Origin of the sequence: Metapseudomonas otitidis, from assembly GCF_011397855.1 — a bacterium.
Classification (GTDB): domain Bacteria; phylum Pseudomonadota; class Gammaproteobacteria; order Pseudomonadales; family Pseudomonadaceae; genus Metapseudomonas; species Metapseudomonas otitidis.
Window position 1 is genome coordinate 1,225,617 of sequence record NZ_AP022642.1, and the last position, 56,877, is coordinate 1,282,493.

Consider the following 56,877-nt stretch of genomic DNA (forward strand, 5'->3'; position numbering starts at 1 on the left):
TGCTGTACCTCCTGGCCGCGCTGACCGGCCTGTTCTGGTCCTACGAGTGGTACCGCGAAGGCCTCAACCGCCTGCTGGCCGATGCCCCCGCCGGGGAGCAGGGCAAGCCGGGCGAGCGCCGGGGTGAAGGCCGTGGCCGCCCAGGTGGCATGCAGGCCCCCGCCGGCCCGCCGCTGGTGGTGGACTACGACGCCGTGTGGGCGAGCATCCGCGACGCCGCCGGCCCGGAGCTGAGCGCCTACAACCTGCGCCTGCCCCCGGTGGGCGGCCAGCCGGCCACCGTCTTCTTCCTGCTCAAGGACGCCGCCCACCCGCGCGCCCTCAACCAGATCACCCTCGACCCGGCCACCGGCACCGTCAGCCGGGTGGAGCGCTACACCGAGAAGAGCTTCAAGGCCCAGTTGCTCACCAGCGTCTATGCCCTGCACGTGGGCGAGTACTTCGGTCTGCCGGGGCGCATCCTGATGATGCTGGCGAGCCTGGCCATGCCGCTGTTCTTCATCACCGGCTGGCTGCTCTACCTCGACCGCCGCCGCAAGAAGCGCGCGGTACGGGCCGCCCGTGGCGACCTGGGCGGGCAGGGCGGGGCTGACGCCTGGCTGGTGGGGTTCGCCAGCCAGAGCGGCTTCGCCGAACAACTGGCCTGGCAGACCGCCGGCCAACTGCAGGCCGCCGGCGTGCCGGTGCGCGTGCAATCCCTGGGCGAGCTGGATGCCGGGCAACTGGCCCAGGCCCGCAATGCCCTGTTCGTGGTCAGCACCTTCGGTGACGGCGAGGCCCCCGACAGCGCCCGTGGCTTCGAGCGCCGCGTGCTCGGCCAGGCCTCGGCCCTGGGCGAGCTGCGCTATGCCGTGCTGGCCCTGGGTGATCGCCAGTACCAGCATTTCTGTGGCTTCGCCCACCGCCTGCAGGACTGGCTCGCCAACCAGGGCGCGCTGACCCTGTTCGACACCGTCGAGGTGGACAACGGCGACGGCCAGGCCATCCAGGCCTGGCAGCGGCACCTGGCGACGCTCTCCGGCAGCGACGTGGTGCCCACCTGGGAAGAGGCGCCCTTCGAGACCTGGACCCTGAGCGCCCGCGAGCACCTCAACCCCGGCAGCCAGGGCGCTTCCACCTGGCGCCTGAGCCTGAGCGCGCCGGCAGGGGTTGCGGCCCAGTGGGACGCGGGCGACCTGGTGGACATCCTGCCCTGCCAGGGCGAGCCGGTGGTGGCCGCCTGGCTGGCCCGCCACGGCCTGGACGGCGAAGCGGCGGTGCAGCTCGACGGCCGCACCCTGCCGCTGCGCCAGGCACTGGAAGGGCGCGTGCTGCCGGACAGCTTCGAACATCTGGTCGGGCTGCACGCCCAGGCCCTGGTGGATGCCCTGGTACCGCTCGCCCAGCGCCAGTACTCCATCGCCTCGTTGCCGGCCAACGGCACCCTGGAGCTGATCGTGCGCCAGGAAAGCCGCGCCGACGGCGCCCTCGGCATCGCCTCCGGCTGGCTCACCCACTACCTGCCGGTGGGCGCCAGCGTGCCGCTGCGCCTGCGCCGCAACGCCCGCTTCCACCTGGCCGAGGCCGACACGCCGGCCATATTCATCGGCAACGGCACCGGCCTGGCCGGCCTGCGCAGCCTGCTGCAGGCCTCCATCCGCGCGGGCCGTCGCCGTAACTGGCTGCTGTTCGGCGAGCGCAACCAGGCCCACGACTTCTATTGCCGCGAAGAGATCGAAGGCTGGCTCGCGCGGGGTGAACTGGAGCGCCTGGACCTGGCCTTCTCCCGTGACCAGGCGCAGAAGGTCTACGTGCAGGACCGCCTGCGCGAGGCCGCCGATGAGGTGCGCGCCTGGGTCGAAGCGGGTGCCGTGTTCTACATCTGCGGCAGCCTGGAGGGCATGGCCGGCGGCGTGGATGCCGTGCTGCGCGAGATACTCGGCGACGAGGGCCTGGAGCGCCTGGCCAGCGAAGGGCGCTACCGCCGCGACGTGTACTGATCGCCAGGCCGGTTCCGCTGCCCGTACCCGGGCAGCGGAACCCCGGACTGACGTCCGGGCCACGGCGCTCCGCTGTGGATAACTGCACAAACGCCACCTCGCGTGGGGCGCACTCTGTCGCCATAATCACGCGATGAAAAATCGAATCCTGCTGAACTGCGACATGGGCGAAAGCTTCGGCGCCTGGACCCTGGGCGACGACGAACACGCCATGCCCCTGGTGGACCAGGCCAACCTGGCCTGCGGTTTCCACGCCTCCGATCCCCTCACCATGCTCAACACCGTCGAACTGGCGGTGGACCATGGCGTCACCATCGGCGCCCACCCGGCCTATCCGGACCTGGTGGGCTTCGGTCGGCGGCGCATGGAGCTGTCCCCCGAGGAGGTGCGCGCCGTGGTGCTGTACCAGATCGGCGCGCTGGACGCCTTCTGCCGCGCCGCCGGCACCCAGGTCGCCTACGTCAAGCCCCACGGTGCCCTGTACAACGACCTGGTGCGCAACGACGCCCTGCTCGAAGCGGTGCTCGACGCCTGCGCCAGCTACCGCAAGGGCCTGCCGCTGATGGTGCTGGCCCTGGCCGACAACCGCCGCGAGCTGCAACTGGCCGATGCCGCCGACGTGCCGCTGATGTTCGAAGCCTTTGCCGACCGCGCCTACCTCTCCGACGGCCAGCTCGCCCCCCGGCGCCTGCCCGACGCGGTGCACCGCGACCCCGAGCAGATCATCGACCAGGCGGTGGCCATCGCCCGGGGCGAGTCCTTCCCCGACATCGACGGCAAGCCGCTGCAACTGGTGGCCGACAGCCTCTGCGTACACGGCGACAACCCCGAGTCCCTGGCGGTGCTGCGGCGCCTGCGAGCCCACCTGGACGCCTCATGATCCGCCTTGAGCCGGTCGGCGCCGAAGCCGTGCTGCTGGTGCTGGCCGACACCCCGGACGACCACCTGCCGCTGCGCATCGCCCGGCTTGCCGAGGCCATCCGCCAGCGGCTCGGCCCGCAGCTCCGCGAGCTGGTGCCGGGCTGGACCACCCTGCTGCTGCACTACGACCTGCTGCAGACCGACCCCGCCCGGCTGGCCGCCGACCTGGCGCCGTTGCTGGAGCAGTGGCAGTCGGCCCCGTCGCCTGACGAGCAGGGGCGTTTGCACCGCCTGCCGGTCTGGTACGGCGGCGAGGACCTGGGCGCGGTGGCGGAGGCCTGCGCGCTGCGCCCCGGCCAGGTGATCGACCTGCACTGCGCGGTGGAATACCGCGTCGGCGCCATCGGGTTCGCCCCCGGCTTCGCCTACCTGGGCGGACTCGACGCCCGGCTCGCCCTGCCGCGTAGGGCCACCCCACGCACCCAGGTTCCCGCTGGCAGCCTGGCCATCGCCGAGCGGCAGACGGCCATTTATCCACAGGCCTCCCCGGGCGGCTGGCACCTGCTGGGCCTGTGTCCGCAGCGCCTGTTCGACCCCGCCCAGGCGCCGCCTTGCCCGCTGGCGCTGGGGGATCGGGTGCGCTTCGAGCCCATCGACGAAGCCACCTACCGCCGCGAGTGCGTGGCGCCATGAGCGGCCTGCGCGTCATCAAGGCCGGGCCGCTGAGCCTGCTGCAGGACGGCGGCCGACACGGCTGGCAGCACCTGGGCGTGTCCCCCTCGGGCCCCATGGACCGCCACGCCGCCGCCTGGGCCAACCGCCTGCTGGAAAACGCCCCGACGGCGCCGCTGCTGGAGATCGCCCTGGGCGGCGTCGAGCTGGAAAGCCTCGGCGACACCTGGCTGGCCCTCTGCGGGGCGGAGCTGCCCATCCAGCTGGACGGCATGGCGCGGCCGAACTGGTCGCGCTTCCGCATGCGCGCTGGGCAGCGCCTCCGGCTCGGCTTCGCCCGCAGCGGCCAGCGCGCCTACCTGGCCATTGCCGGTGGCTTTCGCGTCGAGCCGGTGCTGGGCAGCGTCGCCTGCCAGGCCCGCGAAGGCCTGGGCGGGTCGGATGGCCGGGGTGCGCGCCTGGCCGACGGCGACCTGTTGCCGGGCGGGGGCGGGCAGTTCGCCCGTGGTGCCAGCGTCCCCTGGCCCTGGCAGCCGGACTACCGCGCCGAACGCCCGTTGCGGGTGATGCTGGGCGGTGACGCCGCGCTGTTCGCGCCCTCCGACGTGCAGGCCTTCTTCGCCCAGCCCTGGCAGCTCAGCCCGCAATCCGACCGCATGGGTGCCCGCCTCAAGGGCGAGCCGCTGAGCCCGCCCAAGCGCCAGTGGTCCCTCGGCGTGGTGCGCGGCACCGTGCAGGTGCCGCCGGACGGGCAACCGATCATCCTCCAGGCCGACCACCAGACCATGGGCGGCTACCCCATCCTCGGCTGGCTCCACCCCCGCGACTGCGACCGCCTCGCGCAATGCAGCGCCCACCAGACGCTGCGCTTCGAGCCTGTGGATATCCCCACCGCCCAGGCCGACCTGCGCCAGTTCCGCCGCTTCTTCGAACCCGCAAAACAGTAGGGTGGGCCGGGCGGCGTTCCACTTCAGCCCACCGTCCCCCGCGCCGGGCACGGCTCGTAGCCCGGCGAACCGCATCAATCCCGACCGCCCAGGCAACGATGGGCTTCGCACAGCTCAGCCCATCCTACGGTTGCCGCCGTCGTACCTGTTGAGCACCGATTCGTAGCCGTAGCCCGGACTTCAGTCCGGGGAGGGGAATCCCGGGCTACAAGGCTGTGCTTCAGCCCACCGTCCAAACCCCCGCGCCGGGCACGGCCCGTAGGATGCGGTGAGCTCGGCGAACCGCATCAATCCCGGCCACCCACGCAACGATGGGCTTCGCACAGCTCAGCCCATCCTACGGTTGCCTCCGTCGAACCCGTTGAGTGCCGATTCGTAGCCGTAGGGTGGGCTTCAGCCCACCGCCCCTGCGCCGGGCTAGGCCCGTAGGATGCGGTGAGCTTGGCGAACCGCATCAATCCCGGCCACCCAGGCAACGATGGGCTTCGCACCGCTCAACCCATCCTACGGTTGCCGCTTTCGTACCTATTGAGCACCGATTCGTAGCCGTAGCCCGGACTTCAGTCCGGGGAGGGGAATCCCGGGCTGAAGCCGGGCTACAAGGCTCGTGCTAGAGGGCGATGCTCTCGGCGTGGTGGCAGGCCACCTGGCGGGCGTCGAGCAGGCGCAGTTCGGGGACTTCGTTGCGGCAGCGCTCGGTGGCGTGGGGGCAGCGCTTGTGGAAGGCGCAGCCGGGGGGCGGGTCCAGGGGGTTTGGCAGCTCGCCGACGATCTTGATCTTCGGTTTGGCCGGGTCCGGGTGGATCGCCGGGGTCGCCGAGAGCAGGGCGCGGGTGTAGGGGTGCAGCGGGCGCTCGTAGATCAGCTCCTTCGGCCCCATCTCCGCCGGGCGGCCGAGGTACATCACCAGCACGTCGTCGGCCACGTGGCGCACCACGGCGAGGTTGTGGGAGATGAACACGTAGCCGGTGTTGAAGCGCTCTTGCAGGTCCATGAACAGGTTGAGCACCTGGGCCTGGATGGACACGTCCAGCGCCGAGGTGGGTTCGTCCGCCACCAGTACCTTGGGGTTGAGCATCATGGCGCGGGCCAGGGCGATGCGCTGGCGCTGGCCGCCGGAGAACATGTGCGGGTAGCGCTGGTAGTGCTCAGGACGCAGGCCCACCTGCTGCATCATCGCCTGCACCTGCTCGCGGCGTTCGGCGCTGGTGAGGCCGGTGTTGATCACCAGCGGCTCGGCCAGCTGGTCGCCGATCTTCTGCCGGGGGTTGAGGGAGGCGTAGGGGTTCTGGAACACCATCTGCACGTCACGGCGCAGCTGCTTGCGGTCTTCGCTGCTGGCGCCGGCCACTTCGCGCCCGGCGATCTGCAGGGAGCCGGAGCTGGGCTCCTCGATCAAGGTCAGGGCGCGGGCCAGGGTGGATTTGCCGCAACCGGATTCGCCGACCACGGCCAGGGTCTTGCCGGCGTCGAGCTGGAACGACACGCCGTTGAGGGCGCGCACGGTGGCGTGGCCCTTGAACAGGCCACGGGACACGGAGTAGTGACGGGTCAGGTCACGGGCGGTCAGGACGGCACTCATCAGGCCACCTCGTCGAAATTGAGCGGGAAGTAGCAGCGCACGGCGCCGTGTTCGTAGGCGTCGAGGCTGGGGCGGCGTTCCTTGCAGCTGGCCTGGGCGTAGGGGCAGCGCGGCGACAGCAGGCAGCCCTGGGGCCGGTCGTAGCGGCCGGGGACGATGCCGCGCAGGGTCTCCAGGCGCGGCTTGCCGACGCTGTGTTCGGGAATGGCCTTGAGCAGCGCCTCGGTGTAGGGGTGCGCCGGGGCGTCGAACAGGCGCGGCACGCTGCCCACCTCCACGGCCTGGCCGGCGTACATCACGCAGACGCGGTTGGCGGTCTCGGCGACCACGGCCAGGTCGTGGGTGATCAGCACCAGGCCCATGCCCTGCTCGCGCTGCAGGTTCAGCAGCAGGTCCATGATCTGCGCCTGGATGGTCACGTCCAGGGCGGTGGTGGGTTCGTCGGCGATCAGCAGCTTGGGTTCGGCGGCGATGGCCATGGCGATGGCCACGCGCTGGCTCATGCCCCCGGAGAGCTGGTGCGGGTAGGCGTCGAGGCGGCTTTCGGCGCCGGGGATCTCCACCCGCTCCAGCAGTTCGCGGGCCCGCTGGCGGGCGGCGCGGCCCTTGAGGCCGAGGTGCTGGCGCAGCACTTCCTCGATCTGGAAGCCCACGGTGTAGCTGGGGTTGAGGGCGGTCATCGGGTCCTGGAAGACCATCGACAGGTCCTTGCCGACGATGTGCCGGCGCTGCCGGCCCTTGAGGCGCAGCATGTCGGTGCCGTCGAACTGCATCTGGTCGGCGGTGATCCAGCCGGGGGCGTCGATCAGGCCCATCAGGGCCATCATGGTCACCGACTTGCCGGAGCCGGACTCGCCGACGATGGCCAGCACTTCACCGGCGTTCACCTGCAGGTCGAGGCCGTCCACCACGGGCACGGCGCTGAGGTCGCCGAAGCGGACGCAGAGGTTCTTGATATCCAGAAGGCTCATGGGGGCTCCTCAGGCGGCGTTCTTCAGTTTGGGGTCGAGTGCGTCGCGCAGGCCGTCACCCATCAGGTTGATGGCCAGCACGCTGAGCAGGATGGTCAGGCCGGGGAGGGAGACGACCCACCAGGCGCGCTCGATGTAGTCGCGGGCCGAGGCCAGCATGGTGCCCCACTCGGGGGTGGGCGGCTGGACGCCGAGGCCGAGGAAGCCCAGGGCGGCGGCGTCGAGGATCGCCGAGGAGAAGCTCAGGGTGGCCTGCACGATCAGCGGGGCCATGCAGTTGGGCAGCACGGTGACGAACATCAGCCGCAGCAGCCCGGCGCCGGCCAGGCGCGAGGCGGTGACGTAGTCGCGGTTCAGCTCCACCATCACGGCGGCGCGGGTCAGGCGCACGTAGGAGGGCAGCGAGACCACGGCGATGGCGATCACGGTGTTGATCAGCCCTGGGCCGAGGATGGCGACGATGGCCACCGCCAGCAGCAGCGAGGGCAGGGCCAGCATGATGTCCATCAAGCGCATGATCGAGGGGCCCATCAGGCGCGGGAAGAAGCCCGCCAGAAGGCCCAGGAAGATCCCCGGGATCAGCGACATCAGCACCGAGGCCACACCGATCAGCAGCGACAGCCGGGCGCCGTGGATCAGTCGCGAGAGCAGGTCGCGGCCCAGTTCGTCGGTGCCGAGCACGAAGCGCCACTGGCCGCCGTCCAGCCAGGCCGGCGGGGTCAGCATGGCGTCGCGGAACTGCTCGCTGGGGTCGTAGGGGGCGATCCAGGGGGCGAACAGCGCGCAGACGATGATCAGGATCATGAAGGCCAGGCCGCCGACGGCGCCCTTGTTGTGGCAGAAGCTCTGCCAGAACTCCTTCAGCGGCGAGGGGTAGAGCAGGGCCGGCTCGACCGGGGGCTGGGCGATGGTCATGGTCGGCTCCTCAACGTTGATGACGGATGCGGGGATTGGCGAGGCCATAGAGGATGTCCACCACGAAGTTGACCAGGATGACCAGGCAGGCGATCAGCAGGATGCCGTTCTGCACCACGGGGTAGTCCCGCGCGCCGATGGACTCGATGAGCCATTTGCCGATGCCCGGCCAGGAGAAGATGGTTTCGGTGAGCACGGCGCCCGCCAGCAGGGTGCCCACCTGCAGGCCGAACACGGTGAGCACCGGGATCAGCGCGTTGCGCAGGCCGTGCACGAACACCACGCGGGTCGGCGACAGGCCCTTGGCGCGGGCGGTGCGGATGTAGTCCTCGCGCAGCACTTCGAGCATCGCCGAGCGGGTCATGCGGGCGATCACCGCCAGGGGGATGGTGCCCAGCACGATGGCCGGCAGGATGAGGTGCTTGAGGGCGTCGACGAAGGCGCCTTCCTCGTCGGAAAGCAGGGTGTCGATGAGCATGAAGCCGGTCTTCGGCTCGATGTCGTAGAGCAGGTCGATGCGCCCGGAGACCGGTGTCCAGCCCAGCCAGACCGAGAAGAACATGATCAGCAGCAGGCCCCACCAGAAGATCGGCATGGAGTAGCCGGTGAGGGAGATGCCCATCACCCCGTGATCGAACAGCGAGCCGCGTTTGAGCGCTGCCAGTACGCCGGCCAGCAGGCCGAGGGTGCCGGCGAACAGCAGGGCGGCCAGGGCCAGTTCCAGGGTGGCGGGGAACAGCGTGAGGAACTCGTGCCAGACGCTCTCGCGGGTGCGCAGCGACTCGCCCAGGTCACCTTGGGCCAGCTTGCCGATGTAGGTGAGGTACTGCTCGTACAGGGGCTTGTCGAGCCCCAGGCGGACCATGGCCTGGGCGTGCATTTCGGGATCGACGCGACGTTCGCCCATCATCACTTCCACTGGGTCGCCTGGAATCAGGCGGATCAGCGCGAAGGTCAGCAGGGTGACGCCGAAGAAGGTGGGGATCAGCAGCCCCAGTCGGCGAGCAATGAAACTGAGCATCTCGGTGATTGACTCCTCAGGTATCACGCCCGCTTCCGTGGGTAACGGTGGGCGGGCGTCGTTCTTGTTGTCGGGTGTCGCGGCAGCGGGTGCCGCGACAGTGCCGTTACTTCACCCGGGTGGTGGCGAAGTGGTTGTTGGTCAGCGGGCTGATCACGTAGCCCTCGACGTTGCTGCGGCGCACGTTGAACAGCTTAGGGTGCGCCAGCGTAATCCACGGGGCTTCGCGGTGGAAAACCACCTGGGCCTGTTCATAGAGCTTCGCCCGCTCGGCAGGTTCGCTGACGCTGCGGGCCTTCTGTATCAGGGCTTCGAACTCGGGGTTGCACCAGCGCGCCTGGTTCTCCCCCGACTCGGCTGCCGCGCAGGACAGGTTGGGGCCGAGGAAGTTGTCCGGGTCGCCGTTGTCGCCGGCCCAGCCCAGCAGCACCATGTCGTGCTCGCCGCCCTTGGAACGCTTGAGCAGTTCGCCCCACTCCAGGGAGCGGATGGTCATCTGGATGCCGGCCTTGGCCAGGTCCGCCTGCATCATCTGTGCCGCCAGCGCCGGGTTGGGGATGGTGGATGAGGTGCCATTGCGGATGAACAGGGTGATCTTCAGGTCCTTCACCCCGGCTTCGGCCAGCAGGGCGCGGGCCTTCTCCGGGTCGTGCGCCCAGTCCTGCACCTGGTGGTTGTAGCCCAGCAGGGTCGGCGGGTAGGGGTTGACCGCGACGCTGGCGTTGCCGGCGCCGAACACGGCCTGGATCATCGCCTGCTTGTCCACGGCGAGGTTGATGGCTTGGCGCACGCGGGCGTCGTCCAGCGGCTTGTGCTGGGTGTTGATGGCGACGTAGGTGGTCAGCAGCGCGTCGATCTCGTCCACCGCCAGGTTGGGGTTGCTGCGCACGCCGGGCACGTCTTCCGGCTTGGGGTAGAGGGCGATCTGGCACTCGCCGGCGCGCACCTTCTGCAGGCGCACGTTGGGGTCGAGGGTGATGGCGAACACCAGGTTGTCGATCGGCGGCTTGCCGCGGAAGTAGTCCGGGTTGGCCTTGTAGCGCACCTGGGCGTCCTTGGCGTAGCGGCTGAACACGAAGGGACCGGTGCCGATGGGCTGCTGGTTGAGCTGGTTGGTCTTGCCGGCCTTGAGCAGCTGGTCGCCGTACTCGGCGGAATAGATGGAGGCGAAGCCCATGGCCATGTCGGCGAGGAAGGGTGCCTCGGGGCGGCTGAGGGTGAAGCGCACGGTGAGGTCGTCGACCTTCTCCACGGACTTGATCAGCTCGCGCATGCCCATGGCGTCGAAGTAGGCGTAGCCGCGCTGGGCCGACTCATGCCAGGGGTGCTTGGGATCGAGGGCGCGCTGGAAGCTCCAGAGCACGTCGTCCGCATTCAGGGTGCGGGTGGGGGTGAAGTAGTCGGTGGTATGGAACTTCACCCCCGGGTGCAGGTGGAAGGTGTAGACGGTGCCGTCGGGGCTGATGTCCCAGCGTTCCGCCAGGGCCGGTTCCAGCTCGGTGGTGCCGGGCTTGAAGGCCACCAGGCGGCTGAACACCGTTTCGGCGGAGGCGTCGGCGGTCACCGCGCCGGTGTACTGGACGATGTCGAAGCCTTCCGGCGCGGCTTCGGTGCAGACCACCAGGTTGGCCGCCTGGGCCAGCGGGGCGCCGGCGGCCAGGGCCACCAGCAGGGGCAGGGTACGGAGCGTCATGCGCATGTGAGTCTCCTTGTGGGGCGCCGCTGGGCGGCGCCCGTCTCAATCTAGAGCAGGTCGAAGGGGAAAGTGCTGACCACGCGCAGTTCGTTCACGCTGCCGTCGATCTGCTGCTTGCTGGCCTTGTGGGACATGTAGGTGACCTTGAAGGTGCTGTCCTTGATGGTCCCGCTCTGCACCTTGTAGGCCGCCATCAGCCCGTACTCGTGGTGGCGTTCGCCGTCCATGCCGCGCACTTCGACGTAGTTGCCGTAGGCGCCGTTGCGATCACCGTCGTAGTGGGTGCCGTCGATGTCCCAGCCCTTGGCGTACCAGGCGGTGGTGGACAGGCCGGGGACGCCGAAGTAGCTCCAGTCGGTCTCGTAGCGGATCTGCGCGGACTTCTCGTTGGGGCCGTTGTAGTCCGAGAGCAGGGAGTTGGCCAGGTAGATGGCCGCCGTTTCGTGGACGTAGTCGAAGTACTCGTCGCCGTCGATCTGCTGCCAGGCCAGGGTCAGCGCGTGGGCCTGGTGGGCGAGGGTGAATGCCAGGCTCCAGGCGTTGTTGTCGATGTAGCCGGCCTTGCGCGAGCCGGTGTCGCGGGTGCGATAGCCGTTCAGCGCGGTGCGCAGGGAAAGGTTTTCGCGGTCCCCCAGGGTGTGGGTGATGCCCAGGTAGTACTGGTCCCAGATGTCTTCGAAGCGGCCACCGTAGGCGGCGATCTCCAGGCTCTCCAGCGGCTTGTAGTTGCCGCCCAGGTAATGCATGTGCTCGCCCTTCACTTCGCGGGTGCCGTACTCGGTGGTGAAGGCTTCGTCGCCTGAGCCGGTACGCGGGCTGACGCGGCGGAAGCTGCCGGCCTGCAGGGCCAGGTTGTCCAGCTCTTCGCTGGTGATGGCGTAGCCGGTGAAGCTGGAGGGCAGGGCACGGTTGTCGAAGTAGCTGAATACCGGGGTGTCCACCTGGAAGCGGCCGGCCTTCAGCTCGGTGTTGGAGACGCGCAGGCGCACGTTGGCGATGCCCAGCTTGGACCACTCCTCCACGCCGTGGCCGTTGCTGTCGGCCAGGGTGCGGTTGCCGCCACCGCCGATGCGGCCCTTGCCGCGTTCCAGGTTGATGGCGTTGAACGCGGCGACATCGAGGCCGAAGCCGATGGTGCCCTGGGTATAGCCGGAGCTGTACTTGAGCTGGGTGCCTTGCACCCATGCGCGGCGGCTGTGAGTGCGCTGTGGGCCGTCATCCTTGGGGATGGTGAAGCCGAAGCTGTCCTTCATCTGCTCGCGGGCGGCGAAGTTGCGGGTGCTGAGGGTCAGGCTCTGCCCCTCGATGAACCCGGTGGCGCCGGCCTGGCCCTTCACCGGCTTGTCCACTGCCGGGATGTTCTGCACCTGGGCGGCGTAGCTGGGGTTCTCCGGCACCGGTGGCATGGGCTGTTCCTCGGCCCCTGCCGCGCCGGTGGCGGCCAGCAGGGCCAGGGCCAGGGTCGCTCGGGAATGGTCTTTCTTCATGTCGTTCGCTCCTTTGTTGTTATTGCTTCGCTTTGAAGCAAGGAGCGCTGGCGCGGACTGCCGTCGTCACCGGGCAAGCCGGTGACGTCGCACGCAAGCGCAGCTTCCTTGCGGACTCGTTGGGGCAGGTATGAAAAAAGGTCTCCTCCGCTCTGCGGCGGATGGAGGGGTGGGTCACGGAAGACCGGGGCCTGGCGGGGGCAGCCGCCAGGCCCCTGTTCTCACGGGGCGTTGGCCACGCCGTAGAAGGAGTTGGTGGAGAACGGGCTGATGCGGAAGCCCTCCACGCTCCGGCTCATGGGCTGGTAGACGGTGGTGTGGGCGATGGGGCTGATCGGCACCTGGTTGTGCAGGCGCTGCTGGGCCTGTTTGTACAGCTCGGTGCGCTGGGCCTGGTCGGTGCTGGCCTTGGCCTGCTTGACCAGCTTGTCGTAGTCGGCGTCGCACCACTTGGAGACGTTGTTGCCGTTGACCGAATCGCAACCGTAGAGGGTGCCGAGCCAGTTGTCCGGGTCCCCGTTGTCGCCGGTCCAGCCGAACAGCATGGCGTCGTGCTCGCCGGCGTGGGCACGCTTGATGTACTCGCCCCACTCGTAGGTGACGATGCGCGCCTTGACGCCGACCTTGGCCCAGTCGGCCTGGATCATCTCGGCCATCAGCCGCGCGTTGGGGTTGTAGGGGCGCTGCACGGGCATGGCCCAGAGGGTGATTTCGGTGCCTTCGGCGATGCCGGCGGCCTTGAGCAGTTCCTTGGCCTTCTCGGGGTTGTACTCGCTGCCCTTGATGGTCTCGTCGTAGGACCACTGGGTCGGCGGCATGGCGTTGACTGCTAGCTGGCCGGCGCCCTGGTAGACGGCCTCGATGATGGCCGGCTTGTTCACCGCCATGTCCAGCGCCTGGCGCACCTCCACCTTGTCGAACGGCGGGTGGGTGACGTTGTAGGCGATGTAGCCGAGGTTGAAGCCGGGCTGCGAGGGCACCTGCAGGCGCGGGTCCTGCTTGAGGCCTGCGATGTCGGCCGGGCGCGGGTTGAGGGTGACCTGGCACTCGCCGGCCTTGAGCTTCTGGGCGCGCACAGAGGCGTCGGTGTTGATGGCGAAGATCAGGTTGTCGATCTTCACGTCCTCGGGCTTCCAGTAGTCCTTGTTGCCGGTGAAGCGGATCTGCGCGTCCTTCTGGTAGCGCTTGAACACGAACGGGCCGGTGCCGATGGGCTTCTGGTTGAGCAACTGCGGCGTGCCGGCCTTGAGCAGCTGGTCGGCGTACTCGGCCGAGTGCACGGCGGCGAAGGGCATGGCCAGGTTCTGGATGAAGGCCGCGTCCACCTGGTTGAGGGTGAACTTGACGGTGTGGTCGTCCAGCTTCTCGACCTTGGCGATGTTCTTGTCCAGGCCCATGTCGGTGAAGTAGGGGAACTCGCTGGGGTAGGCCTTACGGAACGGGTGGTTCCTGTCGAGCATGCGCTGGAAGGTGAACAGCACGTCGTCGGCGCTGAACTCGCGGCTGGGGGTGAAGTACTCGGTGGTGTGGAACTTCACGCCCGGGCGCAGGTGGAAGGTGTAGGTCAGGCCGTCTTCGGAAACGTCCCAGGATTCGGCCAGCGCCGGCCCGGCACGGGTGCTGCCGCGCTCGAACTGCACCAGGCGGTTGAAGAGGGTTTCCGCCGTGGCGTCGAAGTCGGTGCCGGTGGTGTATTGGCCGGGGTCGAAGCCGGCGGGGCTGCCTTCAGAACAGAACACCAGGTTGCTGGCGGCGGAGGCGAAGGAAGTGCCGAGGAGCAGGCCGGCAGCGAGCAGGGCCTGGACGAGGGTGTTCTTGGGCATGCGGGACCTCGATTGTTCTTTTTCTGAGGGCGTCACGGGCTCGCGGCCTTATGGACCGGGCACGTGCTCGGTACAACCCGCTGCGTTCCGGTCCCGGGGTCAGGTGGCCGGCCCTGTGCAGCGGTGAGCGCTCTGGCCGGGGCTCCTTGCCCAACGCCAAAGCGTGGCCGAAATTAAGTCATGCTGAAAAAGTGGTCAACAGAAATTAAGCAAGACTTACATTCAGGCGTCACCGAGCGTCGCATCGAGGCAATTGCGAGGGATCAGGAGGCGTTGCGGTCGTCGAACAGCGGCATGGTGGTGACGGTCAGCACCTCGGCCACGTTCTCGCCGACGTTGGCCAGGCAGTGGGTCTTGCCGGCGTCGAAGTGCACCGAGTCGCCGGCAGCGAGCGGGTACTGGCGACCGTCGATGGTGTAGACGATCTGCCCGGAGAGCACATAGGCGAACTCCGAGCCCTCGTGGGCGATCAGCTCCGACTGGTAGCCCACCGGCATGTTCATCTTCACCGCGTTGAGCAGGTTGCCGGGGAAGGAGGTGGACAGGCGCTCGTAGGCCAGCGGCTGGCCCTCGATGGTGTAGCGCACGCGCTCGTTCTGGTGGGAGTCTGGCTGGGGCTGCGGCGGCTGGTCGAACAGCGCGTTCATCGGTACGCCGAGGGACTTGGCGATGTTGGCCAGGGAGGAGATGGACACGCCCGTCAGGTTGCGTTCGGCCTGGGAGAGAAAGCTGGCGGTGAGCCCCGATTCGGCGGCGACCTGGTTGAGGGTCTTCTTCGCGGCACGCCGGTAGCGGCGCAGGCGTTCTCCGATGCGGTCGACGGACATGGCGGGTGCTCTGGTGACGGGAGGCGGCCAGTATACCGAGCGGTGCGGCGGGCGGCAGTCCCGGCGCAAGCGCCCGGGCCACCGGCTTGTGGCCGGCGGTGGGCACGGTACCGCGCAAGGGAAGGGTGGAGCTGCCGGGCGATCGTGTCGCCGGGCCTGCGCAGCATAGTGGCTGAAGCTGTCGGGAAGCTGTCAGCGAAAGGTCGAATGGCGCGCACGACGCGCATCGGCGGCCATAAAATTAAGTCACACTTAAAAAATCCTTTGACCGCCTCGTTCAGCCTCCCTTAAATTCCGCCGCCGGATTGTCAGACAAGCGAGGACCACGGGATGACCAGGGGTGTAGGCGGTAGCACGCCAGAGGCGGCGCTCGCCCAGTTGCACGACATGACCGCCGGCGCGCGGCCCATCGAGGCGGCGGAGTACCACGCACGCATCGCCCGCGCCCAGCGCTTCATGGTCGAGCAGGGCATCGGCGCGTTGTACCTCCATGCCGGGGCCAACCTGCGCTACTTCACCGGCGTGCAGTGGCACCCCAGCGAACGCCTGGTGGGCGCGCTGCTGCCCGCCGTAGGCGAGCTGGAATACCTCGCCCCGGCCTTCGAGGAAGGCACCGTGCGCGGCTTCCAGGTGGTGCCGGGCGCCATCCGCACCTGGCAGGAACACGAGTCCCCCTACCGCCTGCTGCTGGATCGCCTGGCCGCCCTGGGCCTGGCCGACGACGCCTGCGTGGCGCTGTGCCCGAGCCTGCCGTTCTTCATGTTCGACGGCCTGCGCAATGAGTCGCCGCGCTACCGCTTCATCGACGGCGGTCGCGTCACCCAGCACTGCCGCGCCCGCAAGTCTGCCGCCGAGATCGCCCTGATGCAGCGCGCCAAGGACATGACCCTGGCCGTGCACAAGGCCGCCGCCAGCATCCTCCGCGAGGGCATCACCCCGGCCGAGGTGGAGGCCTTCATCCACCAGGCTCACCGCCGCGTCGGGGCCAGCGGCTCGTACTTCTGCATCGTCCTGTTCGGTGCCGACAGCGCCTTCCCCCACGGCGTGGCCCAGCCCCGGCCATTGCGGGACGGCGACATGGTGCTGATCGACACCGGCTGCCGCCTGCACGGCTACCTCTCGGACATCACCCGCAGCTACGTCTTCGGCACCCCCAGCCCGCGCCAGCGCGCCCTGTGGGACGCCGAGAAGCGCGCGCAGCTGGCCGCCTTCGACGCCGCCCGCCTGGGCGCCCCCTGCGAAGCGGTGGACGCCGCCGCCCGGCGCTCCCTGGAAGCCGACGGCCTCGGCCCGGACTACCAGCTCCCCGGCCTGCCGCACCGCACCGGGCACGGCATCGGCGTGGAGATCCACGAAGGCCCCTACCTGGTACGGGGCGACGCCACGCCCCTGGCGCCAGGCATGTGCTTCAGCAACGAACCGATGATCTGCGTGCCCGGCGAGTTCGGCATCCGCCTGGAAGACCACTTCTACATGGCCGAAGACGGCCCGCGCTGGTTCACCCAGCCGAGCCACTCCATCGACGACCCGTTCGGGTTGGCCTGAGCCCGGCAGTGGTATGGCCTCCACCTGGCGGGGGAGGTCCTCGACGCTGCTGTAGCTGAAGCGGACCACCGCGTCTCATCACCCCCTTCCCGGCCACCACTGAGGAAGGGGCTGGCGCGCTCCAGCAGGCCGACGTTCGCCGGCGCCTATAATCGCCGCCTTCGAACGTGACCCCGCACAGGACTGCACATGATCCGCCTGGCCCGCCCCGATGAGTACGCCGACCTGGTGGACATCTGGCTGGAGGCCTCCCTCCAGGCCCATGACTTCATCCCCGAAGCCTTCTGGCACGGCCAGCGGGACGCCATGCTCGACCACTACCTGCCCGCCGCGGAAAACTGGGTCGTGGAAGAGAACGGCCAGGTGCGTGGCTTCCTGTCTCGGGTCGAGCACCACCTGGCCGCACTCTTCATCCACCCCGCCCACCAGCGCAGCGGACTCGGCCGTCGCCTGCTGGACAGCGCCAAAGCACGGCATCACTCACTGGAGCTGAACGTCTACCGCGCCAACGTCAAGGCGGTGGGCTTCTACCGCTCGGCTGGTTTCGAAGTTGTCGCCGAAGCATTGGATGCCGCGACGGGGCAGCCGGAGTTGACCTTGCGTTGGTTGGGTGAGTTGGGGGCGGGATAAAGATGTACCCATTCGAGCTACAGGTTATTCCCTACCCTCCAACCTCACCCGCGCAAAGTTGTTCGACCCCAGCGGGTTGAGCTGGTAGCCGCTGACGCCCTTGCGCACGACGGCGAATTGCCGGGGGTGGGCGAGGGGGATCCAGGGGGCTTGCTGGTGGAAGATGCCCAGGGCCTGGCGGTAGAGGGCGGCGCGCTGGGTGTCGTCGCGTTCGGCGCGGGCCTGACGGATGAGGGCGTCGAAGGTGGGGTCGCACCAGCCGGCGAGGTTTTCGCCGGAGCTGGCGGCGGCGCAGGAGAGGTTAGGGCCGAGGAAGTTGTCCGGGTCGCCGTTGTCGCCGACCCAGCCCATGAACACCAGGTCGTGCTCGCCGTTCTTGGCGCGTTTGATCAGTTCCCCCCATTCGAAGACGCGGATGTCGGCCTGGATGCCGATGGCGGCGAGGTCCGCCTGGAGCATCTGCGCGCCGATGCCGGGGTTGGGGTTGGTGGGGCCGCCGCCGGGGCGGGTCCAGATGGAGAGGTGGAAGCCGTCGGCATGCCCGGCCTCGGCCAGCAGTTGGCGGGCGCGCGCGGGATCGTGGGCCCAGGGTTTCAGGGCGGGGTCGTAGCCGAGCACGCTGGGCGGATAGGGGGCGGCGGCGAGGGTGGCGTTGCCTTCGCCGAACTGGGCGCGCAGGTAGGCGTCGCGGTCGAAGGCGAGGTTGATGGCCTGGCGCACGCGCACGTCGTCCAGCGGTGGGTGGCGGGTGTTGAGGCCGACGTAGGCGACCAGCAGGGCGTCCATCTCCAGCACGTTCAGCTCCGGCTCCTGGCGCAGCACCGGGATGTCGGTGGGGCGCGGGTAGATGGCCACCTGGCAGTCGTTGGCCTTGAGCTTCTGCACCCGCACGTTGGGATCGGGGGTGATGGCCAGCAGCAGCCGGTCGATGGCCGGGCGGCCGCCCCAGTAGTCGGGGTGGGCGGTGAAGCGCACCTGGGCGTCCTTCTCGTAACGCTGGAAGACGAAGGGGCCGGTGCCGATGGGGCGGCTGTTGAGGGCCTCGGGCGTGCCGGCGGCGAGCAGGCGGTCGGCGTATTCGGCGGAGTAGATGGAGGCGAAGCCCATGGCGAGGTCGGCGAGGAAGGGCGCTTCGGGGTGGCGCAGGACGAAGCGGACACGGTGGTCGTCGAGCTTTTCGATGCGCTCGATCAACTGCCCCAGGGCCATGGATTCGGCATAGGGAAAGCCTCGGGGCGAGCGTTCGTGCCAGGGGTGCCTGGGGTCGAGCTGGCGCTGGAAGCTCCAGAGCACGTCGTCGGCATTGAAGTCGCGGGTGGGGGTGAACCAAGCCGTGGTGTGGAACTTGACGCCCTGGCGCAGGGTGAACTCGTAGCTGAGGCCGTCATCGGAAAGCGTCCAGCGTTCGGCCAGCGCGGGTTCGATGCGGGTGCTGCCGGGGGCGAACTGCACGAGGCGGTCGAAGACGGTTTCGGCGCTGGCGTCGGCGGTGTTGGCGGCGGTGTACTGGACGATGTCGAAGCCTTCCGGGGCGGCTTCGGTGCAGACCACCAGGCTGGGGGCGGCCTGGGTCCAGAGGGGCAGCAGGAGCAGGAAGGGCAGCAGGCGTCGGTGCATCGGGCGTCCTTGGCGTGATGGCCTGCCGCGAATGCGTGCCTGCGGTGGCGGGTGGGGGAGGGCGCCCTGGTGCGGGCGCCTGGTGCCGGGAGGGCGGGGCGTGCTGCCCCGCCTGCCGGGTTACTTGCCGACGCTCACGCCGTAGAACGAGTTGAGGGCGAACGGGCTGATCTTGAAGTCCTGCACGTTCTTGCGCATCGGCTGGTAGACCGTGGAGTGGGCGATCGGGGTGATCGGCACCTGGTCCTTGAGGATGTGCTGGGCCTGCTTGTACAGCTCGGTGCGCTGGGCCTGGTCGGGGGTGGCCTTGGCCTGCTTGATCAGCTTGTCGTAGCCGGTGTTGCACCACTTGGAGAAGTTGTTGCCGTCGATGGCGTCGCAGCCATAGAGGGTGCCGAGCCAGTTGTCCGGGTCGCCGTTGTCGCCGCTCCAGCCGATCAGCATGGCGTCGTGCTCGCCGCCTTTGGCGCGCTTGATGTACTCGCCCCATTCGTAGGTGACGATGCGGGCCTTGATGCCGACCTTGGCCCAGTCGGCCTGGAGCATTTCGGCCATCAGCTTGGCGTTGGGGTTGTAGGGGCGCTGCACGGGCATGGCCCAGAGGGTGATCTCGGTGCCTTCGGCCACCCCGGCGGCCTTGAGCAGTTCCTTGGCCTTGTCGGGGTTGTAGCCGGCGTCCTTGATGGTCTCGTCGTAGGACCACTGGGTCGGCGGCATGCCGTTGACGGCGAGTTGGCCGGCACCCTGGTAGACGGCGTCGATGATGGCCTTCTTGTTCACCGCCATGTCCAGCGCCTGGCGCACTTCGAGTTTGTCGAAGGGCTTGTGGGTGACGTTGTAGGCGATGTAGCCGAGGTTGAAGCCCGGCTGGGACGGCATGTTGAGGTTGGTGTCCTTCTTCAGGGCCTCGAGGTCGGCGGGGCGGGGGAAGAGGGTGATCTGGCACTCGCCGGCCTTGAGCTTCTGCATGCGCACGGAGGCGTCGGTGTTGATGGCGAAGATCAGGTTGTCGATCTTCACGTCCTCGGGCTTCCAGTAGTCCTTGTTGCCGGCGAAGCGGATCTGCGCGTCCTTCTGGTAGCGCTTGAACACGAACGGGCCGGTGCCGATGGGCTTCTGGTTGAGGTCGGCGGCCTTGCCCTGCTTGAGCAACTGGTCGGCGTATTCGGCGGACTGGATGGAGGCGAAGCTCATGGCGAGGTTCTGGATGAAGGCCGCGTCCACCTGGTTGAGGGTGAACTTGACGGTCATGTCGTCCAGCTTCTCGACCTTGGCGATGTTGGCGTCCATGCCCATGTCGGTGAAGTAGGGGAATTCGGTGGGGTAGGCCTTACGGAACGGGTGGTCCTTGTCGAGCATGCGCTGGAAGGTGAACAGCACGTCGTCGGCGTTGAAGGTGCGGGTGGGCTTGAAGTACTCGGTGGTGTGGAACTTCACGCCCGGGCGCAGGTGGAAGGTGTAGGTGAGGGCGTCGGGGGAGACGTCCCACTTCTCCGCCAGGCCGGGGATGACGGCGGTGCCGCCTCGCTCGAACTGGGTCAGGCGGTTGAAGACGGTCTCGGCGGCGGCGTCGAAGTCGGTGCCGGTGGTGTACTGGCCGGGGTCGAAGCCGGCGGGGCTGCCTTCGGAGCAGAACACCAGGTTCCCGGCGGCGCTGGCCAGCGGTGCGCCGGCGATCAGCCCGGCGGCGAGAAGCGCTTGGATGACGGCGTTTTTACGCATTTTGACCTCATGTCTTGTTGTGTTTGTCATCGTGAGGGGCGCCCTCGTAAGGCGCCTCGCCCGAAACTATGCATGGCACATGCCCGAGGCAAGCCATGGTGGGACATGAGTGTAGAAGCTGTGGCGATGCTGTAAGGCGGTGTCGCAATTCTGCAAGTTCGCGACCGTTCGCAGCCTGGGGCCACCCGTTCGTGCGGGTGGCCCTGGCCCCGTGTCAGGGCATCTGCACCTCGATGACGCCATCGGCGGTGACGTTGACGCGGCTGGTGCCGGCTTCGATCTCCGGTGCCGGGGCGTCTTCGGCCATCATCATGCTGGCCTTGGCGGCGCGCATGGCCATCATCGGGCGCGGCTGGAAGCCGTCGCTGTTGAGGTTGAGGCTCACCAGCTTGTAGCCGGAGCCGCCCAGGGCCTGGGTCGCCAGTTGGGCGCGGGCCTTGAAGGCGTCGACGGCATCCTTCAGCAGGGCGTCTTCGTTCTTCTTGCGGGTGGCGTCGGCGATGCTGAAGTCCATGCCGGCCATCTTCAGGCTGCCCATCAGGTCGGCGCTGAGCTGGGACAGGGCGGCGAAGTCGGCGCTTTCCAGGCGCACTTCGGCGCGCTCGCGCCAGCGGGTGATCTTCTGGCCCTTGTCGTCGTAGACCGGGTAGCTGTTGCGGCTGCCGAGGCTGACGGTGATGCCCTTGGTGGCGCGGGCCTTCTCGACGGCGGCGTTGAGGGTGCGGGTGATCTCGGCGGCCAGCTTGGCCGGGTCGCTGTTCTCGGATTCGCTGAACAGGGTGACGTGCATCAGGTCATGGGCCACGTCCTGGCTGACCTCGGCACGCAGGGCCACCTGGTTGTAGCGCGCCTCGTCGGCCATGGCCGGGAGGCTGGCGAAGGCGGCGGTGGCCAGGGCGAGGGCGGCGGAGAGGCGGGTGATGGCTTGCATGTCGGCTCCTTGTGAGAGGCAGTGGGTGCGCGCGCGGTTTGCGGCAGTCAACAGGGTAGACGGGCGTTCCGTGCGGTCCGGGTTAAGACCGCAGGAATTTTTTTCGTTCGATCACGGCCTCGCCTTTCCACCGCTCTGGCACGCAGGCTGTGCAGTCGCGCTGTCCATGAGCCACCGCTGCGCAACGATGCGGCGAGTTGACGCATATCAGCGGTGCGCCAGGCGCCTTGGTTATACTCCGCCGAATTCTTGGAGTGCCCATGCTCGAACCCTTACACCACCTGTCCGCCAGCCGGCAGAACCTCCTGCGTCTGACCCTCATCCGTGTGCTCGTACTGGCCGCCCAGGCCGGTTCGGTGGGCCTTGCCTACCGCGCGCAATTGCTGGAACTGCCCTGGCTGGAGCTGTCGGTGACCCTGGCGGTGTCGCTGGTGCTCTGTGTGAGCACCACCCTGCGCCTGCGCGGCCCGTGGCCGGTCACCGAGCTGGAGTATTCGGTGCAGCTGGCCTGCGACCTGGTCATCCACAGCGTGCTGCTCTATTACTCGGGCGGCTCCACCAACCCCTTCGTTTCCTATTACCTGGTGCCGCTGACCATCGCTGCCGCCACCTTGCCCTGGGTCTACACCCTGGTGCTGGCGGGGCTGGCGCTGGCGGCGTACACCTTGCTGTTGGTGTGGTTCCACCCGCTGGAGATGCCGGTGGAACAGCGCGAGGCGATGCTGATCTACGGCATGTGGCTGAGCTTTGCCCTGGCGGCGGCGCTGATCACCTTCTTCGCCGCCCGCATGACCGAGGAGCTGCGCCGCCAGGACCAGCTGCGCGCCGTGCGCCGCGAGGAAAGCATGCGTGACCAGCAGTTGCTGGCCGTGGCCACCCAGGCCGCCGGTGCCGCTCACGAGCTGGGCACCCCGCTGGCGACCATGAGCGTGCTGCTCAAGGAGCTGCGCCAGGAGTACGGCGACAAGCCGGCCCTGCAGGACGACCTGGCGCTGCTGCAGGAACAGGTGAAGCTGTGCAAGGAAACCCTGCAGCAACTGGTGCGCGCTGCCGAGGCGGACCGCCGCCAGGCCGTGGTGGACCAGACCGCCGTGGAATGGCTGGAGGCGACCCTCAACCGCTGGCACCTGATGCGCCCGGAAGCCACCTACCGCTACCAGTGCCTGGGCGTTGGCCTGGCGCCGCGCCTGCGCCCGCCGGCCGACCTGACCCAGGCCCTGCTGAACCTGCTGAACAACGCTGCCGACGCCTGTCCGGAGAAACTCGACATTCGCCTGGACTGGGACCATCAATGGATGGTGCTGAGCATCCGCGACCAGGGCGCCGGCGTTCCCCTGGCCATCGCCGAGCAACTCGGCCGGCCCTTCTTCACCACCAAGGGCAAGGGATTCGGCCTCGGCCTGTTCCTCAGCCAGGCCAGCGTGACGCGCGCCGGTGGCACGGTGAAGCTGTACAACCACGAAGAGGGCGGTACCCTCACCGAGCTGCGCCTACCCCGCAGCCACGGTGTCGCCTGAGCCCACCACGAGAGGACTCGACATGAGCGAAGAACCCCTGATCGACGGCGAAGAACAGCCCCACCTGCTGCTGGTGGACGACGACGCCACCTTTACCCGCGTCATGGCCCGCGCCATGAGCCGCCGGGGCCTGCGCGTGTCGGTGGCCGGCTCGGCCGACGAGGGCCTGGCCCTGGCCAAGGACGACCTGCCGGACTACGCCGTGCTGGACCTGAAGATGGAAGGCGACTCCGGCCTGGTGCTGCTGCCCAAGCTGCTGGAGCTGGACCCGGACATGCGGGTGGTCATCCTCACCGGCTACTCCAGCATCGCCACCGCCGTGGAGGCCATCAAACGCGGCGCCACCAACTACCTGTGCAAGCCGGCCGACGCCGACGACGTGCTGACCGCGTTGCTGTCCCAGCAGGCCGATGTGGAAAGCCTGGTGCCGGAAAACCCCATGTCGGTGGATCGCCTGCAGTGGGAACACATCCAGCGCGTGCTGGCCGAGCACGATGGCAACATCTCCGCCACCGCCCGCGCCCTGGGCATGCACCGCCGCACCCTGCAGCGCAAGCTGCAGAAGCGCCCGGTCCGTCGCTGAGACGGACGCAACGCGCTCCGTAGCCCGGGCTTCAGCCCGGGAGCGGGGTGGGCGACCAGCCCCGGACTGAAGTCCGGGCTACGCCTACGACACCGCACCTGCAGGGGCGACTTCAGTCGCCAATCGGCGCGCCGCGCTGCTACCCCACAGGCACGGGGTCATCCGCGATCAAGCCTCCTCCCTCAAGCCAAGGGTCGCTAAGAGCCCTCCGGTTTTTCTTCCCCTGAAAGCGTCCTGAAAGCCACTGGTGGCCGGGCCTTGGTATTCTTAGCCGCCTAACCAATCCCGCCCAGGCCCGTCATGTTCTCCGTCGTCCAGCAGATCCTCGGCATCACCGCCCCGGTGTTCTCCATGCTGTTCCTCGGCGTGTTGCTGCGCCGTCTGGGCTGGATCGACGCTCCCTTCATCGACACCGCCTCCAGCCTGGTCTTCCGTGGCACCATGCCGACCCTGCTGTTCCTCGGCATCATCAAGGCGGACCTGAGCACCGCCCTGCAGCCCGCGCTCATCGCCTACTTCATCGTGGCCACCCTGGGCTGCTTCGGCCTGGCCTGGCTCTGGGCCCTCTGGCGCTGCCCGGAGGCGGACCGGGGCATCTACACCCAGGGCGCGTTCCGTGGAAACAACGGCATCATCGGCCTCGCCCTGGCCACCAGCATGTACGGCGACTACGGCCTGTCGGTGGGCGGGTTGCTCGGGGGTGTGGTAATCCTCTGCTACAACACCCTGTCCTCCATCGTGCTGACGGTCTATGCACCGGGCATGCGCGCCGATCCCTGGAGCCTGATCAAGGGCGTGCTGAAGAATCCGCTGATCATCGGCGTGCTCGCCGCCATCCCCGTGGCCTACCTGCAACTGCCGCTGCCGGCCTGGCTGATCACCTCCGGCGAGTACTTCGCCCAGATGACCCTGCCGCTGGCGCTGATCTGCATCGGCGGCACCCTGTCGCTGGCGTCCCTGCGCGAGAGCGGCCGCCTGGCCATCAGCTCCAGCCTGATGAAGATGGTCTGGCTGCCGCTGCTGGCCACCGCCGGTGCCTGGGCCCTGGGGTTCCGCCAGGCCGAGCTGGCGATCCTCTTCCTCTACTTCGGCAGCCCCACGGCTGCCGCCAGCTTCGTCATGGCGCGGGCGGTGAACGGCAACCATGCGCTGGCTGCCTCCATCATCGTCATCACCACCCTGGCCGCCGTGGTGACCACCAACATCGGCCTGCTGAGCCTGCAGCTGCTGGGCCTGATCTAGGCCCGGTGCCCCGGCCTGCGCGGCCTTGGGCAAGCTGTATCAAAATGTGAGGCGCTTCCGACTCCTCGGTCCCGCGCGTTGCGTCTTGGCGTGGGGAGGGCTAGCATCGCGGCCTTTGCGCCATTAACGGATTAAACATGCGCGCCGTTTCGCTGCTCAGCCTGCTGCTCCTGGCCCCCCTTGTCTGGGCGGCCGAGCCGTCCGCGACGCTGGAGGGGCCCAGTGCTGGCTGGCGCTACGCCGGCCTGCTCGATCGCAGCGAAAACCCGGCGGTTGCCTACCCGACGCCGCCCATCGACCGGGGCGCACAGCGCAACCGCACCCTCATCGAAGGCCGCCTGGCCAACATCGGCCACGTCCGCCCGCCGCACCGTCTGGTGGTCAACGGCAACCCACTGCCGCTCTACACCGATGACGCCGGACGTTTCGTCCGCCCGTACGCGTTCGGCGCCGGCTCCAACAGCGTCGAAGTGGTGTCTGGCGACGGCAAGTCGCTCAAACGCGTGCAGTTTTACGAAGCCAACACCGGCCGCACCCCGGCGCGCCTGCGCGTGGTGCTCGGCTGGGACGATCCCAAGGCCGAACTCGACCTGCACATCGTCACCCCCGACGGCCAGCATGCCTTCTGGGCCGACCCGGTGATGAGCAACGGCGGCGGCCTGGACACCGACAGCGTCGACGGCCCCGGCCCGGAAATGTTCACCATGGCCGCGCCCTTGCACGGCACCTACTTGGTGTACGTGAACTACTGGGGCAACTACGGCGCCAATGGCTACAACTTCGAAGCCGGCAGCAACCAGAACGAGGTCATCACGTCGCAGATCAGCCTGGTGTTCAACGAGAACACCGTGAACGAGAAGCGTGAGTCCTTCGTCGTGCCCTTGCGGGCCATCGGTGAGCTGGTGCTCGTCAAATCCTTCAACTTCTGATGTCCCGCCGCGTGGATGAACCGGGGTTTTTCACCATGAACCAGAACACCACTCCTGAAAGCGCCCGCACTGCCCTGGCGCGTCACCCGCGCGCTCTGGCCCTCGGCCTGCTGCTGCCGCTGGCGGCCGCCAGCCTGCTGGGGGGCTGCGACAAGCAGGAGCCGCGCGACCTGGCCGAACAGAGCGCCCTGGGGCTGGACCTCAAGCGCCCTGACGCCCTGATCGAAAGCACCTCCCTCAGCCGCCTGCCCAAGGACATCCTCGCGGTGCCGCTGCTGCGCGACACCCTCACCGAGGACTTCGTCTTCTACTACCAGGACAACGCCGACCGCCTCGGCCTGGCCGGCAGCCTGCGTCGCATCATCTACGAGCACGACCTCAAGCTGCAGGACTCGCTGATCGACGAACTGCTCGACCAGCCTGCCGAAGTCGCGGCCTGGCGGGGTGCCGACGGCAAGCTCAAACACGTGCTGGTGACCCTGCAGCGCGGCGGCCTGGCCCGCGTGCTGGAGCCCCTGGCCCACGCCGCCCTGGACGACACCCAGCTGAGCCAGGTGGGCGAGCTGCGGGTGGACGGCGACAGCGTGCCGCTCTACAGCCTGCGCTACCTGGGCGAGCGCTCGGTGCTGCTGGCCAGTCATGGCGACAAGCTGCTGGTGCTCTCTAGCCCCGGCATGCTGCTGGACGAATCCGGCAAGCTGGCCCGCGCCGAGACCGAGACGGTCGAAGGCCTGATGGCCGGCGACGATCCCTTCCCCGAGCGTTTCGGCCTCAAGGCCCGTGGCCAGGAACAGCAGCGCATCGCCCTGGGCGGCGAATTCCTCGCCTTCGGCTACCAGCGCTTCCTGCCCAGCTTCGCCGGCCTGCGCTTCGAGATGGACGACAAGGGCTGGCGCAGCTACGTCGCCCTCAACGAGGTAGACGACCAGGCCAAGTTCGACTTCAAGCCCGTGTGGCAAGCCATGCCCATGGGCGCCAGCGCCTGCGTCGCGCTGCCCGTGGCACCGGGCGTGAATGCCCGCCTGCTGGACCGCGTCGGTGCCGGCAAGGAGGTCACCGAACAGCTCGGCAAGCGCCTCGGCACCACCGCCGGCCTGTGCTGGTACGCCGACTCCCGCCTGCATTCGCCGCTGCTGGTGGCCCACCTCGACGAGGCGGCCTCCGGCCAGATGGACCCGGCCATCGAAGGCCTGTTCGGCTCGGTGATCGGTGCCTTCGAACCCTATGCCGAAGGCGGCCGCTTCCCGCTGGAGAGCCAGACCCGTGGCGCCGCCCGCATCTGGGCCCGCGACGTCGGTTCCAACTTCGGCCAGTACCCCGCATCCCAGAGCGCCAACCCCGATGCCCTGGCCTCCCGTGGCTACTTCCACGTGAGCCTGGCGCGCCATGGCGACACCCTGCTGTTCTCCCTGGACGACAAGCTGGTGACCAAGGGCCTGGATACCCTCGACAAGCGCTTCCCGCCCCTGGGCGAGACCCTGCCCAAGGACGCCCTGGTGCCGGCCTACCTGGCCCCCGAAGGCCTGGCCAAGCTGCTGGAGCGGGAAACCCTCGACAGCCTGCCGAGCAACGACGAGCCGGTGTTCCGCAACGCCGCCGAAGCCCACCTGCTGCCCAAGCTGCGGGCCCTCGGTGGCCACGGCAAGTACGCCCTGGCACTGCCGGCCGACACCCAGGCCAGCGACCCGTGGGAATGGCTGCCCCTGGAATGGCGCTCCCTGTGATCCGTCGCCTGCCGTTCGGGCTGGCCGCGCTGCTGATGGCGTGGAGCCTGGTGCTGCGCGCCGACGAAACGGTGGGGCTCGACCCCGAGCAGTCCCAGGTGTTCCGCGCCTGGTTCGTGCGCATCGCCCAGGAGCAGTTGCGCCAGGGCCCGAGCCCGCGCTGGCACCAGCAGGATTGCGCCGGCCTGGTGCGCTTCGCCGCCAACGAGGCGCTCAAGGTCCACGACGCCAAGTGGCTACGCGCTAATGGCTTGTCCAACCGCTACCTGCCGCCGGAGCTGGAACTGAGCGACGCCCAGCGCCAGCTCGCGCAGAACTGGCAGCAGGGCGGTGGCAAGGTCGGCCCCTACGTCAACGCCATCAAACTCATTCAGCACAACAGCCGGTTCGCCGGCCGCGACCTCAACCAGGCCCGTCCCGGCGACCTGATCTTCTTCGACCAGGGTGATGACCAGCACCTGATGATCTGGATGGGGCGGGAAATCGCCTACCACACCGGCACCAGCACCCCGACCGATAACGGCATGCGCTCCGTCAGCCTGCAACAACTCATGAAATGGAAGGACACCCGATGGATCCCCGACGAATCCAACCCCAACTTTATCGGCATCTATCGACTGAACTTCCTCGCCCGATGAACGCCAGCCCCCTGCGCCGTGCGGCGCGCCTGTCCGCTGCCGCGCTGATGGCGCTGGTGCTGCCCCTGGCCCTGCCGGCGCTCACCCAGGCCGAGGACGAGGTGCCGGCCAGCGGCTACACGCCCCTGGCGGGCGAGTCCTTCTTCCTGCTCTCCGACAGCAGCTTCGCCACCGATGAAGTGGCCCAGGTGCGCCTGGAGGCTCCCGGCCGCGACTACCGTCGCTACCGGATGGAGGAGTACGGCGGCGTCGACATCCGCGTGTACCGCATCGAGAACCCCCTCGACTTCCTCAAGCGGCAGAAGAACCTGCACCGCGTGAGCACCGAGGGCGACTTCAAGGGCGAGGGCCTGTCCAACACCCTGGCCTACCTCTGGGACAACTGGTACCGCAAGTCGCGTCGGGTGATGCAGCGGGCTTTCTCCTACGAGTCGCGCAAGCAGGTCACCGAAGAAGCCCCCGAACTGAGCATGGGCGAGGCCATCCGCCAGCCCACCGAGTTCACCCCGCAGGTGCAGTACGCACCGCTCAAGGGCATGCCGATGGTGGCGCAGTTCCGCTACCCGCTGTGGCAGGCCAAGCCCATCGAACCGCCGAAGGGTGTCGAGCTGGCCGGCTCTTCCAGCCAGTTCACCAGCACCCAGCCGGGCAACGTCTACATCCCCCTCGGCAAGCTCAAGCCCGGCCTGTACCTGACCGAAGCCATCGTCGGCAAGTACCGCGCCACCACCGTGGTGTTCGTCTCCAACACCGTGGCCGTGAGCAAGATCGCCGGCAACGAGCTGCTGGTGTGGACCGCCCGCAAGCACGAAGGCACGCCCGTGGCCGATGCCAAGGTGCTGTGGAGCGACGGCCTGGGCGTGATGACCAGCGGCACCACCGATGCCCAGGGCCTGCTGCGCCTTGGCCACGGCAGCCCCGAGCGCTCCTACGTGCTGGGCGAGGACGCCGAGGGCGGCGTGTTCGTCTCCGAGAACTTCTATTACGACAGCGAGATCTACGACACCAAGCTCTACGCCTTCACCGACCGCCCGCTGTACCGCCCGGGCGACTGGGTCGAGGTGAAGATCGTCGGCCGCGAATTCAAGAACGCCCGCGACTCGGTCGCCCCCACCGCCGCGCCGCTGAAGCTCAGCGTGCTCGACGCCAACGGCACCGAGCTGCAGACCCTGGACCTGGCGCTGGACGGCCAGTCCGGCACCCAGGGTCGCTTCCAGCTGCCGCGCAACGCCGTGGCCGGTGGCTATGAACTGCGCTTCCGCTACCGCGACCAGATCTACAGCAGCGCCTTCCGCGTGGCCGAGTACATCAAGCCGCACTTCGAAGTGTCGCTGGACCTGGCCAAGCCGGACTTCCGCACCGGCGAACCGGTCAAGGGCGCCCTGGTGCTGCTCTACCCGGACGGCAAGCCGGTGGCCAACGCCCGCCTGCAACTGAGCCTGCGCGCCCAGCAGCTGTCGATGATCGACAACGAGCTGCAGTACCTCGGGCAGTTCCCGGTGGAGCTGGAGAGCACCGAGCTCACCACCGACGCCCAGGGCCGTGCCGAACTCAACCTGCCGGCCGCCGAGAAGCCCAGCCGCTACCTGCTCACCGTGTTCGCCAGCGACGGCGCCGCCTACCGCGTGCGCACCAGCAAGGAGATCCTCATCGAGCGCGGCGCCGCCCGCTACGCCCTGACCGCGCCGCAGCGCTTCAGCAGCGCCGGTGAGTCGGTGCACTTCAGCTTCCGCAGCGAGCGCCCGAGCGACCTCAAGCCGGCCCGCTACGACTGGGTCCGCCTGGAAGACCAGAGCACCCAGGGCGGCACCCTGGCCGGCGGCAGCGACGGCTTCGACCTGAAGTTCGAGCGTCCCGGCACCTACAGCATCACGCTGAAGGACGACAAGGGCCTGATCCTCGGCGCCACCGGCCACTCGGTCAGCGGCGACGGCGTGAAGTCCGTGGCCGGCACCATCGAGATCGTCCTCGACAAGGCCGAGTACAAGGCCGGCGAGGAAGCCCTGGCGCTGATCACCTTCCCCGAGCCGGTGAGCGATGCCCTGCTGACCCTTGAGCGCGACAAGGTGGAAGCCACCGCGCTGCTGTCCAAGGGCGGCGACTGGCTGAAGCTGGAGCGCCTCTCCGACACCCAGTACCGCGCGCGTATCCCGGTGGGCAAGACCTTCTCGCCCAACATCACCTTCTCCGCGCTGTACACCCGTGGCGGCGACTACAGCTTCCAGAACGCCGGCATCAAGGTGGCCACGCCGCAGATCGACATCGAGGTGGTGGCCGACAAGGAAGTGGCCCGCCCGGGTGACACCGTCACCGTCGAGCTGACCACCCGCTACGAAGGCAAGCCCACCGCCTCGCGCCTCACCGTCAGCGTGGTGGACGAGATGATCTACGCACTGCAGCCGGAGATCGCCCCGGGCATCGACCAGTTCTTCTACCACCCGCGCCGCAACAACGTGCGCACCAGCGCCAGCCTCTCGTTCATCGCCTACGACCTGGCCCTGCCCGGCAGCGCCACCGCGCCCGGCCGCGCCAACCGCAGCGACCGTGGCGTGAAGGTGCTTGAGCGTCCGCGCCGCGAGGACGTGGACACCGCTGCCTGGCAGCCGGACTTGGTCACCGACGCCAACGGCAAGGTGCGCTTCAGCTTCCGCGTGCCGGACTCCCTGACCCGCTGGCGCATCACCGCGCGGGCCATGAACGCCGATGGCCAGGTGGGCCAGAAGCGCCAGTTCGTGCGCTCCGAGAAGCCGCTGTACCTCAAGTGGAGCGGCCCCACCAGCTTCCGCAAGGGCGACCGCCCGACCCTCGGCCTGTTCGCCTTCAACCAGGGTGAAGCCGGTTCCAAGGCCGAGCTGGTGACCCGTTACGCCGGCCAGGAACAGCGCACCACGGTGGAACTGGCCAAGGGCATCAACTACCTGCCGCTGACGGTTCCGGCCGTGGCCGAAGGGGACTTCCACGCCGAACTGGTGCGTGACGGCCAGGCCGTCGATGCCCTCGACGTGGCCCTGCACCTGGCCGCCGACGGTTGGCCGAGTGCCCAGAGCAAGAGCCTGGTGGCCTACGCCGGCAAGACCGAGCTGGGCCTGCCGGCCGACGCCAGCGCCATCCGCCTGCGCCAGGACGACAATGGCCAGGCCCTGTTCCGTGGCGCCCTCGACGACCTGCTCGCCTACCCCTATGGCGGCGTCGAGCAGACCGCCAGCCGCCTGCTGCCGCTGGCCGTGGCCTACCCGACCCTGGCTCAGGGCGAGCGCCGCGTGAGCGACCGCCTGCGCCTGGTCATGCAGACCGGTCGCCTGCGCCTGGTGCAGATGGCCGGCCCGGAAGCGGTGTTCACCTGGTGGGGCGACGAGGCCGATGCCGACGCCTTCCTCACCGCCTACGCCTACTACGCCGACTGGTACACCAGCCGTGCCCTGGAGGTTCAGCTGCCGCCGGACCACTGGCAGCGCGTGCTGGACACCTACGCCGCCCAGGCCCCCAACACCCCGCTGCTGCAACGTGCCCTGGTGCTGGCCTTCGCCCGCGACATGGGCCTGCCGGTGAACACCCTGATGGAAGGCCTGATGGCCGACCTGGCCGCCGCCGGTGACGGCGAGGACGTGCCCGAGGTGGACGACGGCCGCGCCAGCCTGGTGATGGCCGCACCGGAGTCGTCCCTCGGCCTGGCGGCTGCCCGCGTGCTCACTGCCGGTCTCGCCCGTCAGCTGCAAGTCCGCGTGCCGGCAGCGCTGGACGCCCAGCTGGGTGCCGCCCGCGAGCGCCTGTCCGCCAGCCAGCAGCCCTTCGCTGAAGCCCTCGGCCTGTACCTCAATGGGGCCGACCCGGTGCGTGCGGCTGCCCTGCTCAAGCGCCTGGCGCCGGGGCAGTCCACCGTCGAGCGTGCCCTGGCCCTGACCTGGCTGCAGCGCAGCCTGGACAAGGCCGGCCCGGACCTGGCCATCGCCCCGCAAGGCGACTGGCAGGCCCGCGAAGGCGACAGCGGCGAACGCTACTGGCAGTGGCATGGCCAGGGCGTGCCCGCCACCCTCGACCTGCCGACCGACCTGGCCCACCCGGTGGACGTGCGCCTGGATTACCAGAGCGCCCAGGCTGCCGGCGCGGGTGCCGCACTGCCGGTGGAGATCAGCCGCCGCCTGCTGCGCCTGGTGCCGGGCAGCGAGCCCTTCACCTTCAAGGCCGAAGAAGCCAAGCCCGGTGACATCTCCAGCGACGCCCTCTACCTGGACGAAGTGGTGCTGAACGCCCAGGCCGGCCGCGCCCTGCGCTACGGCCTGCTGGAAGTGCCGCTGCCGCCCGGTGCCGATGTCGAGCGCACCACCTGGGGCATCCAGGTCTCCGGCCTGGAAGGCGAGGAAGCCTCCGCCCTGGAGAAGGCCCGCAACGAGCCGGGGCAGATGGTCTACGCCGTCCCGGTGGATCGCCTGGAAGGTGCCCTGGTGCTGCGTCACTTGGTGCGCTTCTCGCAGAAAGGCGAGTTCCAGCTGCCGCCGGCGCGCTACGTCCGCCTCTACGCGCCGCAGGAGCAGGCGCTGGAGAGCGAACCGGCGCTGGGACAGATCAAGGTCGATTGAGATTGACCAGGGGCCTGCGCGTGGCCGCTGCGCTGCTGGCGCTGGCGGCCCTCCCGGTGGGGGCCGCCGAGGCGCCCCTCGCCTTGGCCTGGCGTACCCCGGCCGGTAACGAACTGCTCGAACTGGACCGCAGCCGCGTGTTGGCGCGCGGTCCCTTGCCCGCCGAGCGCCAGGCGCCCCTGGGCAGCCTGTGGAAACTCTTCGTCTATGTCTACCTGGTGGACCGGCAACAGCCAGACCCCGGCTACCAGTGCCTCGGCCACGACCGTGACGAGGTGTATTGCTGCAACCCCGGCGAACGCATCGACCGTGACCAGGCGCTGGTGAAATCCTGCGGCCTGTACTTCGATCCGGCACGTCTCGGGGTGACCCCGGATGACTGGTCCCGTTACTGGCAGGCACGCAGTGCCCCGGCCTGGCTGCAACGCCTCGATGCGCTGAAGCCTGAGGCGCGGGTCCCGGTGGCCGACCTGCTGGCCCAGCTGCAGACCCTGCCGGCCCAGGACGAGGCCCGCCGCGTGCTGCTCGATGTACCGCTCCAGGCCCGTGATGCCGGCGTGCTCGCCACCCTGGGCGCGCGCCTGCGGGTGAAGACCTGGAGCTGGCTCGCCGACGCCGATCCCCAGGCCCGCCAGGGCGGCTTCGCCGGCTGGCTGAACGACGGCACGCCGGTCTGGGCCGGCGGCCCCGGCACCAGCCAGCGCGTTCTCGGGCAGTACGCCGAGGTGCTCGAACGCACGTTGCCGGTGAGCTGGCCCCGCGAGCCGGGCAGCTGCGTGGAGGTGCGCCTGTTCAGCCGCTATCCGCTGCGCGAGGTGAGCCTCGCCGGCCAGTCCACGCCTGTGGCGCCCGGTGCCCTGCGCGGGCGCTATCAGGTGCTGTTCGAGAACGGCAACCGCCTGGACATCGAAAGCCAGGGCGAGCTCTTCCTCGAGCGCCGTGACGATGGCCTGGCGCTGACCGCTCACCTGGAGCGCGAGGACTATGTGGCCCGCGTGCTCGACCGCGAGGCGGCAGCCGAACCCGCCGAGGCCGCCAAGGCCCTGGCCGTGGCAGTGCGGACCTACCTGGTGCAGAACGCCGTACGCCGTGGCGAGTGCCTGGTCATCGACGACAGCAGTTCCAGCCAGCGGGTCGCCCCCCGCCCGGCTTCCGCTGCCAGTCGCACCATCGCCGCCTGGACCGCCGACCTGGTGCTGGCCGGCAGCACGGTGACCTACCACAGCGAGCGCGCCGGCCCGGATCGCCTGTCCTGGCAGCAGGCCGTGGCGGAGGCCAAGGAGGGCGTGCGCTACGACAGCATCCTCGCCCGTGCCTTCCCCCGCGCCAGCCTCAGCCGCTGGGACAAGCCCGTGGCAGCCTGCCAGGCCCTGCCCAACGCCGAGGACTGGCTGCGCCGCCAGCGCCGTGAGTGGCGCCCGGTGCTGGACGCCGAGCCGGGCTACGCTGAAATCCCGCAGTTCTCGGTGTGCCGCCTGGCCTCCGGCCGACCCCATGTCGACCGCGAGCGGCGGCGCATCTTCGTGCGCGGCCTGTTTTCCCTGCAGGACCGCCTCGACCTGACCCACGAATACCTGCACCTGGCCTTCGAAGCCCACCCCAACGGCCAGGACGAAGCCTACGTCGAGCGGCTCGCCCGCCAACTGCTACTGGAATGATCCCCATGCGCTGCGCCTCCCTTGCTTCCCTGTTCCTGGCCCTGACGCCGCTGCTCGCCAGCGCCGAGGTGCGACTCGACACGCCGCGCGGTGGCTGGCGCGAAGGCGCCGGCTCGGGCGAGCACTTCATGCAGGAGGTCAACTATCCGGCCTCCTCGGTGAACACCGCGTCGGACCAGGCCGATACCGCGCTGATCAAGGGCGCGATCACCGGCATGCCGAAGGCTGCCAGCGGCCCCGGCACCCTGGTGGTCAACGGCGTGAGCATGCCGCTGAAGGTGGACGAGGACGGCAGCTTCCAGCGGCCCTTCGTGTTCCCCTCCGGCAGCAACAGCGTCGAAGTGCGCAGCCCGGACGGCAAGCAATCCCACCGCGTGCAGTTCTACAGCCGGGCCAAGGGCGGCGTACCGGCACGCATGCGCGTGGTGCTCTCCTGGGATGCCGACAACACCGACCTGGACCTGCATCTGGTGACGCCGGACGGCGCCCACATCTGGTACGGCGACCGCAGCGCGCCCAACGGCACGGCGCTGGACGTGGACGTGACCACCGGCTACGGCCCGGAAATGATCGCCAGCCCGACCCCGCTCAAGGGGCAGTACCTGGTGTATGTGAACTACTACGGCGGCGGTTACTACGGCAGCGACGACGGCACCGAAGGCCCTGCCCAGCCGCTGATCACCGCCCAGGTGACGGTCATCACCGAGGAAGGCACACCGAGCGAGAAGCAGGAAAACTTCATCGTGCCCATGCGCCAGCCGGGCGAACTCACCCTGGTGAAGAGCTTCAGCTACCCCTGATCGGTTCTTTGGGCTGAGCCTCGGCGCATGCGGGGGCGCCTGGGGCGGTGGATCGATGGTGCGCGAACCGCCCTACGCGTCGTATGAGCGCCGAGTGGTGGGCACGACGTTGGTCTGGTGAGCGGGTTTGATGCGGTTCGCGGGCTCACCACATCCTACGGGTGAAGGCGTGCCGGCGGCTGGGGCTTATCGGTCGCTCTCCCTCAAGATCTGCCAGCCCTCGCGGAACCGAAGGGGGGCCGGGCGGCGTTCCGCTTCAGCCCACCATCGAAGCCGCTGGCAGCTCCGTTGGTGGATGGAAAAGCGCCATCCCCCTACGCTTTCCCCACCCATCGTTCCGGCGTCAGCCCTGCGGGTTGGCCTGCCAGGCGTCGACCACTTCCTGGGCGGCGCGGAAGGCGTCGATGGCGGCCGGTACGCCGGCGTACACCGCGCAGTGCAGCAGCGCTTCGCGGATTTCCTCCACGCTGCAGCCATTGTTCAAGGCCCCGCGCACGTGGCCTTTCAGCTCCTGGGGGCACTTCAGGGCGGTGAGGGCGGCGAGGGTGATGAGGCTGCGGGTCTTGCGGTCGAGCCCTTCGCGGTTCCATACGCCGCCCCAGGCGTGTTCGTTGACGAAGTCCTGCAGGGGCTGGGTGAATTCGGTGGCATTGCCCAGGGCTCGGTCGACGAAGGCGTCGCCCATCACTTCGCGGCGGACCTGGACGCCGGGTTTGCGTGCGTCGCTCATGGTGATTCTCCAGTCAGTCGAGGGATTCCAGCCGCACCGGGGCCACGCCGCTGCGCAGCATGTCCAGCGCTTCGGCGGCGCGGCGCGAGAGGTCGATGAGGCGGCCGCGCGTGTGGGGGCCGCGGTCATTGATGCGCACCACGACGCTGCGGTCGTTGTTCAGGTTGGTGACTTTCACCCGGGTGCCGAAGGGCAGGGTGCGGTGGGCGGCGGTGAGGGCGTTCTGGTCGAAGCGCTCGCCGCTGGCGGTGCGCTTGCCGTGGTGGCGTGCGCCGTAGTACGAGGCTTCGCCGTCCTCACGGTAGGTGCCGCCGGTTTCACCGGAAAAGAAGCCGGGGGTGCTGCAGCCGGCCAGCAGGGCCAGGCCGGCCAATAGCGGAAGTGAGCTGAGGGATCGCCACATCAGGACGTCTCCAGGAAGCGGTTGACCGGTGCTTGTGCGCAGCATCGGGCTTCCTGACGCTGCACCGGGTCAACCGGGAATCCCGTTCCGGCCCTCCCTGGCCGGTCGTTCGCCGGGCCAACCCATGGGTTGGCCAGTCCGGCTCACCCTTCGAGCTTTTTCTTCAGCAGTTCGTTCACTTGCCCCGGATTGGCCTTGCCCTTGGAGGCTTTCATGGCCTGGCCGACGAAGAAGCCGAACATCTTGCCGCGCTTGGCTTCGTCGCTGGCGCGGTACTGCTCGACCTGCTCGGCGTTGGCGGCGAGGACTTCGTCGAGCATGGCTTCGATGGCACCGGAATCGGTGACCTGCTTGAGGCCCTTCTTCTCGATGATCGCGTCGGCGCTGCCTTCACCGGCGGCCATAGCTTCGAAGACCATCTTGGCGATCTTGCCGGAGATGGTGTTGTCCTTGATGCGCAGGATCATGCCGCCCAGGTGCTCGGCGGAAACCGGCGATTGCTCGATCTCCAGGCCGTCCTTGTTGAGCAGGCTGGAGAGCTCGCCCATCACCCAGTTGGCGGCCAGCTTGGCGTCGCCGCAGGTGCGCTGCACGGCCTCGAAGTAGTCGGCCATCTCGCGGCTGGCGGAGAGCACGCTGGCATCGTAGGCGGAGAGGCCGAACTGGCTCTCGAAACGCTCGCGCTTCTGCACCGGCAGCTCCGGCAGCTGGGCGCGCACTTCGTCGAGGAAGCTCTGCTCGATCACCACCGGCAGCAGGTCGGGGCAGGGGAAGTAGCGGTAGTCGTTGGCTTCTTCCTTGCTGCGCATGGAGCGGGTTTCGTTGGCTGCCACGTCGTAGAGCACGGTTTCCTGGACGATCTTGCGGCCGGATTCCAGTTCGTCGATCTGCCAGGCGATCTCGGCGTTGATAGCGCGCTCGATGAACTTGAACGAGTTGACGTTCTTGATCTCGCGGCGGGTGCCGAACTCGGTCTGGCCCTTGGGGCGCACCGAGACGTTGCAGTCGCAGCGCAGGGAGCCTTCGGCCATGTTGCCGTCGCAGATGCCGAGGTAGCGCACCAGGGCGTGGATGGCCTTGGCGTAGGCGACGGCTTCCTTGGCGCTGCGCATCTCCGGCTCGGAGACGATCTCCAGCAGCGGGGTGCCGGCACGGTTCAGGTCGATGCCGCTCATGCCGTGGAAGTCTTCGTGCAGGCTCTTGCCAGCGTCCTCTTCCAGGTGCGCGCGGGTGATGCCGATGCGGCGGACGGTGCCGTCTTCCAGGGTGATGTCCAGGTGGCCCTTGCCGACGATGGGCAGGTCCATCTGGCTGGTCTGGTAGCCCTTGGGCAGGTCCGGGTAGAAGTAGTTCTTGCGGGCGAAGACGTTGCGCGCGCCGATCTCGGCGTCGATGGCCAGGCCGAACTTGAGCGCCATGCGCACGGCTTCCGCGTTGAGCACCGGCAGGGTGCCGGGCATGCCCAGGTCAACCAGGCTGGCCTGGGTGTTGGGTTCGGCGCCGAAGGTGGTGGCGCTGGCGGAGAAGATCTTCGATTGGGTGCTGAGCTGTGCGTGGATTTCCAGCCCGATCACGGTTTCCCATTGCATGTGTGTCGTCCTCAGAATCCGGCCGGGGCCTGTTTGTGCCAGTCGGTGACCTGCTGGTACTGGTGGGCCACGTTGAGCAGGCGGCCTTCCTGGAAGTAGGGCGCAAGCAGCTGCACGCCCACCGGCAGGCCGTCGACGAAGCCGGCGGGCATGGACAGCCCCGGCAGGCCGGCGAGGTTGGCGGTGATGGTGTAGATGTCTTCCAGGTACTCGGCGACGGGGTCGTTGTTCTTCGCGCCCAGTTTCCAGGCCGGGTTGGGCGTGGTCGGGCCGAGGATGACGTCGACATCGGCGAAGGCCGCGACGAAGTCGTTCTTGATCAGGCGGCGGATCTTCTGGGCCTTGAGGTAGTAGGCGTCGTAGTAGCCGGCGGACAGGGCGTAGGTGCCGACCATGATGCGGCGCTTCACTTCGCTGCCGAAGCCTTCGGCGCGGGAGCGCTTGTACAGGTCCATCAGGTCCTTGGGGTCTTCGCAGCGGTGGCCGAAGCGCACGCCGTCGAAGCGCGACAGGTTGGAGCTGGCCTCGGCCGGGGCGATGACGTAGTAGGCCGGGATGGCGTGCTGCATGTTGGGCAGCGAGATGTCCTTGACGGTGGCGCCGAGCTTCTTCAGCTCTTCCACCACGGCCATCACCGCCGCGCCGATGCGCGCGTCGAGGCCGGCACCGAAGTACTCCTTCGGCAGGCCGATGCGCAGGCCGGCCAGGGGCTGGGCGAGGGCGGCGAGGTAGTCGTCCACCGGGGCGTCGACGCAGGTGCTGTCCTTCGGGTCGAAGCCGGCAATGGCGCCGAGCATCAGGGCGCAGTCCTCGGCGGTGCGGGCCAGCGGGCCGCCCTGGTCGAGGCTGGAGGCGTAGGCCACCATGCCCCAGCGCGATACGCGGCCGTAGGTGGGCTTGATGCCGGTGAGGTTGGTAAAGGCGGCGGGCTGGCGGATCGAGCCGCCGGTGTCGGTGCCGGTGGCGGCGGGCACCAGGCGCGCCGCGACGGCGGCGGCGGAGCCACCGGAGGAGCCGCCGGGCACGCGGTCCAGCGCCCAGGGGTTCTTCACCGGGCCGTAGTGGCTGGATTCGTTGGCGGAGCCCATGGCGAACTCGTCCATGTTCAGCTTGCCGAGGGTGACGGCGCCGGCGGCCTTGAGCTTCGCGACCACGGTGGCGTCATAGGGCGCCTTGAAGTTGTCGAGCATCTTCGAGCCGCAGCTGGTGCGCACATCGAGGGTGCAGAACAGGTCCTTGTGGGCGATCGGCGCACCGAGCAGGGCGCCGTTCTCGCCGGCGGCGCGACGGGCGTCGGCGGCACGCGCCTGTTCCAGGGCCTGGTCGGCGGTGATGGTGATGAAGCTGTTGAGCTGCGGGTCGAGGGTCTGGATGCGCGCCAGCAGGGCGCTGCTCAGCTCCTCGGAGGAGAATTCCTTGGCGGCCAGCGCGCGGGCGATCTCGGCCAGGGTCAATTGATGCATGGGGTAACCCTTTCCTTAGTCGATGACTTTGGGGACGAGGTAGAGGCCGTTCTCGACGGCCGGTGCGATGGCCTGGTAGGCGTCGCGGTGGTTCTCCTCGGTCACTTCGTCAGCGCGCAGGCGCTGGGTGGCTTCGAGGGGGTGGGCCAGCGGCTCGACGCCGTCGGTGTCCACGGCCTGCATCGCATCGATCAGGCCGAGGATGTTGTTCAGGGTCTCGGTGGTACGCGGGATATCGCCTTCGTTCAGGCCCAGACGGGCCAGGTGGGCGATCTTTTCCACGTCGGAGCGTTCAAGCGCCATCGGGTTCTCCAACTGAAAATGCGGTGGCCGCCGGGGGCATCCGACCGGGTGGGAGGAGGGTCGGGAACGGTACCGCGAACGGGCGGTCAAAGGCCGCGATGATGGGCCCGGAGGCCCAGAAAAACCGGCAATTTAGCACAACGCCTGCCTTGCCCAAAATCCCTGCCGTTGTTAGAGTTTGCCGCACTTTTTTACCCACGCGTTGCCTAGGGTCCCTCTCCCATGTTCAAGAAACTGCGTGGCATGTTTTCCAGTGATCTGTCGATCGACCTGGGCACTGCCAATACCCTTATTTATGTGCGCGAACGCGGCATCGTCCTGAACGAGCCGTCCGTGGTCGCGATCCGCAACCACGGCAACCAGAAGAGCGTCGTGGCCGTCGGTACCGAAGCCAAGCGCATGCTCGGTCGTACTCCCGGCAATATTTCCGCCATCCGCCCGATGAAAGACGGTGTGATCGCTGACTTCAGCGTCTGCGAGAAGATGCTGCAGTACTTCATCAACAAGGTTCACGAGAACAGCTTCCTGCAGCCCAGCCCCCGTGTGCTGATCTGCGTACCGTGCAAGTCGACCCAGGTCGAGCGCCGTGCTATCCGTGAGTCCGCGCTGGGCGCCGGTGCCCGCGAGGTGTTCCTCATCGAAGAACCCATGGCTGCGGCCATCGGTGCCGGCCTGCCGGTCGAGGAAGCCCGTGGTTCCATGGTCGTCGACATCGGCGGCGGCACCACCGAGATCGCCCTGATCTCCCTGAACGGCGTGGTCTATGCCGAATCCGTACGCGTGGGCGGCGACCGTTTCGACGAGTCCATCGTCACCTACGTGCGCCGCAACTACGGCAGCCTGATCGGCGAATCCACCGCCGAGCGCATCAAGCAGGAAATCGGCACCGCCTTCCCCGGTGGCGAGGTCCGCGAGATCGACGTCCGTGGCCGCAACCTGGCCGAAGGCGTGCCGCGCAGCTTCACCCTGAACTCCAACGAAGTGCTCGAAGCGCTGCAGGAGTCCCTGGCGACCATCGTCCAGGCGGTGAAGAGCGCGCTGGAGCAATCCCCGCCGGAACTGGCGTCCGACATCGCCGAGCGTGGCCTGGTGCTCACCGGCGGTGGCGCCCTGCTGCGTGACCTGGACAAGCTGCTCTCCCAGGAAACCGGCCTGCCGGTGATCGTCGCCGAGGACCCGCTGACCTGCGTGGCCCGTGGCGGCGGCCGTGCCCTGGAAATGATGGATCGCCACGCGATGGACCTGCTCTCCACCGAGTAAGGTCGGAGAGCCCATTCGCCTTAGGAGCGGCCCATCAAACCGCTATTCGCCAAGGGACCCTCGCTCGGCGTGCGCTTGCTGGCGTTCGCCGTGCTGTCCGCTGCCCTGATGGTGGTGGACGCCCGCTTCGAGACCCTCAAGCCCGTTCGCAGCCAGCTGGGATCGGTCCTTACGCCCTTCTACTGGCTGGCGGACTTGCCCGTGCGCGTGTGGGACGGCATCAGTGACCAGTTCACCAGCCGCAGCGTGCTCATCGCCGAGAACGAGAAACTCAAGGCCGAGGCCCTGCTGATGCAGCGCCGGCTGCAGAAGCTGGCGGCCCTCACCGAGCAGAACGTGCGCCTGCGCGAGCTGCTCAACTCGTCCGCCCTGGTGGACGAGAAGGTGCTGGTGGGCGAGCTGATCGGCGTCGACCCCAACCCCTTCACCCACCGCATCCTCATCGACAAGGGCGAGAAGGATGGCGTGTTCCTCGGCCAGCCGGTGCTCGACGCCCGTGGCCTGATGGGGCAGGTGGTGGAAGTCATGCCCTACACCTCCCGCGTGCTGCTGCTCACCGACACCACCCACAGCATCCCGGTGCAGGTGAACCGCAACGGCCTGCGCGCCATCGCCAGCGGCACCGGCAACCCGGAGCGCCTGGAACTGCGCCATGTGGCCGATACCGCCGACATCAAGGAAGGCGACCTGCTGGTGAGTTCCGGCATGGGCCAGCGCTTCCCGGCGGGCTACCCGGTGGCCACCGTGAAGGAAGTCATCCACGACTCCGGTCAGCCCTTCGCCATCGTCCGCGCGGTGCCCACCGCCGCCCTCAACCGCAGCCGCTACGTGCTGCTGGTATTCACTGACACCCGGAGCCCCGAGGAGCGTGCCAACGCCGCTGCCGAGGCCCAGGAAGCCGCCGACCGCGAGGCCGCCAGCAAGGCCGCCCAGCCCCAGGGCGCTGCACAGCCGGCACCGGCTGCGACGCCTGCTGCATCCCCGGCACCTGCAGCCGCGCCCGCAGCGCCTGCCCAGGCGGCCCCCGCTTCCCGAGGCAACCACTGATGGCCACTGCGCGCCCCCGCAATGGCTGGGTGATCGGCTTCAGCCTGCTGGTCTCCCTGCTGCTCAGCGTCGCGCCGATGCCCAGCTTCATGGAGGTCGGTCGCCCGCTGTGGCCCGCCCTGCTGCTGACTTACTGGACCCTGGCGCTGCCCCAGCGCGTGGGCATGACCACCGCCTGGATCGTCGGCATCGCCCAGGACGTGCTCTACGGCTCGCTGCTGGGGCAGAACGCCCTGGTGCTGGCCCTGGTCACCTTCCTCGTGCTCAATCTGCACCAGCGCCTGCGCATGTTCCCCATGTGGCAACAGAGCCTGGTGCTGATGGTGGTCTTCGGCCTGGCGCAACTGGTGCAGCTCTGGCTCAACGCCCTCACCGGCAACCGCCCGCCGACCCTCTTGTTCCTCCTGCCCGCCCTGGTGAGCGGGCTGCTCTGGCCCTGGGTCTTCGCCGCCATGCGCGGCCTGAGTCGGCGCCTCAACGTCCACTGATCGCCTTGCGGCCATGCCGCGGGGTCTTCTCGACATGGAGAAGTCTGCATGGCCACGCTCCACCTGGCCTCCGGATCGCCCCGCCGCCGCGAACTGCTGGCGCAGATCGGCGTTCCCTTCCAGCCCCTGGGCGCCCCCATCGATGAAACCCCGCTGTCTGGCGAGTCCGCGCCGGCCTACGTCGAGCGCCTGGCCCGGGAAAAGGCCGCCGCCGGCCTGGCTGCGCTGGGCGCTGCGAGCGACGGCCACTGCGTACTGGGTGCCGACACCGCCGTGGTGCTGGACGGTCGCATCCTCGGCAAGCCCCTGGACCGTGACGACGCCCTGGCCATGCTGGCCGCGCTTTCCGGGCGCGAGCACCAGGTGCTCACCGCCGTGGCCCTGGCCGACGGCTCCCGCTGCGTCTCCCGCCTGGTGACCAGCCGGGTGCGCTTCCGTGACATCTCCCTGGCCGAGCGCGAGGCCTACTGGGCCAGCGGCGAGCCCACCGACAAGGCTGGCGGCTATGCCATCCAGGGCCTGGGCGCGGTCTTCGTCGCCGATCTGCAGGGCAGCTATTCCGCCGTGGTCGGGCTACCGTTGCTGGAAACGGCGGAACTACTCGGGCAGTTCGGCATTCCTTGTTGGCAGCGCCTCAGGTAGGTTTTCAGCATGAGCGAAGAGATCCTGATCAATATCACGCCGATGGAATCGCGCGTGGCGGTGGTGGAGAACGGCGTGCTGCAGGAAGTGCACGTCGAGCGGACCCAGCGTCGCGGCATCGTCGGCAACATCTACAAGGGCAAGGTAGTGCGCGTGCTGCCGGGCATGCAGGCGGCGTTCGTCGACATCGGCCTGGACCGCGCCGCCTTCATCCACGCCTCGGAAATCTCCACCCGTGAAGGCAGTGCGGTGGAGAACATCACCGGGCTGGTGCATGAAGGGCAGAGCCTGGTGGTGCAGGTCACCAAGGACCCCATCGGCACCAAGGGCGCGCGCCTGACCACCCAGCTGTCGATCCCCTCGCGCTACCTGGTGTACATGCCGCGCACTGCCCACGTGGGCATCTCCCTGAAGATCGAGGACGAAGCCGAGCGCGAGCGCCTCAAGCAGGTGGTGGCCGATTGCGTTGCCGCCGAGGGTATCGAGGAAGTCGGCGGCTTCATCCTGCGCACGGCCGCCGATGGTGCTCGTCGCGAAGACATCCTGGTGGACATCCGCTACCTGCGTCGCCTGTGGGAGCAGATCTCCGGGCAGATGCAGACCGCCTCCACCCCCTCGGTGATCTACGAGGACCTGAGCCTGGCCCTGCGCACGGTGCGTGACCTGGTGAACCCGCGTATCGAGAAGATCCGCATCGACTCCCGCGAGACCTTCCAGAAGGTCACCCAGTTCGTCGACGAACTGATGCCCGAGATCGCCGACCGCCTGGAGCACTACCCCGGCGAACGGCCGATCTTCGACCTGTACGGCGTCGAGGACGAGATCCAGAAGGCCCTGGAGCGCAAGGTGCTGCTGAAGTCCGGCGGCTACCTGATCATCGACCCCACCGAGGCGATGACCACCATCGACGTGAACACCGGCGCCTTCGTCGGCCACCGGACCCTGGAAGAGACCATCTTCAAGACCAACCTCGAGGCCGCCACTGCCATCGCCCGCCAGCTGCGCCTGCGCAACCTCGGCGGGATCATCATCATCGACTTCATCGACATGGAAGACGAGGAGCACCAGCGCCAGGTCCTGCGGACCCTGGAAAAGCAGCTGGAGCGCGACCACGCCAAGACCAACATCATCGGCATCACCGAGCTGGGCCTGGTGCAGATGACCCGCAAGCGCACCCGCGAAAGCCTCATGCAGAACCTCTGCGAGCCCTGCCCGAGCTGCCAGGGGCGCGGCATGCTGAAGACGCCGGAAACCATCTGCTACGAGATCTTCCGCGAAATCCTCCGCGAGGCCCGCGCCTACCAGGCCGAGGGCTACCGGGTGCTGGCCAACCAGAAGGTGGTGGACCGCCTGCTGGACGAGGAGTCCGGCAACGTCGCCGACCTGGAGGCCTTCATCGGACGCACCATCAAGTTCCAGGTCGAGGCCATGTATTCCCAGGAGCAGTACGATGTCGTCCTGCTCTGAGGGCCCCCGCTGAATGGCGCGCCAGGGTCTGCTGCTGGTCACCCTCCTAAGAACCCTCCTGGCCCTCTGTGCACTGGGGCTGGTGTTGGCTGCGCTCTATGTCAGCCTCGGTCGGCAACTGGTGCCGATGGTGGCGGAGTACCGCGACGACCTGCGCACCCGCGCCAGCGATGCCTTGGGCCAGGATGTCGAGATCGGCGCCCTGGAAGGCAGCTGGCAGGGCTTTGCGCCCGTGGTGGTGGCCCGTGACGTGGTCATCGGCCAGGGCGACGAGGTGTTGCGGCTGGATCAGGTCCGGCTGGTGCCGGACGTGCTCGGCAGCCTCCTGCAGCGCGCGCCGAAGCTGGTCAGCATCGAACTCGATGGCCTGAACCTGCAGGTGGTGCAGGGCGAAAGCGGCCATTGGGCCGTCGCGGGCGTCCCGTCCCGTCCCGATTCCCCCGCGCTGCGCCCCGCCCAACTGATCCAGGGCTTCCAGTCCGTGGGCCGGTTCGCGTTGGTCAACAGCCAGGTCACCGTTCAGCCCTGGCAACAGAAGCCGGTCACCTTCACCTATGTCGAGGCGGCACTCTCCGGCAGCGCATCGTCCCAGCAACTGGAGGGGCGCCTGGTGCTGGCCGACGGGCAGCCGCTGAGCCTGCGCCTGGACACCCGCCTGGACCCTGAGGACTGGCTGGCCAGCGAAGCCCGTGCCTACCTGAGCCTGCCCCAGACCGACTGGGCCCGCTGGTTGCCCAAGTCGATCGCCAACGATTGGCGCCTGAGCAAGGTGCTGGGTGGCGGTGAGCTGTGGGCGGAGTGGTCCCGTGGCGAACTGCGCCGCGCGGTGAGCCGGTTGCGTGTCGGTGAGCTGAAAGGCAGCCGTCGCGACCAGGCCCTGGTGACCCTCCAGGACCTCGCGGTGGATGCCTATTTCGACCGCACCGAAGCCGGCATGCGCCTGCAGCTGGACTCGCTGTCCATGACCGTGGGCGAGCAGCGCTGGGGCGGCGTGCACCTGCTGGCCGAAGAGGCTGGAAGCGAGGACGCGCGGGAATGGCGTGTGCGTGCCGACCGCATCGACCTGCAACCCCTGGTCCCCCTGGTCAAGGGGCTTGCGCCCCTCAACGACCTGGCACGGGAACTGGTGGATGGCCTCGATCCCAAGGGTGCCCTGCGCAATGTGCAGGCGATCTGGCGACCGGATGCCCCCCTCGGCCAGCGCCTGGCCTACAGCACCAACCTGGAGCGCCTGAGCTTCGGCGCCGTGCACGGCGCGCCGGCGGCGGAGAACGTCAGCGGCAGCCTGACCGGCAACCTGGCCGGCGGCGAACTGCGCCTGGACGCCGATGACTTCGCCCTGCACCTCGACCACCTGTTCCCCAAGCCCTGGCATTACCGCGAAGCCCACGCCCGGCTGACCTGGGCTCTGGATGAACAGGCCTTCACCCTGATCGCTCCCTACCTGCGGGTGGAGGGCGAGGAGGGCCACATCGCCGGTGACTTCCTCATCCGCCTGCTGCGCGACCCGGCCGGCGAGGACTACATGGACCTGCGCGTCGGCCTCAGCCAGGGCGACGCGCGCTTCACCGAGAAGTACCTGCCGACGCTGTCCTCCGGCCTCAGCCCGGAGCTGGCGGAGTGGCTCAAGCGCTCGATCAAGGGCGGCGGCATCGACGAGGGCTTCTTCCAGTACCAGGGCTCCCTGTTGCACGCCTCGCCGCCGGAGGCGCGCTCCATCAGCCTGTTCTTCAAGGTGCGTGACGCCCAGCTCGACTACCAGCCCGGCTGGCCGGCCCTGACCGACGCCCGGGGCGACGTGTTCGTCGAGCACACCGGCGTGCGGGTTCGGGTGCCCAGCGGGCGCATCCTCGACAGCCAGGTGAGTGATGCCCGCGCCGACGTGCCCCACGTGGACAGCGGCAAGGTGCCCCACCTGAAGCTGACCGCCAGGCTCGACAGCAGCTTCGCCGACGGGCTGACGATCCTCCAGCAGGCGCCGACCCTCGCCGCACAGGTGATGGCCGGTTGGCAGGGCGAAGGCACCCTGGATGGCAACCTGGACCTGGACATCCCCCTGGCGAAGGCCGGCGGGGAGCCGCGTGTGGTGGTCGACCTCGCCACCCAGGACGCGCGCCTGCGCTTCGCCACTCCGAGTCTCGAACTCAGCGCCCTGAACGGCGCTTTCCGCTACGACACGGCCAGCGGCCTGAGCAGCAAGGACATCCGCGCCCGGGTCTTCGGCCGCGACGTTGCCGCCCGTGCCACCGCCGAAGGCCGCAACGGCCAGGCGCGCAGCCGCATCCAGGCCAACGGCGTGGTGGCGCTGAAGGACCTGACCGCCTGGCTCGGCGTCAATCGTCCGCTGCCGGTCAGCGGTGCCGTGCCCTATCGGCTCGACCTGCTGCTGGACGGCAAGGACAGCCAACTGAAAGTGGACTCGACCCTCAAGGGCGTGGCCATCGATCTGCCGGCGCCCTTTGGCAAGCCCGCCGAGGCCGTGCGCGACAGCCAGTGGCGCATGACCCTGGACGGCGCCGAGCGACGCTACTGGTTCCAGTACGGCGACCTTGCCGACCTGGCGCTGGCGGCCCCGGCCAACGATTTTTCCGGCGCTCGTGGCGAGCTGATGCTCGGCTCCGGGCGCGCCGTGCTGCCGACCGCTCGCGGCGTGCGCGTGCGGGGCGTGCTGGATGACCTCGACCTGGCCGCCTGGCAGGCCGTGCGTCAGCGTTACGCCGAGAAGGATGCCGGCAATGCCGTCGGCCTGTTGCAAAGCGCTGATCTGCGCATCGGCCGGTTCAGCGGCATGGGGCTGGAGCTGCAGGACTTCCGCGTTGGCCTGCAACGGGGCGATGCGGCCTGGAAGGTGGACCTGGACAGCAACCTGCTGCAGGGCACCATCAGCCTCCCGGACGCCCAGGGCGCACCGGTGGCGCTGGACCTGGCGCGCCTGCGCCTGCCCAAGCCGGCGGACGACGACAAGGACGACACGCCCGGTCCCGACCCGCTCAAGGATCACGACCCCCATTCCCTCCCTGCGCTGGACGTGCGCATCGCCCAGGTCCAGCTGGGCGACGAGCCGCTGGGCGCCTGGTCGTTCAAGGCGCGTCCGGTGGCCAGCGGCACCCAGTTCAGCGAGCTGTCGCTGGACCTCAAGGGGCTGCACATCGACGGCGCCCTCGGCTGGGAAGGCAGCGCGGGTGCCAGCAGCACCTGGTACAAGGGGCGCCTGGAGGGCAAGAACCTCGCCGACGTGCTGCTGGCCTGGAAGTACGCCCCCACCGCCACCAGCGAGCGCTTCCGCCTGGACGTGGATGGGCGCTGGCCCGGCTCGCCGGCCTGGGTCAGCCTGAAACGCTTCAACGGTTCCCTCGATGCCGCGCTGCGCAAGGGCCAGTTCGTCGAGGCCGACGGCAGTGCCCAGGCCCTGCGGGTGTTCGGCCTGCTCAACTTCAACTCCATCGGCCGCCGCCTGCGCCTGGACTTCTCCGACCTGCTGGGCAAGGGCCTGGCCTACGACCGGGTGAAGGGCGTGCTGGAGGGCACCGACGGGGTCTTCGTGACCCGCAAGCCCATCGTGCTCGAAGGGCCCTCCAGCGGGCTGGAGCTCAATGGCACCCTGGACATGGCCCACGAGAGCATCGACGCCAAGCTGCTGGTGACCCTGCCGGTGACCAACAACCTGCCGCTCGCCGCACTGATCGTCGGCGCCCCGGCCATTGGCGGTGCGCTTTTCGTGGTGGACAAGCTGCTGGGGGACCGGGTCGCCCGCTTCGCCAGCGTGCAGTACAAGGTGCGCGGCCCCCTGCAGGACCCGAAGTTCACCTTCGACAAGCCGTTCGAGAAACCCGATTCATGACGGGCCGTTGCATGGCCGTTGTCGTACGCCGGAGGACGCCATGGAGTTCGCGGTAATCCAGATGACCAGCCAGGACGACGTCCTGGCCAACCTCGACGCCGCTCGGCGCCTGCTGGCCGACGCGGCAGGGCAGGGCGCGCGCCTGGCCGTGCTGCCGGAGAACTTCGCCGCCATGGGCCGGCGCGACCTGGCTCGGCTGGGGCAGGCCGAGGCCCGTGGCGAAGGGCCGGTCCTGCCCTGGTTGAAACAGACTGCCCGCGACCTCAGGTTATGGATCGTGGCCGGCACCTTGCCGCTGCCACCCGAAGGCCGCCCGGACGGCAAGCCCAACGCCTGCTCGCTGCTGGTGGATGAGCACGGCGAACGGGTCGCGCGCTATGACAAGATCCACCTGTTCGACGTGGATGTGGCCGATGCCCGGGGACGCTATCGCGAGTCCGACGACTACGCCTTCGGCGACCACGTGGTGCTGGCCGATACGCCGGTCGGGCGCCTGGGGCTGACGGTCTGCTATGACCTGCGCTTCCCCGAGCTGTACGGCGCATTGCGCGAGGCCGGGGCCGAGTTGATCACCGCGCCATCGGCATTCACGGCGGTGACCGGTGCGGCGCATTGGGAGGTGCTGGTACGCGCCCGCGCCATCGAGACCCAGTGCTACCTGCTGGCGGCCGGGCAGGGCGGCGTTCATCCGGGGCCTCGGGAAACCCATGGGCATTCGTCTATCGTCGATCCATGGGGGCGTGTCCTGGCCGAGGCCGGAAAGGGAGAGGCGGTACTGCTGGCCCGGCGCGATGCCGAGGAGCAGCGGGCGATCCGCCAACGAATGCCGGTGACGGCACACAGACGATTCAAGACGCCGGCCGAACCCGCGCCGGTGATTACGGAGTAGCTATGAGCCAGATGTTGTTATCCGTCAGTGACCGCCTGCTGGCGCCGGGCGGCCTTGCCATCGAGCAGTTGCAGGGTGTTCTCGGCGAGGTGGCCGGTCCGGGCATCGATGCCGCCGACCTGTATTTCCACGGGCTGGTTTCCGAGTCCTGGGTGCTGGAGGACGGCATCGTCAAGGACGGCAGCTTCCACCTCGACCAGGGCGTGGGCGTGCGTGCCCAGTCCGGCGAGAAGACCGGCTTCGCCTACAGCAACGCCATCACCCCCGAGGCACTGAGCCAGGCGGCCCGCGCGGCCCGCTCCATCGCCCGTGCCGGGCAGCAGGGGCGCGTGCAGGCCTTCGCCAGCCCCGAGGTGGCCCGGCTCTATGCGCCGGACAGCCCGCTGGACGTGATCAGCCGTGCCGAGAAGGTCGCGCTGCTGCAGCGCATCGACCAGGCCACCCGCGCGCTCGACCCTCGCATCAAGCAGGTCACCGTGAGCATGGCCGGGGTCTGGGAGCATGTGCTGGTGGCCGCCAGCGACGGCAGCCTGGGCAGCGATGTGCGCCCGCTGGTGCGTTTCAACGTCAGTGTGATCGTCGAGCAGAACGGTCGCCGCGAACGCGGTGGCCACGGCGGCGGCGGGCGGACCGACTACCGCTACTTCCTCCAGGAAGACCGTGCCATGGGCTACGCCCGCGAGGCGCTGCGCCAGGCGCTGGTGAACCTGGAAGCGGTGCCGGCACCGGCCGGCACGCTGCCGGTGGTGATGGGCGCCGGCTGGTCCGGCGTGCTGCTGCACGAGGCGGTGGGCCACGGCCTGGAAGGCGATTTCAACCGCAAGGGCAGTTCGGCCTACAGCGGCCGCATCGGCGAGAAGGTCGCCTCCAGCCTGTGCACCATCGTCGATGACGGCACCCTGGCCGGTCGCCGTGGTTCGCTGAGCGTGGACGACGAAGGCACCCCGACCCAGTGCACCACGCTGATCGAGAACGGCGTGCTCAAGGGCTACATGCAGGACAAGCTCAATGCGCGGCTGATGGGCGTGGCGCCCACCGGCAACGGCCGTCGCGAGTCCTACGCGCACCTGCCGATGCCGCGCATGACCAACACCTACATGCTGGCGGGGGAGAGCGACCCGGAGGAGATCATCGCCTCGGTCCAGCGCGGCATCTACTGCGCCAACCTCGGCGGTGGCCAGGTGGACATCACCAGCGGCAAGTTCGTGTTCTCCACCAGCGAGGCGTACCTGATCGAGAACGGCAAGATCACCGCGCCGGTGAAGGGCGCGACGCTGATCGGCAACGGGCCGGAGGCGATGAGCCGGGTGTCCATGGTGGGCAACGACCTGGCACTGGACAGCGGCGTGGGGACGTGTGGCAAGGACGGGCAGTCGGTGCCCGTGGGCGTCGGTCAGCCGACGCTGAAGATCGATGCGATCACTGTGGGAGGCACCGGCGCCTGATGTGGCGCGGTGCTACGGGCCGTTGGCCCCGGCGTGGCCGGGGTGCGGGCCCGTGGCGGTCTTCAGCGCAGGCCGCGCTGGATTTCGTCCAGTTCGCGGATGTACTTGAAGACCTTGCGTGCGGCGGCGGGTGGCTTGTTGCGGGCCGCTTCGTGCTGGGCATGGCGGATCAGGCCGCGCAGGTGCTGGCGGTCGGTGTCCGGGTAGTCGGCCACGAAGGCTTCGAGGGTTTCGTCGTCGCCGGCGATCAGGCGATCACGCCAGCGTTCGAGGCTGTGGAAGCGCTCGTTGTATTCGCGGGTGGTGTTGTCGACCTGGTCCACCATGGCGACGATGGCCTCGACATCCTGCTCGCGCATCAGCTTGCCGATGTACTGCAGGTGGCGTTTGCGGGCGATGTGGGCCTTGTGCTTGGGCGCCTCGACCAGGGCCTTGCGCAGCGCATCGGTGAGCGGGAGCTTGTCCTGCATGTCGGGCTTGAGGGTGGTCAGGCGTTCGCCCAGGTCCTGCAGGGCCTGCAGCTCGCGTTTGACCTGGGACTTGCTCTTCTCTCCGGAGAAGTCGTCGTCGAGATATTCAGGCATGGGGGTGGTCCAGTGGAAAACGCCGCCATGATAACCAGTCGGAGGGGGATTGTCCGTCCCGGCTGGCGCCGCGTTCGCGGCGGGTGGGGCAGGGCGCGCGGCGCCCGCCCCGTCGAAACGGGTTTGAGAAATCGGAGTGGCTATGAGTGACGTACAAGGTGTTGGCCCGCAGGCCCTTCCGGAGCTGCAGGCGCAGGTAGAGCGCATCATCGCCGAGGCCGCCCGCCAGGGCGCGACGGCCTGCGAGGTGGCGGTGTCGATGGAGCAGGGGCTGTCCACCACGGTGCGTCAGCGCGAGGTGGAAACGGTGGAGTTCAACCGTGACCAGGGCTTCGGCATCACCCTTTATGTAGGGCAGCGCAAGGGCTCGGCGAGCACCTCGGCCAGCGGCGAAGAGGCCATTCGCGAGACCGTGGCGGCGGCCCTGGCGATTGCCAAGCACGCCTCGGAAGACGACTGCGCGGGGTTGGCCGACCCGGCCCTGATGGCCCGCGACCTGCCGGAGCTGGACCTCTACCACCCCTGGGCCATCAGCCCGGAGCAGGCGGTGGAGCTGGCGCTCACCTGTGAAGCGGCGGCCTTCGATGCCGATCCGCGCATCACCAATGCCGACGGCACCACCCTCAGCACCCACCAGGCCTGCCGCGTGTACGGCAACAGCCATGGCTTCGTCGGGGGCTACGCCAGCACCCGCCACAGCCTGAGCTGCGTGATGATCGGCGGCAGCGAAGGCCAGATGCAGCGTGACTACTGGTACGACGTGAACCGCATTGGCACCCAGCTGGCGGATCCGGCGAGCATCGGTCGCCGCGCCGCCGAGCGCACCGTCAGCCGTCTGGGGGCCCGGGCGGTACCCACCTGCGAGGTGCCGGTGCTATTCGCAGCGGAGCTGGCCACGGGGTTGTTCGGCAGCTTCCTGTCGGCCATTTCCGGCGGCAACCTGTACCGCAAGTCCTCCTTCCTGGAGGGCGCGCTGGGCCAGCGCCTGTTCCCCGAATGGCTGAGCATCGATGAGCGCCCGCACATCCCGCGCGCCATGGCCAGCGCGGCGTTCGACAACGATGGCCTGGCCACTTACGCCAAGCCGTTCGTGGAGAAGGGCGACCTGGTGTCCTATGTGCTGGGCACCTATTCCGGGCGCAAGCTCGGCCTGCCGAGCACGGCCAATGCCGGCGGCGTGCACAACCTGTTCGTCAGCCACGGCCCGGAAGACCAGAAGGCGCTGCTGCGCCGCATGGGGCGTGGCCTGTTGGTGACGGAGCTGATGGGGCAGGGGCTGAACATGGTGACCGGCGACTATTCCCGTGGTGCGGCCGGCTACTGGGTGGAGAATGGCGAGATCCAGTTCCCGGTGCAGGAAGTGACCATCGCCGGCAACCTGAAGGACATGTTCCGCCAGATCCTCGCTGTGGGCTCCGACCTGGAGATGCGCGGCAACATCCGTACTGGCTCGGTGTTGATCGAGCGGATGACTGTTGCTGGCAGCTGATCGCCTCCACACGCTCCGCCCCTGAGAACGCGCCCAATGGGCGCGTTTTCGTTTCTTTTTCTGCTTTTTCAAGCGCTTTCATCGAAACGCAGCCCACGGCTGGCGAGCGGGCCTGCACAACGGCGCTTGGCAATTATCTCTAAATATTATTATTCTCATTCGCGAATGATTTTCGTTAGAGGTTTGCCATGCAGTCCTGCCGCGAGGAAAACCCGGCTACCGCCCGCTGGCGCTCGACCGGCCTGCGCATCCGCTGCGCGCTGTGTCCGGACGAGCCGCGCCTGCTGGTGCGCTACCTGAACGAGGCCCGGCAACTGGCCGAGCGCCAAGGCGCCTCGCCCTGGCGCATCTTCGAGGCCTGCCTCGACCTGCTGCTGCGCAGCGCGGAAGACCGGGCGCTCCCGGCCCACTGGCGGGCGCAGTGCCTGGACTACGCCTACCTCCCCCTGCAGGAGCTGCGCCACCACGCGCGCAGCTCTGCCCTGCAGCGCCGCCTTCGCGCGCTGCAATGGCGCCTGGCGACCCTGAACCTGGCGCCGTCCCTCCGCTACCACGATCCCGAAGAAGGAGCCCAGCGTGACTGACACCCGAATCGAACGCGACAGCATGGGCGAGCTGGCCGTGCCCGCCCATGCCCTCTATGGCGCCCAGACCCAGCGGGCGGTGAACAACTTCCCGGTGTCCGGCCTGCGGATGCCGGCGCCCTTCATCCGCGCCCTGATCCTGGCGAAGGCGGCGGCGGCCCGCGCCAACGTGGAACTGGAGCAGATCAGCCCGGCCATGGGCGATGCCATCGTGGGGGCCTGCCAGGAGCTGTTGGCTACGGACTTCATGGCGCACTTCCCGGTGGATGTGTTCCAGACCGGCTCCGGCACCAGTTCCAACATGAACGCCAACGAGGTGATCGCCACGTTGGCCGGGCGCCTGCTCGGCGAGCCGGTGAGCCCCAACGACCACGTGAACTGCGGGCAGAGCAGTAATGACGTGATCCCCTCCAGCATCCACATCAGCGCGGCCATCGAACTCACCGAGGGCCTGCTGCCGGCGCTGGGTCACCTGCTGCAGGTGCTGTGCGAGAAGTCCCTGGCGGTCCGCCCTTATGTGAAGACCGGGCGTACCCACCTGATGGATGCCATGCCGGTGCGCATGAGCCAGGTACTCGATGGCTGGGCGCAGCAGGTGCAAAGCAACATCGAGCACCTGCGTGCGCTGCTGCCGAGCCTGTTGCAACTGGCCCAGGGCGGCACGGCAGTAGGCACCGGGATCAACGCCCACCCGCGTTTCGCCGAACGCTTCTGCGACGAGCTGAATACCCTGACCGGCCTGCGCTTCGCCCCTGGCAGCAACTTCTTCGCCCTGATCGGTTCCCAGGACACCGCCGTGGCCCTGTCCGGACAACTGAAGACGGTGGCGGTGTCGCTGATGAAGATCGCCAACGACCTGCGCTGGATGAACTCGGGGCCGCTGGCCGGGCTGGCTGAGATCGAGCTGGAGGCCCTGCAGCCGGGCTCTTCGATCATGCCGGGCAAGGTCAACCCGGTGATTCCGGAAGCGACGGCGATGGTGGCCGCCCAGGTCATCGGCAACGACGCCGCCATCACCCTGGCGGGGCAGTCCGGCAACTTCGAGCTGAACGTGATGCTGCCGCTGGTGGCCCACAACCTGCTGGGCAGCCTGCAGCTGCTCACCACCAGCAGCCGACTGCTGGCGGACCGCGCCGTGGCGAGCTTCACCGTCAACCAGCCGAAGCTGCAGGAGGCGCTGTCGCGCAACCCCATCCTGGTGACGGCGCTGAACCCCATCATCGGCTACCTGAAGGCGGCGGAAATCGCCAAGCAGGCCTACCGCGAGGGGCGCCCGGTGATCGATGTGGCCGAGGAGCACACCGCACTGTCCCGGGCCGAGCTGGAGCAGTTGCTCAACCCCGAGAAACTCACCGAGGGCGGCCTCTAGCCGCTCCACCGGGCGCCGCTCCGGTGGCGTCCCTGTTCTGGAGGTGTCGCATGGAATATTGGAAACGCATCATCACGGCGGGCAACCGCTGCTTCCACGACGGGGACTGGATCGAGGCGCGCGAGCTCTACCTGCGTGCGCTGGCCCAGGCGCAGATGCTGCTGGAGCGTTGGCCGGAACCGGCCGAGGCGGTGTCCGCACTGGTGGTGTCGTACCACAACCTGGGTGACCTGCACCTGATGCTGGAGCAGCCGGAGGAGACCGCCGAGTACCTCTGCGCCTGCCACGAGCGCCTGCTGCAGCTGGTGTATGACGCTCGCCAGCCGCAGGACCTGCGGGAGATGGCGCAGCGCCACAGTGGGCGGACCTACGCCACGCTGATGCAGTTCATTCAGGACCACGGCACCTACCCGCGCACCGACCGCTTGCTGGACCGCGGCGCCCCCGTCGCCCGCCGAGCAGCCGTCATGAGCCGCCATTACCACTGAGAGAGGAGCACCCTCCATGCCTTATGTCTTGCCTGCCTTGCCCTATGCCTACGACTCGCTGGAACCGCACATCGATGCGGCCACCATGGAGATCCACCACAGCAAGCACCACCAGGCCTACGTGAACAACCTGAACGCGGCGCTGGAGGGCAACGCCCTCGGGCATCTGCCGGTGGAGCAGGTGCTGCGTCGCCTCGATGAGCTGCCCGAGGCCTTGCGCGTGGCGGTGATCAACAACGGGGGCGGGCATGCGAACCACAGCCTGTTCTGGACCGTGATGTCGCCGGCAGGTGGCGGTGAGCCCGGTGGAACCCTGCGTACGGCCATCGAAGCGGAGCTGGGTGGTTTCGCTACCTTCAAGGAGGCCTTTACCCAGGCCGCGCTGAAGCGCTTCGGCAGTGGCTGGGCATGGCTGTCGGTGACGCCCGAACGGCGCCTGGTGGTGGAGAGCACCGGTAACCAGGACAGTCCGCTGATGCACGGCAATACGCCGGTGCTGGGTCTGGACGTGTGGGAACACGCCTATTACCTGCGCTATCAGAACCGCCGGCCGGAATACATCGGGGCGTTCTACAACGTGGTGGATTGGGCCGAGGTGGAGCGGCGCTACCGAGAGGCGCTGGCCTGATGGCGGCGCCCTTGCGTATGGCGTCCCCGGCACGTCGACGACGGCTGGTGGGGGCAGGCCTGCCCAGCGGCTTGTCGCTGCGGCAGGTGCTGGGCATCGCACTGGTGCTGATCGGGGCGCTGCTGCTGGGGTGGCGGGCGCTGCTGGCCACCGAGCGGGTGCTGGAGCCGCACCTCTGGCATGCGCTGATGGCCGGGAGCCTCTGCGCCCTGGGCACGGCCGTCGGCACCTTGCCGGTGCTGTGCCTGGGTCGTCTGTCGGCTCGGGCGTCCAATGCCCTGCTTGGTTTCGGGGCCGGCGTGATGTTGGCAGCGACGGTGTTCTCGCTGTTGATGCCGGGGCTGGAGGCGGCGGGGCAGTTGGGGTTCTCCCGCTGGTCGGCGGGTTTTCTGGTCAGCATTGGCTTGCTGTTGGGTGCCAGTGCGCTGTTCGGTCTGGGGCGTCTGTTGCCGGATCAGGCGTTACCCGTCGATGCCGGGGCTGGCGTGCGTCTGGCGCCTCGGGTGGTGCTGTTCGTGATCGCCATCGTGGTGCACAACATTCCGGAAGGCATGGCGGTGGGCGTGGCGGCTGGCGCGGGCCTGGCCGGCGCGGACAGCCTGGCGCTGGGCATTGCCCTGCAGGACCTGCCGGAGGGGCTGATCATTTCCCTGGTGCTGGCAGGGGCGGGGATGCCGCGGGGACGAGCGCTGCTGATTGGCGCGACATCCGGGTTGGTGGAGCCGCTGTTCGCGCTGCTGTGCGCGTGGTTGGTGCAGGTCTCGACTGTGCTACTGCCGTGGGGCCTGGCCCTGGCTGCGGGGGCGATGCTCTTCGCGGTGACTCACGAGATCATCCCGGAGTGCCACAGGCGTGGACACCCGGTGGCCGGGAGCCTGGGGCTGGCGTTCGGCTTCTGCCTGATGATGGTGCTGGATACGGCGCTGGTGTAGCGGGGGCGGCGTGGCTATTCGCCTTCGTCGAACTTGTTGTTGATCAGCTCGATCAGGGCGTTGAGGGCTTCGTCGCCCTGGTCCCCATCGGTGTGCAGGTGGATGGGCGTGCCTTTGCCGGCGGCCAGCATCATCACGGCCATGATGCTCTTGCCGTCCACCAGGCTTTCCGGGGAGCGTCCGACGCGTACCTGACACGGGAAGCGGCCTGCCACGCCGACGAACTTCGCCGCAGCGCGGGCGTGCAGGCCGAGCTTGTTGCAGATGGTGATTTCACAGGCAGGCATCGCGTTTGTCCTTTCAGGTGAGGTCGCGGTGGCGAACCTGGACGTTCTTGAGAAG

General features: G+C 68.5%; 48 protein-coding genes (2 of these 48 running past the window's edge). 29 read left to right on the forward strand and 19 right to left on the reverse strand.

Annotated elements, in window-relative coordinates:
• The 4 genes from PotMrB4_RS05765 to PotMrB4_RS05780 form a co-directional block, all read left to right on the forward strand.
• A protein-coding gene (locus tag PotMrB4_RS05765; RefSeq protein WP_172432761.1) for a PepSY domain-containing protein crosses the window boundary here: on the forward strand, positions 1-1,979 show its 3' portion. The gene continues 586 nt to the left of window position 1, outside the view; only the last 1,979 of its 2,565 coding nucleotides appear in the window; its start codon lies beyond the left edge, outside the window; its stop codon occupies positions 1,977-1,979.
• 133 nt (positions 1,980-2,112) lie between these two features.
• Complete coding sequence (locus tag PotMrB4_RS05770; RefSeq protein WP_044406919.1) at positions 2,113-2,859, forward strand: 5-oxoprolinase subunit PxpA; 747 nt, start codon at positions 2,113-2,115, stop codon at positions 2,857-2,859.
• A complete protein-coding gene (gene pxpB / locus PotMrB4_RS05775) occupies positions 2,856-3,533 on the forward strand; it encodes a 5-oxoprolinase subunit PxpB (RefSeq protein ID WP_172432762.1) in 678 nt (225 codons plus the stop codon). The genes PotMrB4_RS05770 and pxpB overlap by 4 nt, the downstream gene beginning before the upstream one ends.
• Positions 3,530-4,459: a 5-oxoprolinase subunit C family protein gene (locus PotMrB4_RS05780; RefSeq protein WP_172432763.1), complete on the forward strand. Its 930-nt coding sequence runs from the start codon at positions 3,530-3,532 to the stop codon at positions 4,457-4,459. Before pxpB ends, PotMrB4_RS05780 begins: the two co-directional genes overlap by 4 nt.
• A 610-nt stretch (positions 4,460-5,069) precedes the next feature.
• On the opposite strand, the gene PotMrB4_RS05785 is transcribed toward PotMrB4_RS05780, so the two are convergent.
• From PotMrB4_RS05785 to PotMrB4_RS05820, 8 genes are all read right to left on the reverse strand, one after another.
• The gene (locus tag PotMrB4_RS05785; RefSeq protein ID WP_172432764.1) at positions 5,070-6,041 is read right to left on the reverse strand and encodes a peptide ABC transporter ATP-binding protein; all 972 of its coding nucleotides are present in this window, start codon (positions 6,039-6,041) and stop codon (positions 5,070-5,072) included.
• Entirely contained in the window at positions 6,041-7,012 is a 972-nt protein-coding gene (locus PotMrB4_RS05790; protein ID WP_044406929.1) for an ABC transporter ATP-binding protein, read from the reverse strand. Before PotMrB4_RS05790 ends, PotMrB4_RS05785 begins: the two co-directional genes overlap by 1 nt.
• 9 nt (positions 7,013-7,021) lie before the next feature.
• Entirely contained in the window at positions 7,022-7,927 is a 906-nt protein-coding gene (locus PotMrB4_RS05795; RefSeq protein WP_044406932.1) for an ABC transporter permease subunit, read from the reverse strand.
• A gap of 10 nt (positions 7,928-7,937) precedes the next feature.
• Positions 7,938-8,948 (reverse strand): ABC transporter permease subunit, encoded by a 1,011-nt coding sequence (locus tag PotMrB4_RS05800; RefSeq protein ID WP_160481405.1) that lies wholly within the window; start codon positions 8,946-8,948, stop codon positions 7,938-7,940.
• Between the two features lie 106 nt (positions 8,949-9,054).
• A complete protein-coding gene (locus tag PotMrB4_RS05805) occupies positions 9,055-10,647 on the reverse strand; it encodes an ABC transporter substrate-binding protein (protein ID WP_232060797.1) in 1,593 nt (530 codons plus the stop codon).
• A 44-nt stretch (positions 10,648-10,691) separates the two neighbouring features.
• Complete coding sequence (locus PotMrB4_RS05810; RefSeq protein WP_172432765.1) at positions 10,692-12,131, reverse strand: OprD family outer membrane porin; 1,440 nt, start codon at positions 12,129-12,131, stop codon at positions 10,692-10,694.
• A gap of 221 nt (positions 12,132-12,352) precedes the next feature.
• Positions 12,353-13,954: an ABC transporter substrate-binding protein gene (locus PotMrB4_RS05815; RefSeq protein WP_172432766.1), complete on the reverse strand. Its 1,602-nt coding sequence runs from the start codon at positions 13,952-13,954 to the stop codon at positions 12,353-12,355.
• Between the two features lie 263 nt (positions 13,955-14,217).
• Complete coding sequence (locus PotMrB4_RS05820) at positions 14,218-14,781, reverse strand: helix-turn-helix domain-containing protein (protein WP_044406946.1); 564 nt, start codon at positions 14,779-14,781, stop codon at positions 14,218-14,220.
• A gap of 330 nt (positions 14,782-15,111) precedes the next feature.
• Between PotMrB4_RS05820 and PotMrB4_RS05825 the strand changes: the two genes are divergently transcribed.
• Both PotMrB4_RS05825 and PotMrB4_RS05830 read left to right on the forward strand, forming a co-directional pair.
• Positions 15,112-16,326, forward strand: a complete 1,215-nt coding sequence (locus PotMrB4_RS05825) for a M24 family metallopeptidase (RefSeq protein ID WP_172432767.1) — start codon at positions 15,112-15,114, stop codon at positions 16,324-16,326.
• Between the two features lie 189 nt (positions 16,327-16,515).
• Entirely contained in the window at positions 16,516-16,956 is a 441-nt protein-coding gene (locus tag PotMrB4_RS05830) for an N-acetyltransferase (protein ID WP_172432768.1), read from the forward strand.
• A 24-nt stretch (positions 16,957-16,980) separates the two neighbouring features.
• Here PotMrB4_RS05830 and PotMrB4_RS05835 read toward each other — a convergent pair whose 3' ends face one another.
• The 3 genes from PotMrB4_RS05835 to PotMrB4_RS05845 form a co-directional block, all read right to left on the reverse strand.
• A complete protein-coding gene (locus PotMrB4_RS05835) occupies positions 16,981-18,573 on the reverse strand; it encodes an ABC transporter substrate-binding protein (protein WP_172432769.1) in 1,593 nt (530 codons plus the stop codon).
• A 120-nt stretch (positions 18,574-18,693) separates the two neighbouring features.
• Positions 18,694-20,295 (reverse strand): ABC transporter substrate-binding protein, encoded by a 1,602-nt coding sequence (locus tag PotMrB4_RS05840; protein ID WP_172432770.1) that lies wholly within the window; start codon positions 20,293-20,295, stop codon positions 18,694-18,696.
• A 214-nt stretch (positions 20,296-20,509) separates the two neighbouring features.
• Positions 20,510-21,226, reverse strand: coding sequence for an SIMPL domain-containing protein (locus PotMrB4_RS05845; protein WP_044409818.1), 717 nt, complete (start codon positions 21,224-21,226; stop codon positions 20,510-20,512).
• 260 nt (positions 21,227-21,486) lie between these two features.
• On the opposite strand from PotMrB4_RS05845, the gene PotMrB4_RS05850 reads away from it, so the two are divergent.
• From PotMrB4_RS05850 to PotMrB4_RS05890, 9 genes are all read left to right on the forward strand, one after another.
• The gene (locus PotMrB4_RS05850; protein ID WP_044409815.1) at positions 21,487-22,743 is read left to right on the forward strand and encodes an ATP-binding protein; all 1,257 of its coding nucleotides are present in this window, start codon (positions 21,487-21,489) and stop codon (positions 22,741-22,743) included.
• A gap of 22 nt (positions 22,744-22,765) precedes the next feature.
• The gene (locus PotMrB4_RS05855) at positions 22,766-23,326 is read left to right on the forward strand and encodes a response regulator transcription factor (RefSeq protein WP_044409812.1); all 561 of its coding nucleotides are present in this window, start codon (positions 22,766-22,768) and stop codon (positions 23,324-23,326) included.
• 300 nt (positions 23,327-23,626) lie between these two features.
• Positions 23,627-24,568: an AEC family transporter gene (locus PotMrB4_RS05860; RefSeq protein WP_172432771.1), complete on the forward strand. Its 942-nt coding sequence runs from the start codon at positions 23,627-23,629 to the stop codon at positions 24,566-24,568.
• Between the two features lie 137 nt (positions 24,569-24,705).
• Positions 24,706-25,497 carry a YfaP family protein gene (locus tag PotMrB4_RS05865; protein WP_074971640.1) on the forward strand — a complete coding sequence of 264 codons (792 nt, stop codon included), beginning with the start codon at positions 24,706-24,708 and terminating at the stop codon, positions 25,495-25,497.
• A gap of 35 nt (positions 25,498-25,532) precedes the next feature.
• Positions 25,533-27,221, forward strand: coding sequence for a DUF2138 domain-containing protein (locus PotMrB4_RS05870; protein ID WP_172432772.1), 1,689 nt, complete (start codon positions 25,533-25,535; stop codon positions 27,219-27,221).
• A complete protein-coding gene (locus PotMrB4_RS05875) occupies positions 27,221-27,859 on the forward strand; it encodes a DUF1175 domain-containing protein (protein WP_107329472.1) in 639 nt (212 codons plus the stop codon). Before PotMrB4_RS05870 ends, PotMrB4_RS05875 begins: the two co-directional genes overlap by 1 nt.
• On the forward strand, positions 27,856-32,436 hold the full coding sequence (locus PotMrB4_RS05880; RefSeq protein WP_232060798.1) for an alpha-2-macroglobulin family protein: 4,581 nt from the start codon (positions 27,856-27,858) through the stop codon (positions 32,434-32,436). Before PotMrB4_RS05875 ends, PotMrB4_RS05880 begins: the two co-directional genes overlap by 4 nt.
• Before the next feature lie 2 nt (positions 32,437-32,438).
• A complete protein-coding gene (locus PotMrB4_RS05885; RefSeq protein ID WP_232060799.1) occupies positions 32,439-34,094 on the forward strand; it encodes a DUF2300 domain-containing protein in 1,656 nt (551 codons plus the stop codon).
• 5 nt (positions 34,095-34,099) lie between these two features.
• Entirely contained in the window at positions 34,100-34,894 is a 795-nt protein-coding gene (locus PotMrB4_RS05890) for a YfaP family protein (RefSeq protein ID WP_044409798.1), read from the forward strand.
• 343 nt (positions 34,895-35,237) lie between these two features.
• On the opposite strand, the gene PotMrB4_RS05895 is transcribed toward PotMrB4_RS05890, so the two are convergent.
• The 5 genes from PotMrB4_RS05895 to gatC form a co-directional block, all read right to left on the reverse strand.
• Positions 35,238-35,624, reverse strand: a complete 387-nt coding sequence (locus PotMrB4_RS05895) for a carboxymuconolactone decarboxylase family protein (protein ID WP_172432774.1) — start codon at positions 35,622-35,624, stop codon at positions 35,238-35,240.
• Between the two features lie 13 nt (positions 35,625-35,637).
• Complete coding sequence (locus PotMrB4_RS05900) at positions 35,638-36,027, reverse strand: septal ring lytic transglycosylase RlpA family protein (RefSeq protein ID WP_044409792.1); 390 nt, start codon at positions 36,025-36,027, stop codon at positions 35,638-35,640.
• 143 nt (positions 36,028-36,170) lie between these two features.
• A complete protein-coding gene (gene gatB, locus PotMrB4_RS05905) occupies positions 36,171-37,616 on the reverse strand; it encodes an Asp-tRNA(Asn)/Glu-tRNA(Gln) amidotransferase subunit GatB (RefSeq protein ID WP_172432775.1) in 1,446 nt (481 codons plus the stop codon).
• 11 nt (positions 37,617-37,627) lie between these two features.
• Complete coding sequence (gene gatA / locus PotMrB4_RS05910) at positions 37,628-39,079, reverse strand: Asp-tRNA(Asn)/Glu-tRNA(Gln) amidotransferase subunit GatA (protein ID WP_142011905.1); 1,452 nt, start codon at positions 39,077-39,079, stop codon at positions 37,628-37,630.
• Between the two features lie 15 nt (positions 39,080-39,094).
• A complete protein-coding gene (gene gatC / locus PotMrB4_RS05915) occupies positions 39,095-39,382 on the reverse strand; it encodes an Asp-tRNA(Asn)/Glu-tRNA(Gln) amidotransferase subunit GatC (protein ID WP_074971634.1) in 288 nt (95 codons plus the stop codon).
• Positions 39,383-39,604: 222 nt separating this feature from the next.
• Here gatC and mreB point away from each other — a divergent pair, with 222 nt between their 5' ends.
• Genes mreB through tldD form a run of 8 tightly spaced genes read left to right on the forward strand, consistent with a single transcriptional unit; the run spans position 39,605 to position 50,461 of the window.
• Positions 39,605-40,642, forward strand: coding sequence for a rod shape-determining protein MreB (gene mreB, locus PotMrB4_RS05920; protein WP_021217765.1), 1,038 nt, complete (start codon positions 39,605-39,607; stop codon positions 40,640-40,642).
• 33 nt (positions 40,643-40,675) lie between these two features.
• On the forward strand, positions 40,676-41,689 hold the full coding sequence (mreC, locus tag PotMrB4_RS05925) for a rod shape-determining protein MreC (protein WP_074971633.1): 1,014 nt from the start codon (positions 40,676-40,678) through the stop codon (positions 41,687-41,689).
• Positions 41,689-42,177, forward strand: a complete 489-nt coding sequence (gene mreD, locus PotMrB4_RS05930; protein ID WP_044409775.1) for a rod shape-determining protein MreD — start codon at positions 41,689-41,691, stop codon at positions 42,175-42,177. Before mreC ends, mreD begins: the two co-directional genes overlap by 1 nt.
• Before the next feature lie 48 nt (positions 42,178-42,225).
• A complete protein-coding gene (locus tag PotMrB4_RS05935; RefSeq protein ID WP_172432776.1) occupies positions 42,226-42,819 on the forward strand; it encodes a Maf family protein in 594 nt (197 codons plus the stop codon).
• 9 nt (positions 42,820-42,828) lie between these two features.
• On the forward strand, positions 42,829-44,286 hold the full coding sequence (gene rng / locus PotMrB4_RS05940; protein WP_172432777.1) for a ribonuclease G: 1,458 nt from the start codon (positions 42,829-42,831) through the stop codon (positions 44,284-44,286).
• A 13-nt stretch (positions 44,287-44,299) separates the two neighbouring features.
• Positions 44,300-48,127, forward strand: coding sequence for a YhdP family protein (locus PotMrB4_RS05945; RefSeq protein ID WP_172432778.1), 3,828 nt, complete (start codon positions 44,300-44,302; stop codon positions 48,125-48,127).
• A 40-nt stretch (positions 48,128-48,167) separates the two neighbouring features.
• Positions 48,168-49,016 (forward strand): carbon-nitrogen hydrolase family protein, encoded by an 849-nt coding sequence (locus PotMrB4_RS05950; RefSeq protein WP_172432779.1) that lies wholly within the window; start codon positions 48,168-48,170, stop codon positions 49,014-49,016.
• Positions 49,017-49,018: 2 nt separating this feature from the next.
• On the forward strand, positions 49,019-50,461 hold the full coding sequence (gene tldD, locus PotMrB4_RS05955; protein ID WP_044409760.1) for a metalloprotease TldD: 1,443 nt from the start codon (positions 49,019-49,021) through the stop codon (positions 50,459-50,461).
• A 62-nt stretch (positions 50,462-50,523) separates the two neighbouring features.
• Here tldD and yjgA read toward each other — a convergent pair whose 3' ends face one another.
• Positions 50,524-51,045: a ribosome biogenesis factor YjgA gene (gene yjgA, locus PotMrB4_RS05960; RefSeq protein WP_044409758.1), complete on the reverse strand. Its 522-nt coding sequence runs from the start codon at positions 51,043-51,045 to the stop codon at positions 50,524-50,526.
• A gap of 142 nt (positions 51,046-51,187) precedes the next feature.
• Here yjgA and pmbA point away from each other — a divergent pair, with 142 nt between their 5' ends.
• The 6 genes from pmbA (at position 51,188) to PotMrB4_RS05990 (ending at position 56,535) form a co-directional block, all read left to right on the forward strand.
• Entirely contained in the window at positions 51,188-52,534 is a 1,347-nt protein-coding gene (pmbA, locus tag PotMrB4_RS05965) for a metalloprotease PmbA (protein WP_044409756.1), read from the forward strand.
• Positions 52,535-52,722: 188 nt separating this feature from the next.
• Complete coding sequence (locus PotMrB4_RS05970; protein ID WP_044409753.1) at positions 52,723-53,118, forward strand: hypothetical protein; 396 nt, start codon at positions 52,723-52,725, stop codon at positions 53,116-53,118.
• On the forward strand, positions 53,111-54,487 hold the full coding sequence (locus PotMrB4_RS05975) for a class II fumarate hydratase (protein WP_172432780.1): 1,377 nt from the start codon (positions 53,111-53,113) through the stop codon (positions 54,485-54,487). Before PotMrB4_RS05970 ends, PotMrB4_RS05975 begins: the two co-directional genes overlap by 8 nt.
• Before the next feature lie 50 nt (positions 54,488-54,537).
• A complete protein-coding gene (locus PotMrB4_RS05980; RefSeq protein ID WP_172432781.1) occupies positions 54,538-54,975 on the forward strand; it encodes a hypothetical protein in 438 nt (145 codons plus the stop codon).
• A 16-nt stretch (positions 54,976-54,991) separates the two neighbouring features.
• Positions 54,992-55,603: a superoxide dismutase gene (locus PotMrB4_RS05985; RefSeq protein ID WP_074971627.1), complete on the forward strand. Its 612-nt coding sequence runs from the start codon at positions 54,992-54,994 to the stop codon at positions 55,601-55,603.
• Positions 55,603-56,535: a ZIP family metal transporter gene (locus tag PotMrB4_RS05990; protein ID WP_394354020.1), complete on the forward strand. Its 933-nt coding sequence runs from the start codon at positions 55,603-55,605 to the stop codon at positions 56,533-56,535. The genes PotMrB4_RS05985 and PotMrB4_RS05990 overlap by 1 nt, the downstream gene beginning before the upstream one ends.
• A gap of 14 nt (positions 56,536-56,549) precedes the next feature.
• Here the strand turns inward: PotMrB4_RS05990 and PotMrB4_RS05995 are convergent, their stop codons facing one another.
• Positions 56,550-56,822, reverse strand: a complete 273-nt coding sequence (locus PotMrB4_RS05995; RefSeq protein ID WP_074971626.1) for an HPr family phosphocarrier protein — start codon at positions 56,820-56,822, stop codon at positions 56,550-56,552.
• Positions 56,823-56,835: 13 nt separating this feature from the next.
• Positions 56,836-56,877, reverse strand: the end of a protein-coding gene (rapZ, locus tag PotMrB4_RS06000) for an RNase adapter RapZ (RefSeq protein WP_142011891.1). It continues 816 nt past the right edge of the window; only the last 42 of its 858 coding nucleotides appear in the window; its start codon lies off the right edge, out of view; the stop codon is at positions 56,836-56,838.

Coding starts and splice junctions, on each gene's coding strand:
- PotMrB4_RS05770 (WP_044406919.1), top strand. CDS start 2,113: ATGAAAAATCGAATCCTGCTGAACTGCGACATGGGCGAAAGCTTCGGC.
- pxpB (WP_172432762.1), top strand. CDS start 2,856: ATGATCCGCCTTGAGCCGGTCGGCGCCGAAGCCGTGCTGCTGGTGCTG.
- PotMrB4_RS05780 (WP_172432763.1), top strand. CDS start 3,530: ATGAGCGGCCTGCGCGTCATCAAGGCCGGGCCGCTGAGCCTGCTGCAG.
- PotMrB4_RS05785 (WP_172432764.1), bottom strand. CDS start 6,041: ATGAGTGCCGTCCTGACCGCCCGTGACCTGACCCGTCACTACTCCGTG.
- PotMrB4_RS05790 (WP_044406929.1), bottom strand. CDS start 7,012: ATGAGCCTTCTGGATATCAAGAACCTCTGCGTCCGCTTCGGCGACCTC.
- PotMrB4_RS05795 (WP_044406932.1), bottom strand. CDS start 7,927: ATGACCATCGCCCAGCCCCCGGTCGAGCCGGCCCTGCTCTACCCCTCG.
- PotMrB4_RS05800 (WP_160481405.1), bottom strand. CDS start 8,948: ATGCTCAGTTTCATTGCTCGCCGACTGGGGCTGCTGATCCCCACCTTC.
- PotMrB4_RS05805 (WP_232060797.1), bottom strand. CDS start 10,647: ATGCGCATGACGCTCCGTACCCTGCCCCTGCTGGTGGCCCTGGCCGCC.
- PotMrB4_RS05810 (WP_172432765.1), bottom strand. CDS start 12,131: ATGAAGAAAGACCATTCCCGAGCGACCCTGGCCCTGGCCCTGCTGGCC.
- PotMrB4_RS05815 (WP_172432766.1), bottom strand. CDS start 13,954: ATGCCCAAGAACACCCTCGTCCAGGCCCTGCTCGCTGCCGGCCTGCTC.
- PotMrB4_RS05820 (WP_044406946.1), bottom strand. CDS start 14,781: ATGTCCGTCGACCGCATCGGAGAACGCCTGCGCCGCTACCGGCGTGCC.
- PotMrB4_RS05825 (WP_172432767.1), top strand. CDS start 15,112: ATGACCAGGGGTGTAGGCGGTAGCACGCCAGAGGCGGCGCTCGCCCAG.
- PotMrB4_RS05830 (WP_172432768.1), top strand. CDS start 16,516: ATGATCCGCCTGGCCCGCCCCGATGAGTACGCCGACCTGGTGGACATC.
- PotMrB4_RS05835 (WP_172432769.1), bottom strand. CDS start 18,573: ATGCACCGACGCCTGCTGCCCTTCCTGCTCCTGCTGCCCCTCTGGACC.
- PotMrB4_RS05840 (WP_172432770.1), bottom strand. CDS start 20,295: ATGCGTAAAAACGCCGTCATCCAAGCGCTTCTCGCCGCCGGGCTGATC.
- PotMrB4_RS05845 (WP_044409818.1), bottom strand. CDS start 21,226: ATGCAAGCCATCACCCGCCTCTCCGCCGCCCTCGCCCTGGCCACCGCC.
- PotMrB4_RS05850 (WP_044409815.1), top strand. CDS start 21,487: ATGCTCGAACCCTTACACCACCTGTCCGCCAGCCGGCAGAACCTCCTG.
- PotMrB4_RS05855 (WP_044409812.1), top strand. CDS start 22,766: ATGAGCGAAGAACCCCTGATCGACGGCGAAGAACAGCCCCACCTGCTG.
- PotMrB4_RS05860 (WP_172432771.1), top strand. CDS start 23,627: ATGTTCTCCGTCGTCCAGCAGATCCTCGGCATCACCGCCCCGGTGTTC.
- PotMrB4_RS05865 (WP_074971640.1), top strand. CDS start 24,706: ATGCGCGCCGTTTCGCTGCTCAGCCTGCTGCTCCTGGCCCCCCTTGTC.
- PotMrB4_RS05870 (WP_172432772.1), top strand. CDS start 25,533: ATGAACCAGAACACCACTCCTGAAAGCGCCCGCACTGCCCTGGCGCGT.
- PotMrB4_RS05880 (WP_232060798.1), top strand. CDS start 27,856: ATGAACGCCAGCCCCCTGCGCCGTGCGGCGCGCCTGTCCGCTGCCGCG.
- PotMrB4_RS05890 (WP_044409798.1), top strand. CDS start 34,100: ATGCGCTGCGCCTCCCTTGCTTCCCTGTTCCTGGCCCTGACGCCGCTG.
- PotMrB4_RS05895 (WP_172432774.1), bottom strand. CDS start 35,624: ATGAGCGACGCACGCAAACCCGGCGTCCAGGTCCGCCGCGAAGTGATG.
- PotMrB4_RS05900 (WP_044409792.1), bottom strand. CDS start 36,027: ATGTGGCGATCCCTCAGCTCACTTCCGCTATTGGCCGGCCTGGCCCTG.
- gatB (WP_172432775.1), bottom strand. CDS start 37,616: ATGCAATGGGAAACCGTGATCGGGCTGGAAATCCACGCACAGCTCAGC.
- gatA (WP_142011905.1), bottom strand. CDS start 39,079: ATGCATCAATTGACCCTGGCCGAGATCGCCCGCGCGCTGGCCGCCAAG.
- gatC (WP_074971634.1), bottom strand. CDS start 39,382: ATGGCGCTTGAACGCTCCGACGTGGAAAAGATCGCCCACCTGGCCCGT.
- mreB (WP_021217765.1), top strand. CDS start 39,605: ATGTTCAAGAAACTGCGTGGCATGTTTTCCAGTGATCTGTCGATCGAC.
- mreD (WP_044409775.1), top strand. CDS start 41,689: ATGGCCACTGCGCGCCCCCGCAATGGCTGGGTGATCGGCTTCAGCCTG.
- PotMrB4_RS05935 (WP_172432776.1), top strand. CDS start 42,226: ATGGCCACGCTCCACCTGGCCTCCGGATCGCCCCGCCGCCGCGAACTG.
- rng (WP_172432777.1), top strand. CDS start 42,829: ATGAGCGAAGAGATCCTGATCAATATCACGCCGATGGAATCGCGCGTG.
- PotMrB4_RS05945 (WP_172432778.1), top strand. CDS start 44,300: ATGGCGCGCCAGGGTCTGCTGCTGGTCACCCTCCTAAGAACCCTCCTG.
- PotMrB4_RS05950 (WP_172432779.1), top strand. CDS start 48,168: ATGGAGTTCGCGGTAATCCAGATGACCAGCCAGGACGACGTCCTGGCC.
- tldD (WP_044409760.1), top strand. CDS start 49,019: ATGAGCCAGATGTTGTTATCCGTCAGTGACCGCCTGCTGGCGCCGGGC.
- yjgA (WP_044409758.1), bottom strand. CDS start 51,045: ATGCCTGAATATCTCGACGACGACTTCTCCGGAGAGAAGAGCAAGTCC.
- pmbA (WP_044409756.1), top strand. CDS start 51,188: ATGAGTGACGTACAAGGTGTTGGCCCGCAGGCCCTTCCGGAGCTGCAG.
- PotMrB4_RS05970 (WP_044409753.1), top strand. CDS start 52,723: ATGCAGTCCTGCCGCGAGGAAAACCCGGCTACCGCCCGCTGGCGCTCG.
- PotMrB4_RS05980 (WP_172432781.1), top strand. CDS start 54,538: ATGGAATATTGGAAACGCATCATCACGGCGGGCAACCGCTGCTTCCAC.
- PotMrB4_RS05985 (WP_074971627.1), top strand. CDS start 54,992: ATGCCTTATGTCTTGCCTGCCTTGCCCTATGCCTACGACTCGCTGGAA.
- PotMrB4_RS05990 (WP_394354020.1), top strand. CDS start 55,603: ATGGCGGCGCCCTTGCGTATGGCGTCCCCGGCACGTCGACGACGGCTG.
- PotMrB4_RS05995 (WP_074971626.1), bottom strand. CDS start 56,822: ATGCCTGCCTGTGAAATCACCATCTGCAACAAGCTCGGCCTGCACGCC.